The organism is Salmonella sp. 5800, from assembly GCF_046558195.1.
In the GTDB taxonomy this organism is placed as follows: domain Bacteria; phylum Pseudomonadota; class Gammaproteobacteria; order Enterobacterales; family Enterobacteriaceae; genus Salmonella; species Salmonella enterica.
Genome location: NZ_JBGDOX010000004.1, coordinates 114,233 through 171,903 on the forward strand (window position 1 = coordinate 114,233; position 57,671 = coordinate 171,903).

Consider the following 57,671-nt stretch of genomic DNA (forward strand, 5'->3'; position numbering starts at 1 on the left):
TACCCTGGCCGCCAGCACGTTTGGAGTAGCTAAAACCAACGCCCTCAAAGCCGTCGCGACTGCGGATTTCGGCAATGATGATTGCCACTTCGGTCAAAGGTTTCTGGCGCCCGGTCAGTACCTTCGCGTCACTCACTGGCGTCGCCAGCGGTAGAAAAGCCAGTGATAGCTTCACCCATTCGATACGATCGCCGGTTTCTGCCGCGGTTCTGGTATTCGCCGCTTTTGCATACGTTACGGCGTCGGAATTCGCGCTTAAAGCCATTTTTTTCTCCTGATAATCACAAAATGATTGCGCTAACATTTTTATTATTAAGCGAACGCAGGATCCAGAAAGTTGATGTTGATTTGAACATTTGATCACATATGTCGTATAAAAAGCAGGATTTATTGCAAAATGGATCACGATCCAAAAATATCTGGGGAAATGCATAATACAAAATGATGGCGCTATCATTTTGTAATGACTGAGCTTGATAAGCTACTGTATTTACGGCCTTTCCTGATGCGAAGCTGGCAATAGCCGCAGGCATGATGAATAATGCGCGGATAAATCAGCCAATCTTTGCAGGGGCATCAGACGTGAAGAGAACCAAATCACCTCGTGCGCCGACGCTGGAAGATGTAGCACGTAGCGCCGGGCTGTCTCCGATGACAGTCAGCCGGGCATTGAATTCGCCACAACTGGTTCGCCCCAAAACGGTTGAGAAAGTCATGCAGGCGGTTCGCGTCACAGGCTACATACCCAACGCGTTAGCCGGTGGTCTGGCGTCGCGACGGAGTAAATTAATCGCTGTCGTCGTGCCGCAAATTAACAACAACATGTTTGTCGATACCATCCAGTCGCTGAGCGATGAACTGGCCCGACGCGGATATCACATATTGCTGTGCGTGGCGGGATATACCGAACAAACGGAAGCGGAATTGGTGGCGACACTGCTTTCCCGCCGCCCCGATGGCGTGGTGCTTACCGGGATCCATCACACGATAGAACTGAAAAAGGTCATCCTGAACGCGGCTATTCCGGTGGTGGAAATTTGGGACTTAACGCCCACGCCGCTTGATATGCTGGTCGGTTTTTCCCATGAAAAAGTCGGGCAGGCGACGGGGGAGTATCTTCTGAGTAAGGGCTATCGTCGCCCCGGCTTGTTGTGGACCGCCGATCGCCGAGCCGCGCAACGTAAGCAGGGGTTATGTAGTGTTCTTCAACGCCACGCTATTCATGCCGTACCGCAGGTAGATGTCCCCCTTCCGGCATCGCTTTCGCTGGGGCGCAGCGGTTTAAGCCAGCTTTTTGACGAAGGGACGTTTGATGTCATTGTTTGCAGTTCTGATACCCTGGCACAGGGGGCGATGATGGAGGCGGAAAGCCGTGGTTTGCGCATTCCGCATGATTTAGCGGTTATTGGTTTTGGCGACCTTGATTTTGCCGCCAGCAATCGACCGTCAATTACTACCGTAAGCGTTGACAGACGCGCCATTGGCCAGCGCGCCGCTACGCTGTTGGCCGATCGTATTGAACAGAAACCGTGCGCAGAAGCTATTGTGGATATTGGCTTTCATTTGATTGAGCGAGAGTCCGCATAAACGGGAACATGCCATCGGGATCGGCCTGGCCGGATCAGGCGTTAGCCGCCATCCGGCATTGAATATATTACGACCGCAATACCGCGCCGGGATATCCTAACTGGCGCCACGCTTCATACACCACCACCGACACCGCATTCGACAGGTTCATGCTACGGCTATCCGGCATCATCGGAATGCGAATCTTCTGCTCTTTAGGCAACGCATCGAGAATGCTGGCGGGCAGGCCGCGCGTTTCCGGGCCAAACATCAAATAATCGCCATCCTGATAGCTTACGGCGCTATGGGCGGGCGTGCCCTTTGTCGTCAACGCAAACAGGCGCTGCGGGTTTTCGGCGGCGACAAAGGCGGCATAATCGTGATGGCGCTGAACCGCGGCGAATTCGTGATAGTCCAGCCCTGCGCGGCGTAAGCGCTTATCATCCCAGGTAAACCCCATCGGTTCGATGATGTGCAGACGAAAGCCGGTATTGGCGCAAAGACGAATGATGTTGCCGGTATTCGGCGGGATTTCTGGTTCGAAGAGTACGATGTTAAGCATGATGCCCCCTTAAATGCGGGGGGCAGAATAGCAGAAATTTACCGGGCTCTCACGCGCCAGGCGTTCAGGCGGCATCGCCTTTGCTCATTGGCGCCAGCGCGGCGGGCAAACTTTTCCCCAGTTCCTGCACCAGTGAATCGCCACTGATTTCGCTAATGGATTTCGCGCCGGTCAGGGTCATGGCGACTTTCATCTCTTTCTCGATCAGGTCCAGCAGATTGGCGACACCCGCTTTTCCTGCCGTCGCCAGCGCGTAGAGATAGGCCCGACCCAGCAGTACGGTATCGGCCCCCAACGCAATCATACGCACGACATCCAGCCCGTTACGAATCCCGCTATCCGCCAGAATGGCGATATCGCCTTTCACCGCATCGGCAATGGCGGGCAGGGCGCGGGCGGAAGAGAGCACGCCATCGAGCTGGCGGCCGCCGTGATTCGACACCACGATACCGTCAGCGCCGAAACGTACCGCATCGCGGGCATCTTCTGGATCGAGGATCCCTTTGATCACCATTGGGCCGTCCCAGAATTCGCGTATCCACTCCAGATCTTTCCAGGAGATGGACGGATCGAAGTTATTTGCCAGCCAGCCGATATAGTCCTCAAGGCCGGTCGGTTTACCCAGATAGGCGGAAATATTGCCTAAATCATGCGGGCGACCGTTCAGGCCGACATCCCACGCCCATTTAGGGTGCATCACCGCCTGCCAGTAACGGCGCATGGCCGCGTTTGGACCGCTCATCCCGGAGTGGGCGTCACGGTAGCGCGCGCCCGGCGTCGGCATATCCACGGTAAAGACCAGCGTGGAGCAGCCCGCCGCTTTTGCTCGTTCCAGCGCGTTGCGCATAAAGCCCCGGTCACGCAGCACATAAAGCTGGAACCACATCGGGCGCTTAATGGTTGGTGCAACTTCTTCAATCGGACAGACGGAGACGGTGGAAAGGGTGAACGGAATGCCCTTTGCGTCTGCGGCGGCGGCGGCCTGTACTTCGCCGCGACGGGCGTACATGCCGCACAGGCCTACCGGCGCTAATGCCACCGGCATCGACAACGTTTCGTTAAACAGGGTCGTTTCCAGGCTTAAATCGGACATATTTTTCAGCACACGCTGGCGCAGAGCGACTTGCGACAGGTCTTCCACATTTCGGCGCAGGGTATATTCCGCATACGCGCCGCCGTCGATGTAGTGGAAGAGGAAAGGAGGCAACGTGCGCTGAGCTGCGGCGCGATAATCGCTGGCTGCTGAAATAATCATGATTTATTCTCCCTGGTCATCTCATTATGGTCGCCGGGCAGGCGGGTAATACGCGCCTGGCGGGCCTGGTCTTCATCAAATCGTTTAATTGTGGTGTGGACAAAACTGAGGTGCGCCATCATCGCTTTACGCGCGCCCTCGGCGTTACCGTCCAGAATGGCGTCCATCACTGCCTGGTGTTGTTCCGTCAGCTTTGAGAATACGGGCGGAACGAGATACATACGCTGGCGACTCTGTTTGACGGAGGATTGCAGGACGTCGAAGAAACCGCGCATGGTTTGCAACAGCACCACATTGTGCGAGGCTTCCGCGATCGCCAGATGAAAGCGCACGTCGGCCTGGGAGGCGAGATCCGGGTCTTCGCTGAGCGTCGCATCAAAGCAGAGTCTGATTTTCTCTTTGTCGGCAGCGGTGGCACGCATGGCGGCGTGCCAGGCCGTACTGGCTTCAATGGCGTGGCGGGCTTCCAGAATGTCGAAACTGTAGTCCGGATCGTTCGCCATCAGCATTTTCAGCGGTTGCACGATATTCTGTTCAGACCAGGTTTCGTGCTGCCAGCGGACAAATGTCCCGCCGCCGCGACGACTCACCAGCACGCCTTCGCTGACCAGCTTCGCCAGCGCTTCGCGTAAAGAGTTGCGTGATACGCCAAGCTGTAGAGCCAACTGGCGCTCGGCGGGCAATTTCATGCCCGCTTCCAGGTTTTGTTCTTCAATCAGCGCCCGCACGCGAGAGGCAATCTCGTCTGACAGGCGTTTTGGCATCACAATCACGGAATCATCCAGGTTAAAACATAGGCCTGAAGCGTAGTGATCACGCCCACCATACAGGTGAAGATCAGGCTGTGTTTGACAGTAAAACGGAACAGATCGGACTCTTTTCCTACCAGTCCCACCGCCGCGCAGGCGATGGCGATAGACTGCGGCGAGATCATCTTCCCGGTTACGCCTCCAGTGGTATTCGCCGCCACCATCAGCACATCAGAGACGCCGATTTGCTGCGCCGCGGTAGCCTGTAGAGAGGCAAACAGCGCGTTAGATGAGGTATCCGAGCCGGTCAGGAAGACGCCCAGCCAGCCGAGGAACGGCGAGAAGAACGTGAAGGCGCTGCCGGTGTGCGCCAGCGCTAACGCCAGCGTGGAGGAAAGCCCGGAATAGTTCGAGATAAACGCGAACGCCAGCACCATGCCGATGGAGTAAATCGGCAACGCCAGCTCTTTCAGCGTGCTGCCAAAGGTCTGGATTGCGGCTGAGGGTTTCATTTTCAGCCAGACGATAGACAACAGCGCGGCAAACAGGATCGCCGTGCCGGTGGCGGAGAACCAGTCAAATTTATACACCGCCGCGTAAGCGGTCGCTTCGTGTACAACCGGCGGCATACGGGCGACCAGTTTATCGAGATACGGTACCGGAACGTTAATTACCCAGTCATACAGCGCGCCGCCGGGGGCAAACAGCGCTTTGAACGGCGGTATGCTCCAGAGAGTGACCGTGGCGGTCAGGAACAGGAACGGCGACCAGGCGCGAACAATTTGTCCTGTCGTATAGCGGGTACGGGCCAGCGTCTGATCGACCTGTGACGCGCCCATATCGCCGAAGCGGAAGATGCGTACCGGCTGCCAGTGTTTGAGGAACAGCGTCAGACACACCAGAGACACCAGTGAAGAGATGATGTCCGGCAGTTCCGGCCCGATAAAGTTGGAGCTGAGATACTGGGCGATAGCAAACGAGCCGCCAGCGACCATCACCGCAGGCCAGGTTTCTTTCACGCCGCGCCAGCCGTCCATAATCGCCATAATCCAGAACAGCACGATAATGGTCAGGAACGGTAGCTGACGACCGACCATCTGACCGATTTCAAAGCTGTCCAGGCCCGTGACCTGTCCGGCAACCAGAATCGGGATCCCCATCGCGCCAAAGGCGACAGGCGCGGTGTTTACAATCAGGCACAGCCCTGCCGCATACAGCGGATTAAAGCCCAGACCCACCAGCAGCGCGGCGGTTATCGCCACCGGCGCGCCGAAACCCGCCGCGCCTTCAAGGAACGCGCCGAAGCAGAAGCCGACAATCAGCATTTGCAGACGTTGGTCGGGGGTAATCGACAGAATTGATGAGCGAATAATGTCAAACTGCCCGGTCTTGACCGAAATTTTATAGACGAAGACCGCGGCGATGATTATCCAGGCAATCGGCCATAGCCCGTAGAAGAAGCCATACACGACCGATGCCAGCGCGTGATCGACCGGCATTTTATAGAACAGCAGCGCGACGGCGAGCGCGATAACCACCGTCCACGAAGCGGCAACGTAGCCTTTCAGCTTGAGTTTAATCAGGGCGAAAAAGAAGAACAGGATTGGGAGCGATGCGATCAGGCTGGAAAGCCAGATATTACCCGCCGGGTCATAGTTTTGTTGCCAGAGGTTCATTGCAGGTCTCCTGAGAACCACACGCATAATGGGATGAATCTTTGCTCATCTCGTTGGGGTCACATTATGTGTAAAAGTGGTCCTGCCAATATTGTTGTGTATGGATAATGACAACAAATAGTTAACCAGATGTTATTTATTGGCAACGGTATTGTAGAGTTAATTTAGTGAAATGTGAGTAGGCTGTGGTAACGGGCTAAAATTGGTAGGGCCAATTGAGGGGAGAGGACAGCAAAGGGAAGTGAAAAGGCAATGGCATTATGCCATTGCCTTTGATGTCGGGAGTGTTGTTACTTCATTACCACTGGAAGCCCGCGCCAATGGCCGCAGAGTAATCGCCCTGGCTGTTGCTGGTTCCTTGCAATTTATACACCCAGCCCCCGCTTTCACTTACCATGGAGACACCAATGGCGACGGCACTTTCACCATTAAACGTACCGCCGGCAATCGAGGTCATGTTGGCGCCCGGGGCGTAGGCTTGTGGCAGACCGGCCATCGCCATCGCTGAAGCGATACCGCCGCTCATCTTGTTTTCTACTCCTTTGATTTTGCTGTTCATTTCACCCATTTTTTGGTCGGTATAGGTGTTTGCTTCTTCGACGCTGCGTTTCAATTGCGCATAGTTAACCGCATCCGTATCATTCACCGCCGCTGAAACATTGCCGATCCGAGTGGTACCGCCACTCCCGTCTCCCAGGTTGAGCACGCTATAGTTAACCGAGCCATCTGCATTGGTTTCATAACGCACGGAGCCTGCTTCTGAGGCTTTCAGTTGCGCCACATTAACCGCGTCAGTGTTGTTCACCCCTGCGGCAACGTTGGTAATACGGCGTTGTTGAGTAGAAGAGCCGACAGACACAGTATTAGCTTCATCTGCGACGGAATTTGTGCCTAACGCCACGCTGTTTTCAGCGGCAGCAATAGAGCCAGAGCCAATCGCGACGCTGTCCGCACCCTGGGCATTTGCATCTACGCCATCGGTGTTGGTCTTGAAGTACTTGGTGCTACCGGTAGTGACGATATCGCCAATACCGTTTTCAATATTGGTGACGCGAGTATCAAGACTACTCACCTGCGTGTTCAGGTTATTGATGCTTTCGGTATTCGCGGCAACACGGCTGTCGGTGACTTTCAATTGACCAACGTTAACGGCATCGGTATCTGCCGAACCCGCCGCGACGTTAGTGATCTGACGTTGGCCGTCTTCACTGCCGACAGAGAACTCACCGACAGAGTTCTGCGGTGTGTCCATGTTGTAGGCGGTGTAGTCAGTCTGTGCGCCGCGAGTGGTCTGAGAACCATTACCCATTGCAATACTGTTTGCATGGTAGGCGCGTGCGTTAGAACCGATAGCAATACCGTTGATGGCATCAGCCATCACCAGTGTATTCAGACCAATACCAATACCTGCATCAGCATTGACGATGGTCTTCGCACCCATTGCCAGTGAGTCAGTTCCGACAGCCAGTGAATCTTCTTCCGTTGAGTTTGCGTGGTAGTACTTGGTCGGTGTAGTAGTGACCGCACCAATGGCATTTTGTAACTGACGAACTGTTACCGCATCTTGCGCTTCAGAGCCGTCAGCAACGTTGGTAATTTGACGATAGCTTTCTCCATCCGTCCCCAATGACAACGCGCCCAGCAACTTTCTGTCTGTTGTATTGTAGCCAATGACAACGCCATCGCTTGTTACGCTCGTTGTTTGTATACCTGATGAAATCGCGCGGTTGGAGGTGGAGCCACTGCCCAAAGCGATACTGCCATCAATGCTACTGCTGCTGTTTTGGCCAAGAGCCAGACTGCCAGCGCCAGAGGCGACGGCGTCGTAACCTACTGCCGTTGCGCCGTTACCCGTTGCGTATGCATCCTGGCCTTCAAGCCCGTTATCATTCGTACGGATGTATTTCACGCCGGTACCATTTTCCGTGATATAGGTTTCGCTGGTATCGCCGGCTAGTTGGCTAATAGATTCATTATACTGAGAAATCAGCATGTTAGTTTCATAAAGCTGAGAGCCATTAACGGCGTCAGTACTGTCACTGGCGATTTCACCTGCTGCTACATTGGTTATCTTATTGGTGCCGCTGGTACCGTGGCTGGCGCTGAACGCACCCTCTTCGTCATCCCAGCTCAGTGCATCGGTACCAAGATTGGTGATGGACGTATTGATATCCGCGATAGCAGAGGTGTTTTGATCCACCTTCTGGTTGGTTTCATACAACTGTGAGCCGTTTACCGCGTCTGTACTGTCCTCAGAAAGCGCCCCGGCGGCGACATTGGTTATTTTACTGGTGCTTCCACCGTGGTTTGCGCTGAAAGCGCCGATGTCTTCGTCCCATAACAGAGCGTTATCAGTGAGGCCGGTAATGGACGTATTAATGTCGGAGACAGAAGTATTCAGGTTCTCAATCGCGCTGCTGTTCTGAGTGATGTTAGTGGTATTGGCGGCGATATCGGTCGTGTTCTGATCCACTTTTTCATTGGTTTCGAACAGCTGCGATCCGTTAACGGCGTCGGTACTTTCTTCAGACAGCTCTCCGGCAGCAACGTTGGTGATTTTGTTTGTCGTACTACTTCCGTGGCTGGCAGAGAACGAACTCGTTGTCTCATTCCAGCTCAGGTTGTCAGAGCTAAGATTGGTGATGGACGTATTAATATCTGCGATAGCAGAGGTGTTTTGATCCACCCTCTGGTTGGTTTCATACAACTGGGAGCCGTTTACCGCGTCTGTACTGTCCTCAGAAAGGTCCCCGGCGGCGACATTGATGATTTTACTGGCGCTTCCGTTGCGGTTAGCGTTGAATGCGCCAGAGACTGCATCCCACAACAGGGCATCGTCAGTGAGCGTGGTGACGGAATTGTTCAGGTTGTTGATGCTGGTGGTGTTGGTGGCGATATCAGTGGTGTTCTGATTGATGCTGGTTGTATTGGCAGCGATATCAGTGGTGTTCTGAGACACATTTTCATTGGTGGCAAACAATTGTGAGCCGTTAACGGCGTCGGTGCTGTCCGAAGCCAGGGTACCCGCCGCCAGATTGGTGATTTTGCTGTCGCTTCCGTTGTGGTTAGCGCTGAATGCGCCAGAGGTCGCATCCCAAAGCAGGGCATCATCGGTGAGCGTGGTGACGGAGTCGCTCAGACTGTTGATACTGGTGGTGTTGGTGGCGATATCAGTGGTGTTCTGAGTGATGCTGGTCGTATTAGCGGCGATATCGGTTGTGTTCTGAGACACATTTTCGTTGGTGGCAAATAGCTGAGAGCCGTTAACGGCGTCGGTGCTGTCAGCGGCCAGGGTACCCGCCGCCAGATTGGTGATTTTACTGTCGCTTCCGTTGTGCTTAGCGCTGAATGCGCCAGAGGCTGCATCCCAAAGCAGGGCATCGTCGGTGAGCGTGGTGACGGAGTCGCTCAGGCTGTTGATATTGGTGGTGTTGGCGGCGATATCAGTGGTGTTCTGATTGATGCTGGTCGTATTGGCGGCGATATCGGTTGTGTTCTGGTTAATGCTGTCGGTATTAGCGGTAATATCGGCAGTGTTTTGGTTGATGCTGTCGGTATTGGTGGCGATATCAGCAGTGTTCTGATCTACTTTTTCATTCGTATCAAACAACTGAGAGCCGTTAACGGCGTCGGTGCTGTCCGCAGCCAGGGTACCCGCCGTCAGATTGGTGATTTTGCTGGCGTTTCCCGTGTGGCTAGCGCTAAAGGCGCTGGTGCTGTCATCCCACAGCAGCGCGTCTTCGGCTAATCCTGCGACAGAGGCCTCTGTGTTAGTGATAGAAGTGTTAAGTGCGCTTAATGCACTGCCTACGTTATTGTAGATGCCTGTGCCTACCTCGTAGAGGGGCGCATTCACTGTACCATCACTATTAACGGAAGCCCCTCCGCCGAGTCGGTCGGCGACGGATTGACTTAAAGAATAAATTTGCGCACCTGTAACGGCATCGGTACTGGTGGAATTGATGTCGCCTTTAGCAACGTAGGTGATCTGCCGCTGAGTGGTGCTGTTACCCACGGCGACGGAATTGTCTTCCTGGGCGATAGAGCCCGAGCCAAGGGCAACTGAGTTGGTGCCTATCGCTTTTGCGCCATTACCAAATGCAGCGCTGTCGTCGCCGCTCGCAGTGGCTTGATAACCTAATGCAGAGGAAGTTGCTCCGCTCGCGACAGATTTATAACCTAACGCAACTGATTTTGCGCCGCTCGAATTGGCATACACGCCCATTGCCATTGAATAACTTCCACTGGCTGAGGATGAGGCGCCCATTGCAATGGCCCGGTCACCAGCAGAAACCGATTTTACGCCAAGCGCTAACGAAGAGTCGCCGGTGGACTGGCTGTATGAACCAATGGCGGTACTCCATTTCCCCATCGCGGAGGCTTTATAACCCATTGCGGCGCTTGCGCCATCAACGTTGGTGTAAGTATTGGCTGTGGCATCGGTACCAATTGCAATCCACCCTTTTCCTCCAGTCTGGGTACCCGTTGGAGTAACGCCGTCGCCAGTATCGTTCCCGGCATTGGCCAGTGCGTCCGCAGAAACCATAATGCTGCTAAGACTGATGAGTGCGGAAACCGCCAGCTTTCTGCGGCCGCTTTTTTTGCCGCGGCTTTTTGCGGTTTCGCTGGTGACAACAAATGTTCCCGTAGCGGCATTCCAGAGGACTCTAAATATTCTGTTCATGAATAAGTGCTTTCCTTTTCTAAAATAATTGTATCAATGGCTATTATTTTTTTGGCTTCTTTTTCGTATCATTAATAGGCTGTATGCTGTCGAATATGACATTCTCCATGTTAATACCTATTTTTAGATACTTAAGATTATTGGGCGATACGCCTTTTAATGTTAGCGTGACGTTTGTCCATGCTCCCGGTAAGAGTTCGATTGTCGAATCCATTTTTGTGTTGAGCAGGAGTTGTCGCCATCGAGGCAGATCTTTTGCCTCGGAAGGTTTTTTCGTACCCCATGTCATATTAAACGCAAGGTTTGATACGGGAATGCTGAGTAAGTTAACTAAATCAAGATGAATAACACTTCCATTATCTATTGGCTCAATAGATAGAATACGCCCGGCTAATCCGATATTGCCGTTGTTAATAATAAAATAGTGCGTTTGTGATGGGTCCAGTTCTGTATAGTCGAATAGCCGTTGTTTGCGTTCAACGCGGCCAACGACTTCGGCGATCTTTTGAGTCGTGTTGATAACCGTAGCTTGTTGTTTTTCTAGCAAATTCATCTTTGCTTCTTGTTCTTTTTGTTGTTTTTCTAACAGGTTTATCTTTGTTTCTTGTTCTTTTTGTTGTTTTTTCAGCTCTTCAACAAGGTGTTTATCTGCAAAGTAGTCACAACCAGATAAAAAGAATGTGAATCCCAAAGCAAGCAGGGGGATAAATTTTCCATTTTTGTGCATATAAAATATCCTTGTTAATAATTTATATAATATAAATAGTTAACCTGTTATTTATACAGCTAACTCATCATATTGCGAGCATTGCCAATAGCCATTAATATATGGTTATAATTAAAACATTCATTGTTTCTATAGAAATGCGCAAATACCCGACGTTGTTTATCAATTACTCATAGCAATGCTTTATAAAAATATAATTATAATGTTTATGTATGGGGATTTTTTTCAGGGATGATAATGTTATTTAATTTTGCGGGTCAATCATATTCTGCGGGATATAAGAAAAGAGGATGAAAAAAATTCATTGTATAAATACAAACAGGCATGATAGTGGAATTTTTCATCCTGAAAAAGCAGAGACTACCGTTAAAAATGAACTTGTATATAAGCGGTGTAAATACTTCCAGGAAAAATTCGGAATATAGCCCGATGCTCTCAAGACACCCTCCGTACAACGGGTGTCCTGAGAGCCTGTGATGCGGAAGGTTTAGAACTCGCTCTTCGCGAAGCCTGTCATCTCTTTGAGCCCCATTTCCCGGCCCAGCGCCGTCATCGGGTGGACCACGATCAGGCCGCGTACGCTTTTTTTGAGTTTGCCCATATCGGCCTGCTCTTTTTTAGTGATCGCGCGGCGAAACGGCAGGTTCATCAGCTTCTGCGCTTCTTTACTCAGTTTTTGGCTGTGTACTTCGCGCAGACGGATAATTTCTGCTTCCAGCGTCTCTTTTTCTTTTTCCAGCTCCGCGTATTTATCGGCGGATTCAACCAGAGAGAGACCTGCCTGCTGGTGGCGAATAGCGTCAAGACGATCGCTCAGGCGTTTAATTTCGTTTTTTTCGACTTCTTTCATGGGATAGCTTCTGATAGAAATGGGATAGATACCTTATAGTATGCGCGCAGTGAGTGATTCTTCACAACTCATGACGTAAAGATAATCAATTATGGCAAGTATTACACTGCTCACTATTTAATTATCTCGTTGAGAATAAAATCCTTTTTGTCGAAAGAAAAGATGAAGCGCCCTTTTGTCGGCAAGAAAAGCGATTAAGCACATTTTCCTCAATGACAACGCTAAATTGATCCTAAACTCAAATAAGCGACCGCGGGAGTCAGACGCGGGTCCCACATGGAGGATCTATCATGGCAAAAATAGGTGAGAACGTACCACTTCTTATTGATAAAGCCGTCGATTTTATGGCGTCCAGCCAGGCGTTCCGTGAATACCTGAATAAAACGCCGCCGCGTGATTATGTTCCTTCCGAAGTGCCGTCGGAGAGCGCGCCCATTTATTTGCAGCGTCTGGAATATTACCGACGGCTGTACCGACCAAAAGAAGAAGAAAGAGGTTAACGGCGGGATTTACTTTTGAAAGGCCTTTTTTAAGCTGATTTTAGAAATCAGCTCGGTCAGAGAGAGGACCATCGTCGAACGCACCGCCTGCTGGTAGCGCTGAATTTGCATGGCGTATAGCGCCGCGTCGGACGTATCAAAATGCGGCGGCGGCGGTAGCGCCATGACGCAGTGCAGTTCGCCAAACGGCCCGAGGATTTCATCGTCGGTAAAGGCGTACTCATTGCCGTCGTGATTCAGCTCTTCGCGCAGCGCCATTAACAGCTCCGCATCTTCATATTCGGTGCGGCTGAGTACGCCCAGACCATAGATAAGTTTCAGACGTACCGAAAGATCGCCCAGCGGCCCGTCGCCGTCCAGCAACGGTTCCACAGCGTATTTCACCGCATAGTCGTCTTTGCGAAACACCTGGAGCACCAGAATATTCACCGCCTCGGTCAATAACTCGACGGCGGTAATCAGGAAGCTCCGTACGGTTTTGCCAGCATTCAGACGCTCAAGCACACGATTTTCAAAGGCCTGGGTTTGTTCCATTATTGCCTGCATATCTGACAATCTGTTATTTGGGCGCAGGCTAACCTGCGCCGGATTCTGCGTCATTTGGTCGCGTTATATGCGTTAACCGCCTCCGCCACCACATCGCTATTGGCATCCAGCCCGGAAATTTGCGCCAGCGCGGCCTGCGGGCCTTTTTCGGTAATCAGAGCCGCCAACTCCTGCGCCTGCGGATCTTCATCACTACGGAAATGCATCGCCGCCGCGATCCCTTTGACCAGATTTACATGCGGCAGACCATATTCCAGGGTGCCAAGCAGCGGTTTGATCAGACGGTCGCCCGCGCTGAGTTTGCGTAGCGGCTGACGACCTACGCGTTCGACGTCATCTTTCAGATACGGGTTTTCAAAACGACCGAGGATTTTCTGAATGTATGCCGCATGTTTGTCGGCATCAAAACCGTAGCGTTTGATCAGCACCGCGCCGCTTTCTTCCATCGCACCTTTCACCACCGCACGAATACTCTCATCGAGAATGGCGTCGCGAATGGTTTGATGACCGGCTAATTTGCCGAGGTACGCGGTTATAGCATGACCTGTGTTCAGCGTGAAGAGTTTACGTTCGACAAATGCCATCAGGTTATCCGTTAACTCCATCCCCGGAATGTTTGGCAACGCGCCTTTAAACTGGGTTTTATCGACAATCCACTCGCTGAACGTTTCTACCGTCACTTCCAGCGGATCGTTGGTTGCAGAAGCGGAAGGCGGCACAATACGGTCAACGGCGGAATCGACAAAACCGACGTGCTGTTCAACCCAGGCTTTATCGCCATCCGCCAGCGCGTTCATTACGTGGCCTTTCAGCTGCGTGGTGCCGCGCACCATATTTTCACAGGCGATGATATTCAGCGGGGCATCCACGCCCTGCGCCTTACGTTTTACCAGCCCTTTAGCGATGGCCGGAGCGATACGCTCAAGCACAACCGGACCCACGGCAGTAGTGATTAAATCAACGTGGGCAATCAGGTCGACAACATCATCGCCGATGCTGCTGACAGCGTTGACGCCGGAAACCGTATCAACCTGCTCATTTTCACCCACAACATGAACCTGATAGCTATGACGGGCATTCAGGGCATCGAGTACGACCTGATTTACATCCGCAAACGTCAGTTGTATCCCCGCGTCAGCCAGCAGTTTGCCGATAAAGCCACGACCGATATTACCTGCGCCAAAATGTAATGCTTTCATAGTATTAACCTTCATTAATGTTTTTACCCGAGAGGGCTGGGGTGAGGGACTGCATAGATTTCCCCTCAACCTAACCCTCTCCACAAGGGAGAGGATATCGCCTTCATATTTCGAACTGCAGATGCGTTGGCTCTCCTCGCTCACCCCAGTCACGTACTTATGTACGCTCCTGGGGATTCACTGCGTTGCCGCCTTCCTGCAGCTCGAACTATTTTGGGGATACTTAACTGTTAAGCTTTTTTACCTGCCAGCAGTTCCAGCACTTCATCCACGCTGGTGGTGTGCGCCAGACGTTCGATCACGGATTCATCATCCAGCGCGTTGGTCAGGCTGGTGATGACCTGGATGTGCTCATTGTTACGTGCGGCGATACCAATGACCAGACGGGCAATATCGTCTTCTTCTTCACCGAAGCGTACGCCTTCCGGATACTGGCAGAACACCACGCCGGTTTTCAGCACGCGATCTTTCGCTTCCACCGTGCCGTGCGGTACTGCGATGGATTCACCGAGGTAAGTCGGCGTCAGCTTTTCGCGGTCCAGCATCGCCTCGACGTATTCCGGCTCAACATAGCCGCCTTTCACCAGTTGTTCACCGGCAAAGCGAATCGCCTCTTCTTTGTTAGCGGCTTTACGGCCCAGGAAGATATTCTCCGCACCCAGTTTGAACAGGTTGTTATCACCCTCCTCAAAGCTGTCTTTCAGATGGTCGCGTACTTTCTCTTCATTAGTATTGTGGCGCTGTGCGGCAACCAGACGTTCGGTCAGGCTGGTGTACAGGCCGCTATCCAGGAAGTTGGTCAGCGAAATATGCTGCGCCTGCGGTACCTGACGCATCGCGCGCTCGGTAAGGTCACGGTGAGTAATGACCAGATCCACATCCGGCGGCAGATTGTTAATGGCGCTGTTGGTGACGGAGATCTGGCTCAGGCCCGCATCCTGTACTTTCTTACGCAGTACCCCTGCGCCCATCGCGCTGGAACCCATACCGGCATCGCAAGCCACGATGATTTTACGCACATGGCTCAGGTCGTTGGTCACGTCGCCAGCCGCCAGCGGAGAGGCGCCTTTAGATTCCGCTTTCATGTCATGCATACGACGGGTGGCCGCTTCAATGTCATCTTCTTCTTTCACTTTGCTGGTTTTCAGCAGAATTGCAGAAACCACGAAGGAGACCGCCATTGCCGCCACGATGGCAGCGATGTTAGCGAAGTAAGCGCCTTTTGGCGTCATCGCCAGTACGGCCAGAATGGAGCCAGGAGAAGCCGGAGAAACCAGACCGCCGTTCAGGATGGTCAGGGTGAATACGCCAGTCATACCGCCAAGGATAACGGCCAGGATCAGACGTGGGTTCATCAGCACGTACGGGAAGTAGATCTCATGGATACCGCCCAGGAAGTGGATAATTGCCGCGCCGCCCGCAGACTGTTTAGCGCTGCCGCGACCGAAGAACATGTACGCCAGCAGGACGCCCATCCCTGGACCCGGGTTAGCTTCAATCAGGAAGAAGATGGATTTACCCATCTCATGGGACTGCTGGATACCCAGCGGTGAGAAGATGCCGTGGTTAATCGCGTTATTGAGGAACAGGATTTTCGCCGGTTCAACAAAAATGGACGCCAGCGGCAGCATATCGTGCGCCACCATGAAGTTAACGCCCGCCGCCAGAATTTTGGACAGGACTTCAACCGCCGGACCAATACCGAGGAACGCCAGGATGGCGAGGATCATACCGATAATGCCAGCGGAGAAGTTGTTCACCAGCATCTCAAAACCGGATTTGATCTTACCGTCTACCCAACTGTCGAATTTCTTAATGCAGTAGCCGCCTAATGGACCGGCGATCATTGAGCCGAGGAACATCGGCATATCCGCGCCGACAATAACGCCCATGGTAGTGATAGCGCCCACCACGCCGCCGCGTTCGCCGCCAACCAGACGACCGCCGGTATAACCGATGAGCAGCGGCAGCAGGTAGGTGATCATCGGACCAACCAGTTTCGCCAGCGTTTCGTTAGGCAACCACCCTGTTGGAATAAATAATGCGGTGATAATACCCCACGCGATAAACGCGCCGATATTAGGCATCACCATATTGCTGAGGAATCGACCAAAGCTTTGCACTTTGATCTTAATATCGGATGACATAAAAACACCCCTTCTTATGTTGCTGTCGCGCAGGCTGAAAGCCCGAGGTTTGTTAATGTAGCGGCAGAGGTAGCCGGACCCTGTAGTGTAGATACTGCGCAATCTGGCACTGAATCGTTCAACTGTCCAGTCGACGGTCTTTTATGTGATATTCGTCACGTAAATATAGGGTGTATGGCGTTAGTTAATGTGATTTTAATCACAAAATAACGGTACAAAAAAACATCACAGTGCAATAATTCGCTGCAAATGAGGATTAAATGTGAACTGATTCACATTTTTGGTTTTGCTGTTTGTCGAATTTTTGTGATGTGGATCGCAAATTATTTTCATCTGGATTTGAGTAGATGTGATCTGCGGCAGGTTCTACCCCCGACATTTTTTATTGCAAAACAAAGCAACTTCTCACCAGAAAAAATATTTATTTTGTGGTATGGCGAAAACCCCAAACTGCAGTTATGTTCAAAACATCAGCCAGGGTGCATACGGCTGCCGGCATAAAAAACTCTAATTAGCGTGAATTCGAGGCAGGCATGTTTCTAAATTATTTCGCGTTGGGCGTGCTGATCTTCGTTTTTCTGGTTCTGTTTTACGGAATCATCGCCATTCACGATATTCCCTATAACATGGCTAAAAAACGTAACCATCCCCATGCCGATGCCATCCATACTGCGGGATGGGTGAGCCTGTTCACTCTTCATGTTATTTGGCCGTTCCTGTGGATCTGGGCCACGCTCTACCAGCCTGAAAAGGGATGGGGAATGCAGTCACACATCACACCGACCGGAAAGGAGTCAGACCCTGAGATTGCCGCGCTGGCAGCGCGAATCACCCAGTTGGAAAAAAGACTGGATGGGGAGAAAAAAAACGATAACTCCACCTTTCCGGAGATTTAATCATGGATTTGTTGATAGTCCTGACCTATGTGGCCTTTGCCTGGGCCATCTTTAAAATATTCCGTATTCCGGTAAACCAATGGACGCTTGCTACCGCTGCATTAGGTGGGGTGTTCATTGTTGCGGGATTGATTTTATTAATGAACTATAACCACCCGTATACTTTTACGGCGCAAAAAGCGGTTATTTCAATTCCGGTCACTCCGCAAGTCACAGGAATTGTTAGTGAGGTAACAGATAAAAATAATCAGCTAATTAAAAAAGGTGATGTGCTGTTTAAGCTCGATCCGGTACGGTATCAGGCGCGTGTCGACAGGCTGCAGGCTGATCTGGTTACCGCTACGCACAACATCGACAACCTGAAAGCACAGTTGTCGGAAGCGGTCGCCAATACCACCCGTGTATCTGCTGAACGTGACCGTCTGTATAAAGATTATCAACGCTATTTGAAAGGCAGTCAGGCGAAGGTTAACCCGTTCTCTGAAAGCGATATCGATAACGCTCGGCAAAACTATCTGGCACAGGATGCGCTGGTCAAAGGCTCGGTTGCAGAACAGACGCAGATTCAGAGCCAATTAGACAGTATGGTCAACGGTGAGCAATCTCAGGTTGCGTCCCTACGTGCCCAGCTTGCCGAGGCTAAATACAATCTTGAACAGACGGTAGTTCGTGCCCCCAGCAACGGTTATGCCACGCAGATTTTAATTCGTCCGGGGACTTACGCAGCAGCATTACCTTTGCGTCCGGTAATGGTGTTTATTCCTGAACAAAAACGGCAAATCGTGGCGCAATTCCGCCAGAATTCGCTGCTGCGCCTTAAACCAGGCGATGAAGCGGAAGTGGTGTTTAACGCGCTGCCTGGTCAGGTTTTCACCGGCAAGCTGACCAGTATTCTTCCTGTCGTTCCGGGTGGTTCTTATCAGGCGCAGGGCGCATTACAGTCCTTAACGGTGGTGCCGGGTACCGATGGCGTGCTGGCCACGATTGAGCTGGATCCGAATGCCGATGTGGATGCGCTGCCGGACGGTATCTATGCCCAGGTCGCAGTCTATTCCGACCATTTCGCCCACGTGTCGGTAATGCGTAAAGTACTGCTGCGCATGACCAGTTGGATGCATTACCTTTATTTGGATCATTGAGACCGTCATCACCTGCCATTTTCAGTGACCTGAGCCATACTAAGCGGTGCCCCACTATCATTGGGCACCGCTTTTTTGTTGGCAAAAAGGACCCGGCATGAAACTCATTGGCAGCTATACCAGCCCTTTTGTGCGTAAAATTTCGATTCTGTTACTGGAAAAGGGCATCACCTTCGAATTTGTGAATGAACTTCCCTACAACGCGGATAGCGGGGTGGCGCGCTATAACCCGTTAGGTAAAGTACCCGCGTTGGTCACCGATGCGGGCGAGTATTGGTTCGATTCGCCGATCATCGCGGAATATATTGAGCTGCTGGATATCGCGCCAGCGATGCTCCCGCGTGACCCGATGGCGGCGCTTAAAGTTCGCCAGCTTGAAGCGTTGGCTGACGGCATTATGGATGCAGCGTTGGTTTCTGTACGCGAACAGGCGCGCCCGGCGGCGCAACAATCGGAAACGGAACTGTTGCGCCAGCGGGAAAAAATCAACCGCAGCCTGGATATGCTCGAAAGTTATCTGAGCGACGGGACACTAAAAACGGATACGGTCAATTTGGCGACTATCGCGATTGCCTGTGCGGTAGGCTATCTCAACTTCCGCCGGGTCGCGCCTGGCTGGTGTGTTAGCCGCCCCCACCTGGTCAAACTGGTCGAAACGCTTTTTCAACGCGAAAGCTTTGCCCGCACCGAAGCGCCAAAGGCTTGACGCGCATTATGTCCGCCTGAGCAAACTCACGTTACAATCCCCCTTATGTCGATATCCCTCTCCCGCCAGGAGAGGGCCACCAACAGCCAGGCATTTTCATGACAAGCGAAACGCGTACACTCTACAGCCAGCTTCCTGCTATCGATCGCTTATTGCACGATAGCGCTTTTCTTTCTCTGCGCGATCGGTATGGTCATACCCAGGTGGTTGATCTGCTTAGGCGGATGCTTGACGACGCGCGCGACGTCATCCGGAATACGCAAACGCTTCCCGACTGGTACGCAGACTGGGCGCAAGAGGCGAAACTCCGGCTGGAAAATGCGGCGCAAAGCGCGCTGCGCCCGGTGATTAACCTGACGGGGACGGTGTTGCACACCAATCTTGGCCGCGCATTGCAGGCGCAAGAAGCGATTGAGGCGGTAACGCAGGCGATGCGCGCGCCGGTGACGCTGGAATACGATTTAGATGGCGCCGGGCGGGGGCATCGCGACCGGGCGCTGGCGACGCTGTTATGCCGAATCACCGGGGCGGAGGACGCCTGTATCGTCAATAACAATGCGGCGGCGGTATTGCTGATGTTGGCGGCGACCGCCAGCGGCAAAGAGGTGGTGGTTTCGCGTGGCGAGCTGGTCGAAATCGGCGGCGCGTTTCGTATTCCGGATGTTATGCGCCAGGCGGGCTGTACGCTGCATGAAGTGGGCACCACCAACCGGACGCACGCGAAAGATTACCGTCAGGCGGTAAATGAAAATACCGGGCTGTTGATGAAGGTGCATACCAGTAATTACAGCATTGAGGGCTTTACCAAAACGGTAGAGGAAGCGGAACTGGCGGAAATTGGGCGAGAGCTGGATATTCCGGTGGTGGCGGATCTGGGCAGCGGTTCGCTGGTGGATTTAAGTCAATATGGCTTACCCAAAGAGCCGATGCCACAGCAGCTCATTGCCGCAGGCGTCAGCCTGGTAAGCTTCTCCGGCGATAAGTTGCTGGGCGGGCCGCAGGCCGGGATCATCGTCGGCAGAAAAGCGATGATTGCCCAACTGCAAAGCCATCCGCTGAAACGCGCTCTGCGCGCGGATAAAATGACGCTGGCGGCGCTGGAGGCAACGTTACGTCTGTATCTGCACCCGGAAGCGTTGGCGGAGAAATTACCCACCCTGCGTCTGTTAACCCGCAGTGAAGCGTCGATTCGCGAACAAGCGCAGCGGTTACAGGCGCGGCTGGCGGCACGTTACGGCGATGAATTTGCGCTGGAGGTTAAACCCTGCCTGTCGCAAATCGGCAGCGGTTCATTACCGGTAGACCGCCTTCCCAGCGCCGCCATGACCTTTACCCCGCACGACGGGCGCGGTAGTCGGCTGGAGGCACTGGCGGCCCGCTGGCGCACGCTGCCTGTACCGGTCATTGGCCGAATTTATGATGGCCGTTTATGGCTGGATATGCGCTGTCTTGAAGACGAAAGCCGGTTTATGGAGATGATGCTGAAATGATTATTGCAACTGCCGGACACGTAGACCACGGTAAAACGACGTTGCTCCAGGCGATTACCGGAGTCAATGCCGATCGCCTGCCGGAAGAGAAAAAACGCGGGATGACTATCGATCTGGGCTATGCCTATTGGCCGCAGCCGGATGGTCGCGTGCTGGGCTTTATCGATGTGCCTGGACATGAAAAATTCCTCTCTAACATGCTGGCGGGCGTAGGCGGTATTGATCACGCTTTGCTGGTGGTCGCCTGTGATGACGGCGTCATGGCGCAAACGCGCGAGCATTTACAGATCCTGCAACTGACGGGCAATCTCCAGCTCACCGTCGCGCTGACCAAAGCCGATCGCGTGGATGAGGCGCGTATCGGTGAAGTACGTGAAGAGGTACTGGCGGCGCTCGACAACTATGGCTTCGCCGATACCGTTTTATTTGTCACCGCCGCCAATGAAGGACGCGGTATTGCAGAACTTCGCGCTCATTTACAGCAGCTTCCTGCACGTTTGCACGCCGCGCAGCATCGTTTCCGTCTGGCTATCGACCGTGCGTTTACGGTGAAAGGGGCGGGACTGGTGGTGACCGGAACGGCGCTGAGCGGAGAGGTAAACGTGGGCGATACGCTATGGTTGACCGGCGTTAATACGCCGATGCGCGTACGAAGTCTACACGCGCAAAATCAGCCCACCGACCATGCGTATGCCGGGCAACGTATTGCGCTCAATATTGCGGGCGATGCGGAGAAGGAGCAGCTTAACCGCGGCGACTGGCTGCTTTCGGATGCGCCGGTGGGGGAGGCTTTTTCCCGGGTGATCGTTTCTCTGGCGCTTCATGCGCCGCTTTCCCAATGGCAGCCGCTACATATTCACCATGCCGCCAGCCATGTGACCGGTCGCGTCTCTTTGCTGGAAGGCGGGCTGGCCGAGCTGATCTTTGATACGCCGTTGTGGCTGGCCGATAATGACAGACTGGTGCTGCGTGATATTTCCGCACGCGCCACCCTTGCCGGCGCACGCGTGGTGACGCTTAAGGCGCCGCGTCGCGGTAAACGTAAGCCAGATTATTTGCACTGGCTTTCAACGCTTGCCGCCGCGCAGGACGATAGCGCGGCGTTGGCCATTCATCTGGAACGCGGCGCCGTCAACCTGCCGGATTTCGGTTGGGCGCGTCAGCTTAATCCTGTCGGTATGCGTCAGCTTATTGAGCAACATGGTTTTATCCAGGCCGGAGACAATCTGTTAAGCGCGCCCGTCGCCGCCCGCTGGCAGCGTAAGATTCTTGATACGCTGGCGACCTACCACGAACAGCACCGCGATGAACCGGGACCGGGACGCGAGCGTTTACGCCGCATGGCCCTGCCAATGGAAGATGAAGCGCTGGTCCTGATGCTGATCGAGCGGATGCGCGACGACGGCCTGATTCATAGCCATCACGGTTGGTTGCATCTGCCGGATCATAAAGCAGGATTTAGCGATGAGCAGCAGGCCGTCTGGCAAAAAGTCGAACCGCTATTTGGCGATGAGCCCTGGTGGGTACGCGATCTGGCGAAAGAGACCGGAACGGAAGAACAATTGATGCGGCTGGTGCTGCGGCAGGCGGCACAGCAAGGCATCATTACCGCGATCGTAAAAGATCGGTACTATCGTAACGATCGGATTGTCGCTTTCGCCAATATGATCCGCGAGCTGGATCAAGAGAGAGGATCAACCTGTGCGGCGGATTTTCGCGACAGGCTGAATGTAGGGCGGAAGCTGGCCATTCAGATCCTTGAATATTTTGACCGGATTGGATTTACACGACGTCGTGGGAATGATCATTTATTACGTGATGCGTTATTATTTCCGCAAAAAGAATGAAATGGTTAAATTAAATAACAAATGAAGCAATACAATTATTGCGTTGCTTTTTATTTTTCTGGCTTCTTAAAATAGCCAGCGTGAGCCTATTATCAGAATAGTTTTGCCCATATTCTTTGCGCCTTAGTCAGGCGACTCACGATGAGATTGTGGAAATTTGATGTAACGCCTTTGCCCGGTGGCGCGGACGCTTACCGGGCCTGCGTAGACGATGCAGGCCGGATAAGGCGTAACTCGTTAGCTTCGGGCGAGCTTTTGCTGCGCCAGCCAGACGGCGCCCAGCCTGCCCGCCTGATTTCCCAGTTGGCAGGGCTGAATCGGCACCTGGAGCGCCTCCCACATTTCAAACGTTTCAAGATGCCGCGTCAGGAGCGGGTAGAGCTTTTCCTGTTCGCTTATTCCTCCGCCGATCAGCACCACGCCCGGATCAAACATAGAGATCACGCTGTAAACGCCGCGTGACAGATAACGCGCCCAGTCATTGACCGCCTCACGCAGATGAACATCGGTCGCCATTCGTTCGAAGATCACATCCGCAGGCGGCATCTCTTCGGCGGGCAGCGCCAGCGCCTGGCGGCACGACGCCATTAATCCGCTGGTTGACGCGATTTTATGCATACTTTCGCCATTATTCCCGACCGGCATGACGCCGAATTCACCGGCATGGAAATGTGCGCCGCGATACAGTTCTCGTCCGACGATAATACCGCCGCCAATGCCGGTTCCAATGGTGATACAGACCAGATTGTCATAATGCTGTCCGGCGCCTCGCCACATTTCGCCCAGCGCCGCGCAGTTCGCGTCGTTCTCCACGACCAGCGGCAGATCGGTTAGCCCGCTGAACAACTCCATCAGGTTGACGTCATCCAGGTAAGCCAGCGCGCCCGCTTTTGCCGCATGACCGTTATGGGGATTAATATGGCCGGGGAAACTGACCCCGATTGCCGCAATGTCATAGTCCTGTTGGCAACGCGCCACCACATCCTGCCATTTGCGGGTAAACGTGGAGGCGTCCTCTGGCGTATCGAATTGATAATGGGTTAATTCTTCGCCGTCACTGTTAATCACGCCATATTTGACGTGAGTTCCTCCCACATCAATGCCGATATATTGCTGCATAGTGTTCTCCGTACGTTAAACAGGCACCTGTTTAGTATGGCTAAAACCAGACGGAGAAACGTAAAGGAAAGTAATTCGTGATTGCTGTCGTAAAGCGGGAAACCATTGGCGAAAAATTCACCAGTACCGTCTACCCTTGTGGAGTACCTTTACAATAAGGAGTTGGTCATGACGAACAATCCCCCTTCAACACGTATTCAGCCAGGTGAATACGGGTACCCACTGAAGTTAAAAGCCCGCTATGACAATTTTATCGGCGGTGACTGGGTTGCGCCCGCCGACGGCGAATATTATCAAAACCTGACGCCAGTGACCGGCCAGCCGCTATGTGAAGTCGCTTCCTCCGGTAAAAAAGATATCGATTTAGCGCTCGACGCCGCGCATAAGGCGAAAGATAAGTGGGCGCATACGTCAGTACAAGACCGTGCCGCTATCTTGTTTAAGATCGCCGATCGGATGGAACAAAACCTCGAGCTGTTGGCGACAGCGGAAACCTGGGATAACGGTAAACCGATTCGTGAAACCAGCGCCGCCGACGTACCGCTGGCGATCGATCATTTCCGCTATTTCGCCTCCTGTATACGTGCGCAGGAGGGCGGGATCAGCGAAGTTGATAGCGAAACCGTGGCCTACCATTTTCACGAACCGCTTGGCGTCGTGGGACAGATAATCCCGTGGAACTTTCCGTTGTTGATGGCAAGCTGGAAAATGGCGCCAGCGCTGGCGGCGGGTAACTGCGTGGTGCTTAAACCGGCACGCCTGACGCCGCTTTCCGTTCTGCTGTTAATGGAAGTCATTGGCGATCTGTTACCGCCGGGCGTCGTCAACGTCGTGAACGGCGCGGGCGGCGAGATCGGCGAATATCTGGCGACCTCGAAACGTATCGCGAAGGTGGCGTTTACCGGTTCGACGGAAGTGGGTCAACAGATCATGCAGTACGCCACGCAGAATATTATTCCGGTGACGCTGGAGTTAGGCGGTAAATCGCCAAATATCTTCTTTGCTGACGTGATGGATGAGGAAGATGCGTTCTTTGATAAAGCGCTGGAGGGATTTGCCCTGTTTGCCTTTAACCAGGGCGAGGTGTGTACCTGTCCAAGCCGTGCGCTGGTCCAGGAGTCCATCTATGAGCGCTTTATGGAGCGCGCTATTCGCCGGGTAGAGAGCATTCGCAGCGGGAACCCGCTAGATAGCGGTACACAGATGGGGGCGCAGGTCTCTCACGGCCAGCTTGAGACTATCCTCAATTATATCGATATCGGTAAAAAAGAGGGGGCCGATATTCTGACCGGTGGGCGACGCAAGGAGCTGGATGGCGAACTTAAAGAGGGCTATTACCTTGAGCCTACCATTCTGTTTGGTAAGAATAATATGCGCGTCTTTCAGGAGGAGATCTTTGGCCCGGTGCTGGCGGTAACCACCTTTAAAACCATGGAGGAGGCGCTGGAAATCGCTAACGATACCCAATACGGCCTGGGCGCTGGCGTCTGGAGCCGCAACGGCAATCTGGCCTATAAGATGGGGCGCGGCATTCAGGCCGGGCGCGTATGGACCAACTGCTATCACGCCTATCCGGCACATGCGGCGTTCGGCGGCTATAAACAGTCGGGCATCGGGCGCGAAACGCATAAGATGATGCTGGAACACTACCAGCAAACCAAGTGCCTGCTGGTGAGTTATTCCGATAAGCCGCTGGGGCTGTTCTGACGCAAGAGGTAATGCCCGATGGCGCTGCGCTTATCGGGCCTACCGCATTGATATCAGCCTGGTGGTAATGCCCGATGGCACTTCGCTTATCGGGCCTACCGCGTTGATATTAGCCTGGTGGTAATGTCTGATGGCGCTTCGCTTATCGGGCCTACCGCATTGATATCAGCCTGGTGGTAATGCCCGATGGCACTTCGCTTATCGGGCCTACCGCGTTGATATTAGCCTGGTGGTAATGTCTGATGGCGCTTCGCTTATCAGGCCTACAAAAATTCATCGCAATTTACTGATATTGCAAATCTTGTAGGCCGGATAAGGCGCAGCCGCCATCCGGCACAGTATTACCGCTCGTTAACCCAAATCCGCATTTCTCCCTCGCCACGGTTGGCCCAGCTAAACCACGGAATGAACGTTAGCGTCTGCGGCTGGCGCGATGACGGCGCGTTATCGTAGTGCCACAACGCCTGATGCTGCGCATCTGGGGCGCTTTGCTTCTCGCCTTCAGCCTGAATCAGCATCTTATGCGCAAAAAGCCCTTTGCCCTCAAAGACCCGGAACTCACTCTCTTTCGGTAGCCACAGATTATGCAGTTCTTCGCCGTTATCGGCCTGCTCAAGGCAATAGACCAGTGGCCCGCGCTGAATGGCGACCTTACCGGCGACGTGACGCGCCAGCGGATTGCCATACACGCGGCGAACCGGCATCGGCAGCGTCAGGGTTATCGTATCGCCCTCCTGCCAGGTCCGACGGATATGCAGATAACCTTTGCGAATATCCTGCTCCACTTCCAGCCCGTTGAGCGTCACTTTTGCCTCAGGGCACCAGTCCGGCAGACGTAGCGCCAGCGTGTGACGTACCGGCTGCACAGAGTCGATGGCAATCTTCACCTGCTCATGCCACGGGTAGTTCCCGCTGATTCGCAGTTTGAGCGCGCCATTTTCAACCGGTATTTCCATGCTGTTACCCACGTACATATTGATGTACAGCGCATCCGCACGCGGCGTGTAGATGTAGTGACCAAGGGAGGTGAGCACGCGGGCGATGTTCGGCGGGCAGCAGGCGCAGCCAAACCAGCGCTGGCGGATGGGCTTAACGTGATCGTAAATATGGTTGAATTTTAACGATTTTGGATGCACTTCCAGCGGGTTGACGTAGAAGAAATGCTTGCCATCCAGCGCCATACCGCCGAGGACGGTGTTGTACAGCGCGCGCTCCATCACGTCGGCGTACTGGCTATCGGCTTCCATTTCCAGCATCCGGCGGGCGAACATCATCAGGCCGATTGAAGCGCAGCTTTCCGCATAGACCGAATCATTCGGTAAATCGTAATCGCTGCTAAAGGCTTCGCCACTGCTCTGTGAACCGATGCCTCCGGTGATATACAGCTGACGCTGCGCCATATTTTTCCACAGACGCAGGCAGTCCTGGCGTTTGCCTTCATCGTTGCTCAGGCGAGCGAGATGCGCCACGCCAGTCATCAGATAGACAAAACGTACCGCGTGGCCAATGGCCGTCTGCTGCTGCGAAATTGGCAGATGCGCCTGGCTGTAGGCTTTGTCTTTGACCATCCACGCCGGGCCGTAGGTATGCCAGTAAGAGGTTTGGCCGCGTTTTTCGTACTCTTCGTCGTAGAAGTGCGGTTGGGCGCCGCGCTGCCCGATAAAGTAGCTTGCCAGCGTCATATAGCGCGGCTGCTCTGTTACCTCATACAGACGCATCAGCGCCAGCTCAATTTCCGGGTGGCCCGGATAGCCGTGCAGCTGATTTTCGCCAGGGCCGAAAGTGCTGTCGATATGATCGGCCAGGCGACAAACGACGTCTAGCAGCCGACGCTTGCCGGTGGCCTGAAAGAAGGCGACGCCCGCTTCAATCAGGTGCCCGGCGCAATAAAGCTCGTGGCACTCCGCCAGGTTGCTCCAGCGTTCTTGCGGGGCTTTTGCCGTAAAGTACGTATTGAGATAGCCATCGTCACACTGCGCGGCGGCCACCAGTTCAATCACCTCATCGGCGGTTTTCTCAAGCGCGGGATCGGGCTTCTGGCACAGTGACCAGGCAACCGCTTCCAGCCATTTCGCCACGTCGCTGTCCTGAAAGACCATGCCGTAAAAGTCGCCCGTCTGCTGGCCTGCGGCAATGCGGAAATTTTCAATGGCATGGCTGGGTTCAGCCTCTGGAATACGATCGTTTAACGCATCCCACTGGTAAGGAATAACCACATCGCGAACCAGTTGTTGATACTGTCCGAGGAACGGATCGCTGACCGTCAGTTTATGCAGATCGACTTCCAGTACGTTCATTTCGTGCTCCTTAAGGCTGTAGAGGTCATAAATATTCCTCGCTGACGGGGTATTTTATGGCAGTAATTTTTATTTTCGCGTTATGACCTGATTCATTTTGCCCAGATAGCGGTGAGCGACAAGGCGATAAAAGAGTAAAAAAAGATGACGATTCCGACCCGTATTTAAAAATGTGAGATGGATCGAGTGAAATGACTATTTTTAGTTAATAATCAAAAGGTAATATGAAATACGGTGCTGAATGAGCGGGAAATGACATATTAATGCTCGAATTATCCATAACATTACCGATTAAAGTCCAAAACGGCGGATTATTTATTTCTCGCGGCATTGGGCGTCATCCTGCCAGGCGTCTGCAATCGTGGGAAATTATATTTGTGGAAAAAGGCTGCCTGAAAATTCAGGAAGAAGAATGTGTTTTCTGTGTCGAAGCCGGGGAAAGCCTGTTGCTTTGGCCGCATCGCCGCCATATTGGCGTTGAGGAGTTTCCAGCCGATCTTAAATTTTACTGGCTCCATTTTGAGGTCAAAGCGCCTGACAGCGACCCGCGCTGGCTGACGCATCTTTCCGTGCCGCAGCATACCCAGGTTGCCGATCCGCAGGCGCTGATTGCGCTTTTTCGCCAGTTTATGAACGAGCAGGAAAAGCACCAGCGCAGCCCGGCGCTGGAGTTCATCGTGCTGCTGATTTTGCAGCAGCTCACCGTTGACGCCCGGCAGAATGAAAACGCCGAGGCCGCTGGCGTGTCGCTGGCCTGGAAAGTACAGCAGTTGATTCGAACGCACTATCACCTGCCGCTTTCCAGCTCGGTTCTGGCGAAAGAACTGCATTGCAATGTGGATTATCTGGGACGCGTTTATCGGCGGGTATTTCACCTTACGCTAACGGAAGCCATCCACCGCCAGCGGGTGCGCGAGGCGGAAAAGTTGCTGATTAGCGACGCGCGTTCGTTAAAAGAGGTGGCGGAGCGGTGCGGTTTTAATGACGTTGGTTACTTTCGCCAGATCTTCCGCAAGCACACCGGCCTGACGCCTACCGCCTGGAAGCGGCGCTACAGTAAGGAACACGTTAATTCTTGAGTATAATCTTTGGCCCTCTGACAACGCGGTTGCAAACTGAATGCCCGATGGCGCTTTGCTTATCGGGCCTACAAGAGTTCATCACAACGTATTGATATTGCAAATCTTGTAGGTCGGATAAGGCGCAGCCGCCATCTGACACAGGCTGTGGCTGCCGGCATTACTGCCCGTAATAGGCATTCGCGCCGTGTTTACGCAGATAGTGTTTATCGAGCAGTTCAGGCTGCATATCCGGTAGCTGCGGGGCCAGCTGGCGCGAGAACAGCCCCATATAGGCACACTCCTCAAGCACCACGGCGTTGTGGACGGCATCGGCGGCATTTTTACCCCAGGCAAACGGGCCGTGTGAATGAACTAATACCGCCGGGATTTGTGCCGGATCCAGACCGCGCTCTTCAAAGGTTTTAATAATCACCTCGCCGGTCTGATACTCGTACTCGCCGTTAATTTCCTCAACGGTCATCAGCCGGGTACAGGGGATCGCGCCATAGAAATAGTCGGCGTGGGTGGTGCCCCAGGCGGGCAGGTCGAGCCCGGCCTGCGACCAGATCGTCGCATGGCGGGAATGGGTATGCACGATCCCGCCGATCTGCGGATAGCGGCGATAGAGCGCCAGATGGGTCGCGGTATCGGACGACGGTTTTTTGTTGCCTTCAACGACCTTGCCGTTGGCGATCTCTACCACCACCATATCGTCGGCGGTCATCACCTCATATTCAACGCCGGAAGGCTTGATGACCATCAGTTTGCGCGTCTCATCGACCGCGCTGACGTTGCCCCAGGTAAAGGTGACCAGCCCGTGCGCCGGAAGCGCCAGGTTGGCCGCCAGCACCTCGGCTTTCAGTTGCTCTAACATGTGAAACCTCCTTCCTGCATCCGTGATTCAATCCAGCGGCGGGCCTGGATAATTTCCAGCACCGGCTCGCTGGCTTTCTCTGTCCACATCTCAATCAGAAATGAACCGCGATAATTCAGCTCATGCAGCGTTTTGAAGATGCCAACAAAATCAACGCACCCTTCGCCAAACGGCACGTCGCGGAACTGGCCGGGGCTGTCACCGGTCACTGGCAGCGTGTCTTTCAGGTGGATAGCGGCGATACGGTCGATACCCAGCTTCAGCTCGGCGGTCACGTCGTTCCCCCAGGCGCTGAGGTTGCCGACGTCTGGATAAACGGTGAACCACGGTGACGAAAGCATCTCGTCCCACTTTTTCCACTTGCTGATGGAGTTCATAAACGCGGTATCCATGATCTCCACCGCCAGCATGACCTGCGCCGCTGCGGCCTGTTCCACCGCCCACGCCAGCCCTTCGGCGAAACGTTGCTGGGTGCCTTCGTCGTGCTCTTCGTAATAGACGTCGTAACCTGCCAACTGGATGGTGCGGATCCCCAGGTCGCGCGCCAGGCGAATGGCTTTGGTCATGATTTCACGCGCCCGCTCGCGTACCGCTTCGTCGCGGCTGCCAAAAGGGAAACGGCGATGGGCGGAGAGACACATTGACGGGATAGCGACGCCGCTTTCCAGCATCGCGTTCACCAGCGATGCGCGTTGGGCTGGCGTCCACTCCAGGCGAGAAAGGCGTTCATCCGTTTCGTCCACCGACATCTCAACAAAATCAAAACCGCAGCTTTTTGCCAGCACCAACCGCTCCGGCCAACTGAGATCTTTCGCCAGTGCTTTTTCATAGATCCCTAATGGATGATTACGCATGCTTTTCTCCCCAGATGGCGTCAATTTGGGCGTGGAATTCGGCGGCGACCTGCGCCGGATGGGCGGCACCTGCCAGCGCACGTCCGGCGATAAATGCCTTAACGTTAACGTCGCGGAACAGCGGCAGATCCGCTGGGGTAATGCCGCCGGTAATCGATAGTTCAAGGCCGATGTCGGACAACGCTTTCATACGCGTCAGGTCCGCTTCGCCCCACTGCTGCCCGCTGGCCTGCGCATCGCGTCCGCGGTGGTAAATCGCCTGGCGAACCCCGACGCGATACCAGTCTCGGGCGTCGTCCAGCGTCCAGTTGCCGAACAGTTCCATTTGAATTTCACCGCCGCAGGATTGCGCGACGGCATGGCCTTTCTCGACGGTCGCGAGCGGCGCGGCGCAGATGATAGTCATCCAGTTAGCGCCAGCGCTAAAAGCCTGCTGCGCCAGGGTTTCACCGGCATCGGCCACTTTCCAGTCGGCGACGATGATTTTTTCCGGGCACTGTGCTCGCAGGGCTTTCACCGCGCTAAGGCCTTCGGTTAAACAAAGGATGGTTCCGGCCTCAACGATATCGACATGATCCTGTAGCAGGGCGACATCGCGCTGGGCTGCTTCCAGGCTGGTGTGGTCGAGCGCCAGTTGCAGTAATGGTCGGCTCATAATGCGTGCTCCTTAATACGGGCGTGATAGCCCTGTAGTGCTTCAATCAAATCCTGGTATTGGCGGTATTTGCGCTGGTAGAGGGCGTGTGCGGTCATGTCCGGCAGCAGCGTGCGCACCGGGTGCTGCAGGTCGCGTTGGGCCTCGCGGAAATCGCGATATACGCCGGTGCCGACGCGGGCAGCCAGCGCCGCGCCGAAGCAGCCGGTCTCCTCCACCTGCGGCAGTTCAATGCGTAAACCGCTGACGTCCGCCAGCATCTGCATCCAGACGTCGGAGTGGGCCGGGCCGCCGGTAACGCGCAGGGCGCAAACGTCGGTAAAACGTTCACGCATGCGGTTGAGGTGGGTCATATGGCTGAAGATCACGCCTTCATAGAGCGCCTGTAGCAGGTGCGCGCGGTTGTGCAGCGCCTGCATGCCGTAAAAGCCGCAGGTCATCTCCAGCCCGGCATTGCTGCCATAGAGAAACGGGAGAAAAAAAAGGTCGCTACCGGCTTTCGGCAGGCTGGCAACCGCCTGGTTGATCTCATCAAAAGAGAGGTCGCCCCACTGGGCGGTGAACCATTCAAGGTTGCCGGAAGAGGTCGGGCTGGCTTCGTGAACGATATACTGCCCGTCATTGACGTAGCGGCCATAGACGTAAGGATGGGCCTCATGGTCGCGCAGACCGTGAGCGATGCCGCTGGTGACGGCCCAGGTACCCATCACTGCATTGAGGGTCGATTCATCCTCAATACCGGCGCAAAGGGCGGTGGAAACCACATCAAACAGGCCGCCGACGACGGGGGTACCCGCCGCCAGACCGGTTATGGCGGCCGCCTGAGCGGTGATCTCCCCGCATATTTCGGCTGAACCCACCACGGGGGGCAGCGCGCTGTCGATTTCACTGATGCCCAGCCACTCGGTCAGACGCGGGTCGTACTGGCCCGTCGCCATGTTGTAGAGGTTGGACTCGGAGATATTGCTTTCTTCACAGCCCTTCACGCCGGTTAAGCACCAGCGCAGATAGTCATGCGTCATCATGACGCAGCCTATCTGCGCGTAGCGCTGCGGCTCATTCTCTTTTACCCAGCGTAAAAGGGAGACTGGATGCCCGGTCCACAGGGTTTGCCGGGTCAGCGGGTAGAGTTTTTGCGGAACCGCTTCTTTTTGCCAGCGCTGGACAATTTCCATGGCGCGACGGTCGGAAGAGAGTATCGCTTTACCTAATGGCCGATCGCTTTTATCTAACAGGAACAGGCCCTTACCCTGAGCGGAAATACCCAGACCGCGGATTTGTGAGCCGCTCACCCCCGTGTGCGTCAGCAGTTTGCTGATGACCGAGCCGCACTGTTGCCACAGTTCGGTCATATCGCGTTCAACCCAGCCTGGCTGCGGGCTTAAAGCGTGCAGCGGCAGGCGTTGCACCGCTACTTCCCGGCCTGCGCCATCGTACAACCCGGCTTTTAGCCAACTCCCACCACAATCTAACCCCAGCCAGTAGTTGCTCATGACTTATTGCACCTCGTCCACGGCTTTCAGGAGATCGGCGCCCTGCGGGTTGTCTTTCAGGAACATATCGCGCACCTGGCTGCCCAGCGCATCGCTGAAGGCTTTACGGTCGATATCGGTCAGGACTTCAACTCCGGCTTCTTTCATGCCATCGATAATTTTTTGCTGATCTTCGGCGACCAGTTTGCGCTGATAGTCACCCGCTTCTTTGGCGGAACTCAGCAGTGCCTCCTGGAACTGCGGGCTTAAAGCGTCGAATTTAGCTTTATTGATCACCAGCAGCAGAGGCGAATAGGCGTGATGAGTGAGGGAGAGGTATTTCTGTACCTCATAGAATTTCGCTGACCACACGACGTTGATAGGGTGTTCTTGGGCATCAATCGTACGGGTTTCGAGGCCGGTATAGACTTCGGAGAATGGCATCGGAATAGGGTTCGCGCCGAAGATTTTAAAGGCCGCGATATTCATTGGGCTGTTGTTAGTGCGGATTTTTAAGCCTTTCAAATCGCCCGGCGTTTTTACCGGCGCGCGGGAGTTGGTGACGTCGCGCCAACCGTTTTCCCAGTAGGCGAGGACTTTTAACCCTTTTGAATCGAGTGATTTTTTCAGTTCATCGCCGACTTTGCCGTCGAGCGTTTTATGCGCATGCGCGGTATCGCGAAACAGGAAGGGGACATCAAGTAAGTTGAATACAGGGGCCAGACCGGTGAAATTGTTCGAACCGGACATTTCCATATCAATGGTTCCGCCGCGCACCCCGCTGATCATTGCCTGGGCGTTACCTAATGTGCTGTCAGGAAAGAGTTTTAGCGTTAATTCGCCGTTAGTTTTTTCTTTTAATAGTTCGTTAAATTTTTTCGCGGCAATATGTTGGGAGTCAGTTTGCGGTGTTTCATAACCAAAACGTAAAGATTGCGCCGCCAGAGACGACACGCTGAAAACCGTCAGACCAGCTATCAATAATGAACGAGCAATAACGTGTAATTTCATAATATTATCCTTTAATTAATCCATTTAAGCGGTGTGATAATTAGCTCGGGAATAAAAATAAATAAAACCAGCAGCGACATCAGTACGACAACGTAAGGGAATACGCCTCTTACCGCGTCATCAAATTTCAATTTTGCTACCCCGGAAATAACGTTGAGGACGTTGCCAACGGGCGGTGTGATTAATCCAATAGAGCAGTTAATAATGAACATGACGCCGAAATAAATCGGGTCAATATTGGCTTCTTTAACTAATGGCAATAATACAGGGGTAAGAATTAACACCGTTGGCGTTAAATCCATCACCATACCGACGACCATAATTGAGATCATAATGACGATAAATAAGAGTCGCGGAGAGTCGACCAGCGGCTGCAGCAAATCTGACACCATCATGGGTAATTCCGCGATCGTAATCAGCCAGGCGGATACCTGGGCCGCGGCCACCAGAAACATGACGACTGACGTCGTTTTGGCGGCATTGACCAGCACGTGGTAGAGACTGGAAAACGTTAATTCCCGATAGATAACAACAGCGACAAAGAGGGCGTAAAACGCGGCAACCGCCCCTGCCTCCGTTGGCGTGAAAAGTCCGGAACGGAAGCCGCCGATAATAATCACCGGTAAAAACAGCGCCCAGATACCTGAAACCAATGATTGCCAGATTTCACGCGGTGTTGCTTTGGGCTGAGAAGGGAGATTTAATCGCCCGGCCTGCCACCACCAGGTGAGCATAAGCGCCGCGCCCATCATGATGCCCGGTGCGATCCCGGCCATAAACAGCTTGCTGATCGACAAGCCGCTGGAAACGCCGAAGATAATAAAAGGAATCGAGGGCGGAATAATTGGCGCAATGATCCCGCCGGAAGCGATTAACCCAACGGAGCGGTTGATCGGATAGTTTGCGGAGCGCATCATCGGCACCAGCAGCGCGGCGACCGCAGCGGTATCTGCTACCGCAGAGCCGGAAAGGCTGGCCATAATCATTGCCGCAATAACGCCCACGTAGCCCAGGCCGCCGGGCTTATGGCCGACCAGCTTCATCGGCAGGTCGACAATTCGCTTTGACAGGCCGCCCGCGTTCATGATTTCACCGGCCAAAACAAAAAAGGGAATGGCCAGCAGGGAGAAACTGTCCGCGCCGTTAACCAGGGTTTGCGCCATAATCTGCACGTCAAACATATCCAGGTATGTCATCAGAGCAGCGCCGCAAAGCAGCAGCGACCAGGCGATGGGTAAACCTATCGCGATCCCGCCGAGCAGGCAGCAGAGAAATATCACCACGGCCATGATTAGGCTCCTTGCTGTGGTTGTTGAAAGGAATCGTTACGCGTTATTAAGTGATAAAGCCGACGCAGCTCGATTAACGCGATGGCAACGCTTGTGGGCAGACAGGCGATATACATCAGGCCGATCGGTAAACCGAGGATTGGCGAGTGATCGCTCCAGTCCTGCAACGCTTTTTGCAGGCTGCCCCAGCCTAATGCGAGGCATAACAATAAAATCAGCGAATGTGTCAGCAGCGAGAGTCGACGCTGATTCGCTGGCGAAAGTTTTTCCACCACAAAAGTGACCTGAACGTGAGCGTTATCCATAAATGCAACGATGGCGCCAATAAACGTCAGCCATACAAATAGATAACGTGATAGTTCATCTACCGACAAAATACTGCTCTCAAAACCGTAACGTAAAATAACGTTAATAAATACAATGCAGGAAAGTACGGCAATTAATACCGCAAGTATGCCCTCAAGTACCCGCTTCATAACGACTCCATCAGGTTATAGAAACTTATTTCTTTCGATGCTGAATAGTGGAACTTAATTTCTTATGTTTGGTTTATATTAGGTCGGCGCAACGTTGAGTTGCAGGCCGAGAATTAAGGTGATGATGTTTAATTCAGGTTAGCGGCGTGTGGCCTTTTCATCATGTTAATACCATCGCGTAATATATTGATGCGGTGATTAATATCGGCGCTGGCATTGATTTCCAACAATTTAATACCGGTAAACTGCAACAGATCGGGAGCTGCGGCGGTAATGAGTTCTTTAACATGTTTCTCCGTCATCAGGCTTTGTGGACAGAAAGGTGCAAACGGAGCATGGAGGTCCTGCCATTCGCCGTATTCTCCGCTTTGTGTCGTGCCGGAGAACATCAGCGCACCGAGTTTTCCAGCCTGTTTGGCCTGCTGCGTGTGGATCAGCGGTAGAGAGGTATCCCGCCCTTCAATAGCCGAGCGCGCCCAGTTAATGCAGACGCTTATGTCATAGTCGGCAATAGTTTCCAGTACGTTTACCAACGGTAAGAATCCTTTGCGCGGTGCGGGGCCGGTCATCGCGTCGCAGTGTTCAAGCACCAGGTCGCAGGACCAGTCCCAGTTGGCAATCTCTTTTAATGAGCGCGCAAAGGCATCGGTTGCCTGCGCTACGTTCGGATTGCCCGCCAGCGGAGCGGCATGAAGCTCAAGGGCTATGACTTTGCCGGGGGTTTTCGCATTGAGTTTATTTATCTTCTGATAAAGATGACGGTAGTATTCCACGCAGGCTTTACGCTGTTCCTCGTCACTGGACGCTAATCCAAAACCGCCGTTTTCGCTACGGCGGCGCATGGTTTCCATTATCGCGGTGACCACGATTTGCCAGTTCCCTGGTGTATGGCGCAATAACCACTCGTCGCCGAGCGGGTGAAGATGTTCAAGACAAGGCTGCTCCAGCCCCCGGATATCCGGAGTATCAGAGAGTTGCCGCCAGAATTCCGTCTCTTCCTCTTCACTCTTCTGGTGAAATGAGGGTGCACAAGGGTACGCACCGATAATATAACCGGTATTATTTTTCATTTTGTGCTCCAGTAAACTCTATTTTATAAAACGTCTATGGCGACTTTTACGACTATTTTCCGTATCGGCGTAGCAATGCTTTTATTACAACCTGGACGATGAACATCCTGCGGGAAAAACAGGGCATAACTTCCCGGTATCATTTCAATGAATGATTCATGTTCACTGTCGTGATAAAAAATAATATCGCGCTGTTCTAATAATGACTCGCTGATTTGATTATCACCGGTATCAATGGCAACCCCAATTTTCTCTTCGCCCCATGCCAGAAACTGAATATCCAGATAGCGGCGATGAACCTCCGGACGATTTTCAGCAGCATCGCGGGTAGTCATATCGATAATCTGCGCGAAGATATTTTGGCCGTCGATTTCCACTACGCCGGGTTCCAGCGTGCGAAAGTCCGTATTGCGCAGGAAATCGAGCGCCTGCTCTATGGCCGACGGTAACCGGCACGGATTAGGCTGCGCGATATGTCCAAAAATCATGATGTGGCTCCTTACAGCGCCTGAATTTTAGCCCAGACGCTGTCGTCAACGGTGATACCGTGACGGCGGTTGTCATCCAGCAGTTTGGTAAATTCGTGGCCGGGCAGCCGGATAGCGACGTTGTCGTCGGCGCGTTCAGCGGTGGTGATGAAATCCATAATCCGCTGCAGTTTGGCATCGCGGGTTGCGCCATCGATCAGCTTATCCACTTCTATGGCGATGAAAATCTGCGAGACGCCATATTCATCGCTGTTTTCCTGTGTCACTTCGGCAACGGAAGAGCCGTTGGAAAGCAGGGTGGCAATCATGTCCAGCACAATCGACAGACCAGATCCTTTCCAGTAACCCATTGGTAAAATGCGGCGATTTTTCTCGATAACGCCCGGTTCTTTGGTCAACTGACCGTTATCGTCGAAACCGCCGTCCACCGGCAGTTCGCGGCCCGCCAGACGGTTAACCTCCAGCATGCCGTAGGAGAACATCGACATCGACATATCTACCATCGTGATCGGCGTAGACGGGATGGCGACGATCAGCGGATTGGTACCGATACGACACTCTTTCGCGCCCCACGGCGGCATGACGGCGATGGAGTTGGTCCAGCAAATGCCGATATAGCCTTTTTCCGCCGCCTGCCAGCCGTAGCTGCCGCCGCGCATCCAGTGGTTAGCATTACGTAACGCCACCAGGCCAATACCATGATCGGAAGCCAGCTCGATGGCCCGGTCCATCATCTTTTTCGCCGTCAGGTTGCCGATAGCGCGCTGAGCATCCCACTGTTCGATGGCGCCGAGGCTGGTAACCCGCTGCGGTTTAGCATCAGGAATAATGTCGCCGTTATCTAGTTGCTGAATGAAGCGGGGAAAGCGGTTCACGCCGTGGGAATAGACACCGGACTCAGTGGTGCGAGCGAACATTTCCGCGCAGGCGTCGGCGGTATCTTCCGCAATATTCCGCGACCGCAAGACGCGGTAGAAGGCCCCTTTTAACTCTTCGAAAGTTACTTTCATCCCTGTTCTCCTGGTCGATTGTTAGAAATTTTAGTATGTTTTTTTGTCGATAAATTTCATAATACGAAATGTAGTTCCAAATATATAGATCAAAAATTGACATGGCAACGCCAGAGAAGGTTTTTAAAAACGATTAAAATCATCGGGTTATGTTTTTTATGCTGATATCGTGAACTGCAACACACTTTGAGCTACCATCTGATCGCCCAAGAAAGGAGAGAGTTTTCTGATGAGCCAGAACAACGATAAAGAGAAGCCTGCGGGGAGTCAGAGCCTGTTTCGTGGCCTGATGTTGATAGAAATTTTGAGTAACTACCCGAACGGTTGCCCACTGGCGCACCTGTCGGAGCTGGCGGGGTTGAACAAGAGCACCGTCCATCGTTTGTTGCAGGGGCTTCAATCCTGCGGATACGTGACGCCAGCGCCGGCGGCCGGGAGCTACCGTCTGACGACAAAGTTTATTGCCGTCGGCCAAAAAGCCCTGTCATCGCTGAATATCATCCACGTTGCGGCACCGCACCTTGAGGCGCTCAACCTGACCACCGGCGAGACGGTGAATTTTTCCAGCCGTGAAGATGATCACGCTATCCTGATTTATAAGCTGGAACCGACCACCGGTATGCTGCGCACGCGCGCCTACATTGGCCAGCATATGCCGCTGTACTGCTCGGCGATGGGGAAAATTTATATGGCGTTTGGTCAGCCGGATTATGTGGCGTCTTACTGGGAAAGCCATAAAGATCAGATCCAGCCGCTGACTCGTAATACCATTACCGATTTACCAGCAATGTACGATGAGCTGGCGCAAATTCGTGAAACCAGCATGGCAATGGATCGCGAAGAAAATGAACTGGGCGTTTCCTGTATTGCTGTGCCTGTGTTTGATATTCACCATCGAGTGCCTTACGCCATTTCTATTTCACTGTCGACGTCACGGCTAAAACAGATCGGCGAGAAAAATCTGCTCAAACCGTTGCGTGAAACCGCACAGGCTATCTCTAATGAGCTGGGATTTACCGTTCGCGAATAAGACAGCTCGCCAGGTTTTATCAGGCATCTGACAAAATTTGTCCGTTTGCGTAGTGGGATCAAAGCGGCGGGGAATGGCTCTCTGGCATTCTGGCGTTTTAACGCAGGGGGAGAACAATGAACCGGTTTATTATGGCGGATGCGTCGGCGTGTATCGGGTGTCGTACCTGCGAGGTCGCCTGCGTGGTGTCGCACCAGAAACAGCAGAATAGCGCGGCGGTGACGACGGCGGACTTTGTGCCGCGTATCCGGGTGATAAAAGAAGATAGCTTCACCACGGCCACGGTCTGCCATCAGTGTGAGGACGCGCCGTGCGCGAATGTCTGCCCGGTACGGGCGATTCGCCGTGATCGGGGGCATATCTTCGTGACGCCATCGCGCTGCATTGGTTGTAAAAGCTGTATGCTGGCTTGCCCGTTTGGCGCGATGACCGTGGTGGCGTCCACGTCAGGCGCGCAGGCGATTAAATGCGATCTTTGCTGGCATCGGGAAGCGGGGCCGGCGTGCGTGGAAGCCTGCCCGACCAGTGCGTTACAGTGCGTTGACGCAGCACACGTGCAGCGCCAGCGCCTCTATTCTCAACCTTTCTGAATGTCGTTCCGGCCTGCATGATGGCCGGAATAGCCGTCAGCCTTCACGCCAGGCGCGTTCTATCTCTTCTGCCAGAATTTTTACGCCCGCCTCGATTTTGTCCGGTTCAGGCACGTAGTTCATCCGCATACACTGGTGTGTGTGCGGCCAGGGTTTATCCAGCCCGGGAAAGAAATAGTGGCCCGGCACCATCAGCACGCCGCGCGCTTTCAAGCGTTGATAGAGTAGCTCGGTGGTAATCGGCAGATCTTTAAACCACAGCCACAAAAATATTGCGCCTTCCGGTTTATGAATCAGGCAGCGTTCTTCGGATAAATAGCGACGAATGATCGCGATAGTCTGTTGAACGCGCTGATAGTAGAAAGGTTTGATAACCGTTTCCGACAGCCGCAGCAGATCGTTACGCTTAATCATTTCGCACATCATCGCCGGACCCATGCCGCCGGGCGCAAGGCTGATAATGCCGTTCATGTTGGCAATGGCGGTAATCGTCTTATCATTGGCGATGATAATCCCGCAGCGGGAACCGGGCAGCCCCAGCTTTGAGAGGCTCATGCATAGGATAATATTGGGGTTCCACAGCGGGCGCGCCTCGCTAAAGATAATGCTAGGAAACGGCACGCCGTAAGCGTTATCAATCACCAGTGGGATGTTGTGCTGATTCGCCAGTCTGTCCAGCTTCATCAGCTCTTCGTCGGTGATAACGTTACCGGTTGGGTTGGTCGGGCGCGAGACGCAAATCATCCCCGTTTCTTCGCCGATGTGCAGATGCTCAAAATCGACGTGATACTTAAACTGGCCTTCCGGCAGCAGCTCAATATTTGGGCGCGCCGAAACGAAGAGGTCGTCTTCCAGACCGGAATCCGCATAGCCGATGTATTCCGGCGCAAGCGGGAATAGTACCTTTTTCGTACTGCCGTCGGCGCGACGTCCGGCGAAGAGATTAAATAAGTAGAAAAACGCGCTTTGACTGCCATTTGTCAGCGCAATATTCTGTGGTTCGATATCCCATCCCAGCGTTTCACGTAGCAGTACGGCCAGTGCATTCAGTAGCGCTGTTTTTCCCTGGGGACCGTCATAATTACAAAGCGCATCAGCGGCTTTGCCGCTTTCTACCATCTCTGTCAGTAGCGTCTGGAAATAATCCTGCATTGCAGGGATGTGTGCCGGGTTACCGCCGCCAAGCATGATAGCGCCTGGCGTGCGTAAGCCGTCGTTGAGATCCTCCATCAGGCGGGTAATGCCTGAATGGCGGGTAAATTTATCGCCGAAAAGTGAAAATGTCATAACGGGTGATCTATCGAACTGTCTGTCAAAGTGGATAACCATAACGCTACAAATGGCGGGGCGCAAATGGGGGTCAGGCGGTAGTGTTGATGTTTTATGCTACAAATTTTTATCAGGTTAGTTTTTTATTTTGAAGGGGCTACCGGTACGCGAGGAGACCGGTAGCGCCACGATTAGCGGCGGCCCGCCCAGACGACCATCACCGTATCGTCGCCGTACTGGCGTACAAAACCGTACCCGTGTTTTAGCGTCAGCGTGGTTTGTTGGCCTGCGCCGATGGCGGGATGTCTGGCGCGGAACTGGCTAATACGCTGCCAGTGCGCGACGGCTGCGGCTGACTTTCCGCTCACGTCCTGCCAGTTCATATCTGAACGGGTGCCTTGCAGCGGGTCGGAGCCGGTGGGGCCGAAGGGACGAGCGGATTCATCGCCGTAAAAGATCTGCACCGCGCCCGGCGAAAGCAGCAGCAGTTCCGCCGCCTTATCACCGCCCTCACGGAAAAGGCGCGTATCATGCGAGGAGAGGTAACTTAATACGTTGAAATCCTGCATTTTATCCGCCATCTGCTGCCAGACTGGCCCCATTTCCGCCAGGCAATCGACCGCTTTCGCCGCCTGCTCCTGATAATCAAAATTGATCATCGCGTCGAAACCATAGCGATAATAATCACTTTTCATGACGCCGTGGCCCCACGCTTCGCCAGTCATCCAGAACGGGCTATCATCCAGCGCTTTGTCCGGATTGGCCTGCTTCCATTCATGTAACGCCGCGCTGGCCTGGGTTTTTAGCTGTTGCCAGGCAGGAAGCTCAACATTTTTGGCCGTATCGACCCGGAACCCGTCAATGCCGTAATCATGCACCCACTGGCTTAACCAGTGAGTCAGATAATCCCGTGGCGTATAGCCCTCAATGAACTTTGCTTTAGTATCGGATTTGTTGGCATAGAACGCGGGTAGGCCGGAAGGCGTGGTAGATTCCGTTTTTATATCCGGCAGGAAGGCCAGCGACAGGGTTAAATCGTCAAATCCCGGACTGTCGTAGTCGCCAATATCGGTACGAATCCACTTTTTTCCCCACCATTTTTCCCAGGCGGCGCTGTCGCTGAAGTTGATGTAGTCGTTAAAGCTGTGCCAGCTTTGTCCGGCGGCGGGTCGCCAGTTTGTCCAGCGATCGCCGAGAATTTTTTGCCGTTCCGCGCCGGATAAATAGAGCGCGCCGAACTGATACTCCTGCATATCCGCCAGCGTGGCGTAACCGGCATGATTCATTACTACGTCAAATAAAATACGGATGCCGCGCTGGTGCGCGCCGTCGACCAGCGCGCGGAGATCGGCTTCGCTGCCCATATTGGCATCCAGCGTCGTCCAGTCCTGAGTGTAATAGCCGTGATAGGCGTAATGAGGAAAATCGCCTTTTGTTCCGCCGCCGACCCAGCCGTGGATCTGTTCAAACGGCGAGCTTATCCACAAGGCGTTCACGCCTAATTGCTGTAGATAGTCCAGTTGACTCGTCAACCCGCGCAAATCGCCGCCGTGGAAAGTGCCAATCTCTTGCATACCATCCTTATGGCGACCATAGCTGTGGTCGTTGGTTGCATCGCCATTGCGAAAGCGATCCGTAAGCACAAAATAAACGGTGGCGTTGCGCCAGTTAAAAGGCGCTGATGCATGGGTTTCCGCGCGTTCCAGCAATAAAAGCCCGTGGCTGTCGGCAGGTTGCAGCGTGATTTGCCCGTTTTGGACGGTATCGGTTTGACCACTGTAATAATCGCGCACTACCGTCCCTTCCGGAAAGGTTTGGCGAACATCCAGCGTGAGCGGCGAACCATCCCAGACGGGACACTGGTAGGCGAGCTGCGCGGTGCGCTCAGGTTCAGTTTTTATCGATAACAACAGGGTCGGCGTACCGGAGCGGGTATCTACCGTTATCGTATAGTCGCCATCTTTAAACAAACGCCATTGCGGCGGCGCGCCTTCGCAGGGTTTTAACGACAACATCTGGTTGAGTTTTATGGCGCCGGAGGGCTGCCAGCACTGCTGGTCAATATGGAGCGTTAACGCGCGTGTACCTTTTGTTAATGCAGCATGGCTGGTAAAGCGCTCGGTTTCCTGCGTCGAGAACGTCGGAAAACCGGGAGAGGTCCATGATGAGGCGATCGCGATACCGGGTATCAGCGTCAGAGCGAAGGCGGCAAGTTTCATCACGCTATCCTTTGTGGGCAATATTCATCAGCTTGCCTGGTTTTTAGGCGAATGAACTCCTCCTCAGCAGAGAGTCGCGCAGGAGGAGGCGCGAGGGTGAGCGACGAGGCGCAAAAAAACGCCTCTATTTGCGATAAGCACCACATTTTATTGGCATTATTGCTGCCTGTTATCGTTAATAGTTGACATAGTTTCGGATTAAGACTATTCCCTGAGGTGCTTTTTAAGCCTATTTTTGCTAGAATTTGGGGTTCAAACCTTAACTTCGTGAAAAATAAAAGGTGTTGGAATGTATCAATCCGACCAGGAGACCTAATGATATTGACTCCCATGCGACGATATGGGGCAATGATTCTTATGTTACTCACCATCGCATTTTCGGGTGAGGTGCTGGCAAAGACGCACGCAACACAAACGAGTCAAAAGTCCCACATAACTGAGACAAGTTATAAACAGGTTAGCAGTAAACAAGAGTATTCTCGCAATAGTGCAAAGAGCAGTTCACTTCCTGATTTGCGAAAATACCCTTCCGGAACCCCCAGAAAAAAAGCGTTTCTCCGGACCGTTATGCCTTACATCACCAGCCAAAATGCCGCGATTACCGCGGACCGTAATTGGCTGATCTCAAAACAGTACCAGAACCGCTGGTCGCCGTCTGAACGCGCGCGTATGAAAGATATCGCGAAGCGCTATAAAGTGAGCTGGTCCGGCAACACGCGTCGTATTCCGTGGAATACGTTGCTGGAGCGCGTCGACATTATCCCAACCAGCATGGTGGCGACGATGGCGGCGGCGGAAAGCGGCTGGGGAACCTCTAAACTGGCGCGTAGTAACAATAACCTGTTCGGCATGAAGTGCACGAAAGGGCGTTGTACCAATACGCCGGGTAAGGTGAAAGGTTACTCGCAATTCGCGTCGGTTGAGGAGTCGGTGAGCGCGTATGTCGCCAACCTGAACACGCATCCGGCTTATTCTTCTTTCCGCAAGTCGCGCGCCCAACTGCGTAAGGCGGATCAGGAAGTCACCGCCACGGCGATGATTCATAAGCTGAAGGGTTACTCTACCCAGGGGTCGCGCTATAACAACTACTTGTTCGCGATGTACCAGGACAACCAGCGTCTGATCGCCGCGCATATGTAATTCTGTGTGCCGGATGGCGCTACGCTATCCGGCTTACAAGGCGTCTGTAGGCTGGATAAACTACAACAACGCTTCACTATGCTGGTCGCGATACTCCTTAGGCGTAGTGACGTACTCCTTTTTAAACACCGAATAGAAATATTGCAGCGACGGGTAGCCGCACATTTGCGAAATTTCGTTTATCGCCAACGTGGTAGAAATCAACAAACTACGCGCTTTTTCCAGCTTTTCGGCGTGGATCAGCGCATGTATCGTCTCGCCAACTTCTTCCTTAAAACGTTTTTCCAGGTTTGAACGTGAAATCCCAACCGCGTCCAGCACCTGCTCGACTTTAATGCCCTTACAGGCATGGTTACGAATAAAGTGCATCGCCTGGATAACCGCCGGATCGGTCAGGGAGCGATAGTCTGTCGAGCGGCGCGCAATGACGCGCACCGGCGGCACCAGAATGCGCTGTAACGGCATCTCTTCGCGCGCCAGCAAACGGTGCAGCAGTTTTGCCGCCTGATAGCCCATTTGCCGCGCCCCCTGCGCGACGGAGGAAAGCGCCACGCGTGACAGATAACGGGTTAACTCTTCGTTATCAATACCGATAACGCAAAGTTTTTCCGGCACCGGAATATGCAGGTGTTCACAGGCCTGCAATACGTGACGGGCGCGGGCATCCGTTACGGCAATAATGCCGGTTTGCGGCGGCAGCGTCTGAAGCCAGTCGGCAAGGCGATTTTGCGCGTGCTGCCAGTTTTCCGGCGCGGTTTCCAGCCCCTGATAGACTACGCCGCGGTATTTTTCCTCGGCGACCAGCTGGCGAAAGGCGTATTCCCGTTCCGCCGCCCAATGTTTGCGGCTGGAGTCGGGCAAACCGTAAAACGCGAAGCGGTTAACGCCTTTTTCTTTTAAATGCAGGAAAGCGCTTTCAACGAGCGCATGATTATCGGTGGCGATGTAATGAACGGCGGGATAATTTTCAGCAAGATGGTAAGAACCGCCGACCCCGACAATGGGTACGTCGACATCGGCCAATAATTGCGCGATATCGTCATCATCGTAATCGGCAATAACGCCGTCGCCTAACCACTCTTTAATGTTATCGATACGGGCACGGAAATCTTCCTCAATAAATATATCCCATTCGGATTGCGAGGCTTGTAAATATTCACCCACCCCCTCCACTACCTGACGGTCATAGGCTTTATTCGCGTTAAATAACAGAGTGATACGGTGACGTTTATCAAACATGAGGATATATCCTGCAAAAGTGAACCTGGACTCATGGATACTATCAAAACGGCTGACATAACGGTCTGGCGAATGATGACAAATTATTTTGCGCCTGAAACGTTATGCGAAATTCATCACAGCAAACGGCGGATGACAATTGTCATTTCTTATCTATATATTACGGTTTTTTGTTTATTTGCCAGGATTCGATCGCGATCGCTTTTTTCTTCTGTGGTTTTCAGCGTTTTTTTGAGAGCCAGAGCACATTTGGGGATTCTCTTAATAGCGGTGTGAAATAACGTAATTGAGCAATAAATCAGGAAATTCCAGTATGACGTTATGTCGTTTACTTGCCGTCTTATCTGATTATGGAGCTCACTATGCAGGCTTATTTTGACCAACTCGATCGTGTTCGCTATGAAGGCCCTCAATCGACTAACCCGCTGGCATTTCGTCATTACAATCCCGACGAGCTGGTTTTAGGTAAACGTATGGAAGATCACCTGCGTTTCGCGGCCTGTTACTGGCATACCTTCTGTTGGAACGGCGCGGATATGTTTGGTGTAGGCGCGTTTAATCGTCCGTGGCAGCAACCGGGCGAAGCGCTGGAGCTGGCGAAACGCAAAGCGGACGTGGCGTTTGAATTTTTCCACAAACTGAATGTGCCTTTTTATTGCTTCCATGACGTGGATGTGTCGCCGGAAGGCGCGTCGTTGAAAGAATATAAAAACAACTTCGCGCAGATGGTGGATGTGCTGGCGGCGAAACAGGAGCAGAGCGGCGTAAAACTGCTGTGGGGAACGGCGAACTGCTTTACCAACCCGCGCTATGGCGCAGGCGCCGCCACTAACCCGGACCCGGAGGTCTTTAGCTGGGCAGCGACGCAAGTGGTTACGGCAATGAACGCCACGCATAAACTGGGCGGCGAAAATTACGTCCTGTGGGGCGGGCGCGAAGGTTATGAAACGTTGCTGAATACCGATCTGCGCCAGGAACGCGAACAGATTGGCCGCTTTATGCAAATGGTGGTCGAGCACAAACATAAAATGGGTTTCCAGGGCACGCTGCTGATTGAACCGAAACCGCAGGAACCGACAAAACATCAGTATGATTATGACGTTGCAACGGTCTATGGCTTCCTCAAACAGTTCGGCCTGGAAAAAGAGATCAAAGTGAACATTGAGGCGAACCACGCGACGCTGGCGGGCCATTCGTTCCACCATGAAATCGCGACCGCTATCGCGCTGGGTATTTTTGGCTCCGTTGACGCCAACCGCGGCGATGCGCAACTGGGCTGGGATACCGATCAGTTCCCGATTAGCGTTGAAGAGAACGCGCTGGTGATGTACGAAATCCTGAAAGCGGGCGGATTCACGACGGGCGGTCTCAACTTCGACGCCAAAGTTCGTCGCCAGAGCACCGATAAATACGATCTGTTCTACGGTCATATCGGCGCGATGGATACGATGGCGTTGTCGCTGAAAATCGCCGCGCGTATGGTTGAAGACGGCGAGCTGGATAAACGCGTGGCGAAGCGCTATGCCGGCTGGAATGGCGAGCTGGGGCAGCAGATTCTGAAAGGACAACTCTCCTTAGGCGAACTGGCGCAGTATGCGGAGCAGCATAATCTGGCGCCAGTACATCAAAGCGGTCATCAGGAGCTGTTAGAAAATCTGGTTAACCGTTATCTGTTTGATAAATAACCCTATCTACCGGGCGACTCCGCGTTAGCCCGGCCTGTAGTCGTGATTAGCCCGGTAAGCGTAGCGCTGCCGGGCGCTTTCAGTAAAGGAACCCACACTATGTATATCGGGATCGATCTTGGTACATCGGGTGTAAAAGCTATCCTGTTGAATGAGCAGGGCGATGTGCTGGCTACGCATACTGAAAAACTGACCGTATCGCGTCCGCATCCCTTATGGTCGGAACAGGAACCAGAGCAGTGGTGGCAGGCGACGGATCGTGCGGTTAAAGGTTTAGGTCGGCAACAGTCGTTAAGTGGCGTCCGGGCGTTGGGCATCGCCGGACAAATGCATGGCGCGACATTGCTTGATAGCCGTCAGCAGGTCCTGCGACCAGCGATTTTATGGAATGACGGACGCTGTAGCGAAGAGTGCGCCTGGCTGGAAAAACAGGTGCCGCAGTCGCGTGCGATAACCGGTAATCTGATGATGCCCGGTTTTACCGCTCCCAAATTAGTCTGGGTGCAGCGCCACGAACCGGATATTTTCCGCCAGATAGACAAAGTTCTGCTGCCGAAAGATTTTCTGCGGCTGCGAATGACGGGCGTCTTTGCCAGCGATATGTCGGATGCGGCGGGAACGATGTGGCTGGACGTGAAAAAGCGCGACTGGAGCGACGTTATGCTCAACGCCTGTCATTTAACCCGACAGCAGATGCCAGCGTTATTTGAAGGTAGTGACATTGCCGGAACGTTGCTGCCAGAGGTAGCCAGCGCATGGGGAATGCCAGCAGTACCTGTGGTGGCGGGCGGCGGCGACAATGCGGCTGGCGCGGTCGGCGTAGGAATGATCGATGCCGGACAGGCGATGCTCTCACTCGGAACATCGGGCGTCTATTTTGCCGTCAGCGACGGCTTTCTGAGTAAACCGGAGAGCGCAGTACACAGTTTTTGCCATGCGCTGCCGGAACGCTGGCATTTAATGTCTGTAATGTTGAGCGCCGCCTCTTGTCTGGACTGGGCGGCTAAACTCACCGGGCAGAAGAACGTCCCGACGCTGATTGCCGCCGCGCAGCTGGCGGATGAGCATACCGATCCGATCTGGTTTTTGCCGTACCTGTCCGGCGAGCGCACGCCGCACAATAATCCGCAGGCAAAAGGCGTTTTCTTTGGTTTAACCCATCAGCATGGCCCGGCGGAACTGGCGCGGGCGGTACTGGAAGGCGTGGGATATGCTCTGGCGGATGGCATGGATGTGGTTCACGCCTGCGGCGTCAAACCCGCCAGCGTGACGCTTATCGGCGGCGGGGCGCGCAGCGAATACTGGCGTCAGATGCTATCTGATATTAGCGGGCTACAGCTTGATTATCGTACTGGCGGCGATGTGGGGCCAGCGCTGGGCGCGGCGCGTCTGGCGCAAATTGCGGTGAATAAACAGACTCCGCTCGCCGATGTATTGCCGCAGTTGCCGCTGGAACAGGCGCATTATCCCGATGCGCAGCGTCATGCGGTTTATCAACAACGTCGTGAAACCTTCCGTCGACTCTATCAGCAGCTGTTGCCGTTGATGTCCTAAGTCAGAATGCCTTTCGGTTTTGGCTGAAAGGCATTTCCCGTAAATATTAATTCTATTGAATTATATCGAAGTAAGTATGTGTGTTTTCTGATTTTTATATTATTGCTGAGCAGGCGCCTTTTTCATCGCTATTTCTTCGCTTAATGTGTCTCACACAACCACAAGGAGAGTGAGATGGACGATCACGTTGCACGCAGGAAACGGATGTTCGGCCTGGGAATGTTAGTTGTCGGTGCAGTGGTATACCTGGTGGGACTGTGGCCAGGCTGTCATACATTAAGCGAAAAGGGATATTTTTTTGCGGCAATCGTCATGTGCGGTTTTCCAGTCTTAATTCGCCAGGAACACACGGGGAATGACCGCTTGCTTTCTCGTTGCAAATCTTTGCTGTTGCTTGGCATCGGCATGGTCGCGGTCGGCGTATTTAACCTGGCGCTGGCGGGCGCGCTGAAAATACTGTGTCTGGTGGCGCTGGGGGTCAGTATATATGGAACCGATCTTTACGCTTCCTACAGTGATGATGAATGATGGCCGGAGCCATCATTATCGTTTAGCTAACCCATTTCCGTTTATCAATACGCTGTAACAGCATGGAAAGTAGCAGGCTTCCTGTCACCGTCGCGGCAAAAACCCACACGATGTCTAACGGCGGCCAACGTTTTAACTCCAGACCATTAGTACGTAGCGCATGGATAATCAGCGCGTGGAAACCATAAATACCCAGCGAGTGGCGGGAGATAAGCCCCAGTCCAGGTAACGTCCGCGCATTCAGCTTATTTTTAACTACCGTGAACAGTGAGACGGCGCAAATAAACACCATGGGACCGCAATACAGATACCAGGTATCGGCAAAATTTCCGCGCCAGCGTAATTCATGCAATGTGCCGCGAGAAATAACAAATACCGCGATGATGAACAGGGCAGTGCAGATAAGCGTCAGCGATGACTTTTGCGTCTCCATCATTCCAATGGCGCGGCCCAGGACACCGTAGAGAATGTAGTAGAACGTGTCGCCGCTGATATACAGATTGATGGGCAACCATTCAACGCCGCCGATTTTTTGCGGCACAGTATTTGGGTTAGCAATAATACCAATGATCACCATCAGCATCAGGAGCATTTTGCCGCTCACGTTTTTTACCTGGATTAATGGCGATACCAGGTAGATCACCGTAATCGCAAAGAAAAACCACAGGTGGTAAAACACGGGTTTTTGCAGCGCATTTTTTAGCGAAAGCTCGACGTTGATCGAAGTAAAAAGTGAAATGTAAGCCAGGGCGACAACGCTGTAAAAGATAAGGCACAGGGCGATACGTAAAAAATGCCGCGGTTGCGCGCAGCGCTCGCCAAAAAAAAGATAGCCTGAAATCATAAAAAACAGGGGAACGCTAACGCGCGAAGCTGAATTCAGGACATTCGCAATATCCCAGTTTAGCGGGCTGACGCTGTGGGCGTTGGTGATGTACCACGTTGTAGTATGGATCATCACTACCATTAAACAGGCGATCCCTCGCAGGTTATCAATCCAGTTAATTTTAGGCTGCATCAGTTCCTCAGCTTCCGTTTGAATAGAGTTCCAGCGCGGTGGCTCACTGGAAAAATCCGACTTTCTACGCTACATCTTGTGATGGCGTAAGGAGATTCGCACAATGTTTCTGTTACCCACAAACCTTAATAATAAGACTGACCAGCAAACCAGACGGTAATAAAAATGATAATGAAGTATTTCTGTACTGTGATGATAGCCATCGCTCTGGTGGGATGCACAGCGACACCGCCACCGACGCAAAAAGCCCAGCAGAGTAAAGTGAGCCCAACACGCACGCTGGATATGGAAGCATTGTGTAAAGCCCAGGCGGCGCAGCGTTACAACACTGGCGCACAGAAAATTGCTGTTACCGGCTTCGAGCAGTTTCAGGGGAGCTATGAGATGCGTGGTAATACCTTCCGTAAAGAGAGTTTTGTCTGCTCTTTTGATGCAGATGGGCAGTTTTTACATCTTTCTATGCGGTAAAAGCCGCGCCTGGTGAGGTGTGATGCCGCGAAATCCGGCAATTTTCGCTAAACAAACCGGTTTCATACTGTATATCTCGCATCCAGCGGGTATACTGGCTCCTTCCTTTAAATCCACACGTATCCAGCACGAAATAATATGCAAAAGTTTGATACCAGGACCTTTCAGGGCTTGATCCTGACCTTACAGGATTACTGGGCTCGCCAGGGCTGCACCATTGTTCAACCATTGGACATGGAAGTCGGCGCGGGAACTTCTCATCCAATGACCTGCCTGCGCGCGCTGGGGCCAGAGCCGATGGCGACTGCCTATGTGCAGCCTTCTCGTCGTCCGACCGATGGCCGCTACGGCGAAAACCCGAACCGCTTACAGCACTACTATCAGTTCCAGGTAGTGATTAAGCCGTCTCCGGACAACATTCAGGAGCTGTACCTCGGTTCTCTGAAAGAGCTGGGTATGGACCCGACCATTCACGACATCCGTTTCGTGGAAGATAACTGGGAGAACCCGACGCTGGGTGCCTGGGGACTCGGCTGGGAAGTGTGGCTGAATGGCATGGAAGTGACGCAGTTCACCTACTTCCAGCAGGTCGGCGGCCTGGAGTGCAAGCCGGTGACCGGTGAAATCACCTACGGTCTGGAACGTCTGGCGATGTATATCCAGGGCGTGGACAGCGTTTACGACCTGGTCTGGAGCGATGGCCCGCTGGGTAAAACCACCTACGGCGACGTGTTCCATCAAAACGAAGTGGAGCAGTCCACCTATAACTTTGAATACGCCGATGTGGATTTCTTATTCACCTGCTTCGAGCAGTATGAGAAAGAAGCCCAGCAGCTACTAGCACTGGAAAACCCGCTGCCGCTGCCGGCCTACGAGCGTATTCTGAAAGCCGCCCATAGCTTCAACCTGCTGGATGCGCGTAAAGCTATCTCCGTCACCGAACGTCAGCGCTACATTTTGCGTATTCGCACCCTGACCAAAGCAGTGGCAGAAGCTTATTATGCTTCCCGTGAAGCCCTCGGCTTCCCGATGTGCAACAAAGACAAGTAAGAGGCGGCCATGTCTGAGAAAACTTTTCTGGTGGAAATCGGCACTGAAGAGCTGCCACCAAAAGCACTGCGCAGTTTGGCTGAGTCCTTTGCTGCGAACTTCACTGCGGAGCTGGATAACGCCGGCCTCGCGCACGGTAACGTTGAATGGTTTGCCGCCCCGCGCCGTCTGGCGCTGAAAGTGGCGAATCTTGCTGAATCGCAGCCCGATCGCGAAGTCGAAAAACGTGGTCCGGCGATTGCCCAGGCGTTCGACGCCGAAGGCAAACCGAGCAAAGCGGCAGAAGGCTGGGCGCGCGGCTGCGGGATCACCGTTGATCAGGCCGAGCGTCTGAAGACCGACAAAGGCGAATGGCTGCTGTATCGCGCCCACGTGAAGGGCGAAAGTACCGAAGCGCTGGTGCCGAACATGGTAGCCACCTCGCTGGCGAAACTACCGATCCCGAAACTGATGCGCTGGGGCGCGTCTGACGTCCACTTCGTGCGTCCGGTGCACACCGTGACCCTGCTGTTGGGCGATAAGGTCATTCCGGCGACCATCCTGGGCATTCAGTCTGACCGCATCATTCGCGGCCATCGCTTTATGGGTGAGCCGGAGTTCACTATCGACAATGCTGACCAGTACCCGCAAATTCTGCTGGAGCGCGGTAAAGTCATTGCGGACTACGAAGCGCGTAAAGCCAAAATCAAAGCGGACGCTGAAGAAGCAGCACGCAAGATTGGCGGTAATGCCGACCTGAGCGAAAGCCTGCTGGAAGAAGTCGCCTCGCTGGTGGAATGGCCGGTGGTATTGACGGCGAAATTCGAAGAGAAATTCCTCGCCGTGCCTGCCGAAGCGCTGGTGTACACCATGAAGGGCGACCAGAAGTATTTCCCGGTTTATGACAACGCGGGCAAGCTGCTGCCGAACTTTATCTTCGTCGCGAATATCGAATCGAAAGATCCGACCCAGATTATCTCCGGTAACGAGAAAGTGGTGCGTCCGCGTCTGGCGGATGCTGAATTCTTCTTCAATACCGACCGTAAAAAACGTCTGGAAGATCATCTGCCGCGTCTGCAAACCGTGCTGTTCCAGCAACAGCTGGGCACGCTGCGCGACAAGACCGACCGTATTCAGGCACTGGCAGGCTGGATTGCCGGTCAGATTGGCGCTGACGTTAACCACGCCACTCGTGCGGGCCTGCTCTCCAAGTGCGACCTGATGACCAACATGGTCTTCGAGTTCACCGACACCCAGGGCGTGATGGGGATGCACTACGCGCGCCATGATGGTGAAGCGGAAGATGTGGCCGTGGCGCTGAACGAGCAGTATCAGCCACGCTTTGCCGGTGATGACCTGCCGTCTAACCCGGTGGCCTGCGCGTTGGCGATCGCTGACAAGATGGATACTCTGGCGGGTATCTTCGGTATCGGTCAGCATCCGAAAGGCGACAAAGACCCGTTTGCGCTGCGTCGTGCCGCGCTGGGCGTGCTGCGTATTATCGTTGAGAAGAACCTGAATCTCGATCTGCAAACGCTGACCGAAGAAGCGGTGCGTCTGTATGGCGACAAGCTGACCAATGCCAACGTAGTCGATGATGTGATCGACTTTATGCTGGGTCGCTTCCGCGCCTGGTATCAGGATGAAGGTTACACCGTCGACACCATCCAGGCGGTACTGGCGCGTCGTCCGACCCGTCCGGCAGATTTCGATGCTCGTATGAAAGCGGTATCGCACTTCCGTACCCTGGAAGAAGCCTCTGCGCTGGCGGCGGCGAACAAGCGCGTCTCCAACATCCTGGCGAAAGCCACTGAGCCGCTGAACGATATCGTCCACGCCTCCGTACTGAAAGAAGCGGCGGAAATTGAGTTGGCCAGACATCTGGTTGTGCTGCGTGATAAGCTTCAGCCGTACTTTGCCGATGGTCGTTATCAGGAAGCGTTGATTGAGCTGGCTGCTCTGCGCGCGCCGGTGGATGAATTCTTCGAAAATGTCATGGTTAACGCGGAAGAGAAAGATATCCGTATCAACCGCCTGACGCTGTTGTCGAAACTACGCGAACTGTTCCTGCAGGTTGCGGATATTTCGTTACTGCAATAAGCGTTCAGTTAAATAAAAAAAACCTGCTTTCGGGCAGGTTTTTTTTATAACGTAAAGAGTGCTAGTCGATTCGCTAATAATTCTGTAACTCATAGACGCGGTTATTTCTATTGATTGGCAAGAAATATTTCAGGAATACATTAACGCTGGCGGTACGGATATTGGCGTTAGAATAGCTGCGGGTGCTTGAGACTGTTTGTCTCAGGTATTCACCAAAAGGCAGACAGAGAAAATCCCCACCTTACTATACCCAAAATAATTCGAGTTGCTTAAAGGCGGCAAGGGAGTGAGTCCCCAGGAGCATAGATAACTATGTGACTGGGGTGAGCGACAAATCTGCCGGGAGCAGATTTGAACGTCGCGTGCGACGGCCCGTCAGGGCGAGGCCCATGGATGGGCCGAGTAATCCGTAGCCAACACATAAGCAACTTGAAGTATGAAGGGTATATAAATCAAAAGTGCACTGCGCCCATTATTGATCTCTTCAATAACGAAGCGATCTCCTGCAGTATTTCAGAACGTCCAACTATGCCGATGATCGATGACATGCTCATGAAGGCATTTGCCAGACTTGATGCGGGTACCAATCCGGTTCTTCATTCAGATCAGGGCTGGCAATGCCGTCATCGATGGTACCAGTATCAGTTACGAGAGTTTGGCATCATCCAAAGTATGTCCTGCAAAGGCAACTGCCTTGATAATGCCTGTGCAGAATGTTTTTTCGGGACTTTAAAATCAGAAAGTTTTTACACCAGTAAATTTAAGGATATTGATGAACTTAAGATAGCTGTTGAGGATTACATACGATACTACAATACCCGACGAATTAGCCTTAAATTTAACGGACTCAGCCCGGTTGAATACCGCCTAAAGAGCTATCAAGGCAAGGGATGCTATCAGGAAACCTGAACGTCGGTAGATACGCTCACGCAAATGTCTCAGGGCGTGAAGCGGACATTCTTCTACAAAGCATGTCACCAGATTACAGTGAAGCCATTAATTGACAAGTGAGTCGAACCAAACGAACAGCCAGTGAAACAACTAAGGGCAGGGCCGTCTACCGGTTCGGGGTCAGTCCACTGTGAGTGTTGACGCTGCGTTGCAAAACTTCTATTGATGCACTGACTGCAACGATAAGCCAGTTAACTACTGGCACAATCCTTCTTTTCTTGTAACGTTGCCTGGATGCCCGGTAAGTTGAATTTACCGGGCATAATGACATTACATCTTCAATTCCATTCGGCTGATTTTGCCCACCACCAGTAGATAACAGAGCATGGCAGCAATCGCTGACGCGCCAACGAAAATCAGGGCGCTATTGAACGAATGCATCTCTTTAACCAGATAACCAATCACCAGCGGCGTCACGATGGAGGCCACGTTGCCGAACGCGTTAAAGAGACCGCCGCACATGCCGGCCGCTTCTTTCGGAGCCACATCGGAGACCACCGTCCAGCCCAGCGCGCCGAAGCCCTTGCCGAAAAAAGCCAGCGCCATCAGCGACACTACCACCACGTGGCTTTCAATGTAGTTACACAGGATTAATGACGTTGCCAGCAACATCCCGAAAACGATAGGGATTTTGCGCGCGGCGGTAATACTCATCCCTTTTTTCAGCAGCCAGTCTGAACATACACCGCCCAGAATACCGCCTGCGAAGCCACAAATAGCCGGAATAGAGGCGATAAAGCCGACGTTCAGAATCGACATCCCGCGTTGCTGAACCAGATAAATCGGGAACCAGGTCAGGAAGAACCAGGTGATGGAGTTAATAAAATACTGTCCCAGGAACACACCCATTAACATGCGGTTGGTCAGCATTTGTTTTACGGAGGTCCAGCCACCGGAGGATTTCTTCGCCGCCGATTTGGTGTCCATATCGATAATGGCACCGCCGTCGGTGATGTATTTCAGCTCCTGCCGGGAAATCATCGGGTGCTCGCTCGGATTATGAACGTAGCGAACCCAGATAAAGGTCAGAATAAAGCCGATAATCCCCATCACCGTGAAGACATGCTGCCAGCCCCAGGCAAAGGTTAGCCAGCCGAGCAACGGGGAAAAGAGCGCCAGTGCGAAATACTGCCCGGCGTTAAAACAGGCCGTGGCGGTGGCGCGTTCATTGGTCGGGAACCAGGCAGCAACAATGCGGGCGTTCGCCGGGAAAGAGGGCGCTTCGGAAAAACCCAGCATAAAGCGCAGGAAGAACAGGCTGATAACCGTCCAGGCGAGCGGCATCAATTCCACGAAGCCTTGCAGGAAGGTAAAGATAGACCAGAAAAAGAGGCTCCAGGTATAAACCTTTTTCGAGCCGTATTTATCGAGCAGCCAGCCGCCTGGGATTTGCATCACCAGATAGGCCCAGCCGAAGGCGGAGAAAATAAGCCCCATGTCGCCAGGATCAAGACCTAATTCTTTGGCGACGGAACTCCCGGCAATGGATAATGTGGCGCGGTCGGCATAGTTGACGCTGGTAATTAAAAAGACGACCACTAATATAAGATAACGAATATGGCTATTTTGCTTTCTCAATTGTGTTGTATGGCTGGTCATTGAAAACCTCTTACAGGGTACAGTGTTCTATTTAGTTATTTTTTGAAAACCATCCGTGCCAATACAGATAAAAATAGAAAAGAGAAAATGCAGGGCGCTTTTATTCACGCCCTGTGTGAGGAAATATCTCCCCGGTATGTTCAATAAGGTGCCAGTCTGTATAACAGCTTCGGTTTATTACACAGAATTAATGACGTTTTCCGGTTTCAAAGCTTGCCACGGTCCAGGCGGTGGTTTGCTCGTGCAGCGACAGGCCAAGACCCGGGCGCGTCGGCACAATCATCTGGCCGTCGCGAATTTCCAGACGCTCGTTAAAGACCGGCTCCAGCCACTCGAAATGCTCAACCCAGGTTTCATGGGCGTATGCGGCAGCCAGATGTAAGTGAATTTCCATAACGAAATGCGGTGCCATCATCAAACCGTGGTCTTCTGCCATCTGCTGAACTTTCAGGAACGGAGTGATACCCCCAATGCGCGGGGCGTCGTGCATCACTAAATCTACCGCACCCTGACGGATATATTCGGCCACTTCACCCGCGCTGGTGAGCATCTCACCGGTACCGACCGGCGTAACGAGGTTGGACGAAAGCATGCGGTGGCCGTCCACATCGTAGGCATCCAGCGGCTCTTCAATCCATTGCAGGTTGTACTGTTCCATAGCCATGCCCATCCGCAGTGCGGTGGTGCGGTCCCACTGCTGGTTCACGTCGACCATCAGCGGTGTGTCATCGCCCAGTGCTTTACGAATGGCGTCAACGCGCTGCAGATCCTGACGGCGATCCGGGTGGCCGACTTTCATTTTGATGCCACCAATACCGCGTGCCAGAGAGGCTTTTGATTTGTCGATGATTTCGTCCACTGATGCCTGCAGATAACCGCCGGAGGTGTTGTAGCAACGTACTTCGTTACGCTGCGCACCCAATAATTTTGCCAGCGACAGGTTGGCGCGTTTAGCTTTCAGGTCCCACAGTGCGGTATCAAACGCGGCAATGGCTTGTGTCGCCAGACCGCTACGGCCGACGGATGCGCCCGCCCAAACCAGTTTGCTCCACAAGCGGGGAATGTCGTTCGGATCTTCGCCAATCAGCAGCGGTGCCATCTCTTTGGCGTGGCTGAATTGCGCCGGGCCGCCGTTACGTAATGTGTAGGTAAAACCAAGCCCGCGAAAACCCTGTTCGGTTTCGATTTCCGCTACCAGCAGCGCCACATCTTTCAGCGCGTTCTGGCGGCCGGTCAGGACTTTCGCATCGCTCACTGCCGTGTTCAGCGGCACATTAACGGAAGAGAGTTTTATCCAACTGATATGGTCAAAAGCGCCAGCCTGGGCAAG

Annotated in this window: 47 protein-coding genes and 1 pseudogene (2 of these 48 running past the window's edge); 19 read left to right on the forward strand and 29 right to left on the reverse strand. The window is 53.3% G+C overall.

Annotated features, from left to right (window positions below; genetic code table 11):
- On the reverse strand, nt 1–265 hold the 5' end (the start) of the coding sequence (locus ACLJZ5_RS09910) for an L-talarate/galactarate dehydratase (protein WP_001218249.1). Its footprint begins 932 nt before the window's first position; the window shows 265 of its 1,197 coding nt (coding positions 1–265); it begins with the start codon at nt 263–265; the stop codon falls past the left edge of the window.
- Nucleotides 266–582: 317 nt separating this feature from the next.
- Between ACLJZ5_RS09910 and ACLJZ5_RS09915 the strand changes: the two genes are divergently transcribed.
- Nucleotides 583–1,587, forward strand: coding sequence for a LacI family DNA-binding transcriptional regulator (locus tag ACLJZ5_RS09915; RefSeq protein WP_001537635.1), 1,005 nt, complete (start codon nt 583–585; stop codon nt 1,585–1,587).
- 67 nt (nt 1,588–1,654) lie between these two features.
- Here the strand turns inward: ACLJZ5_RS09915 and trmL are convergent, their stop codons facing one another.
- The 7 genes from trmL to ACLJZ5_RS09950 form a co-directional block, all read right to left on the reverse strand.
- The gene (trmL, locus tag ACLJZ5_RS09920) at nt 1,655–2,128 is read right to left on the reverse strand and encodes a tRNA (uridine(34)/cytosine(34)/5-carboxymethylaminomethyluridine(34)-2'-O)-methyltransferase TrmL (protein WP_000932335.1); all 474 of its coding nucleotides are present in this window, start codon (nt 2,126–2,128) and stop codon (nt 1,655–1,657) included.
- Between the two features lie 64 nt (nt 2,129–2,192).
- Complete coding sequence (gene lldD / locus ACLJZ5_RS09925; protein WP_000586988.1) at nt 2,193–3,383, reverse strand: quinone-dependent L-lactate dehydrogenase; 1,191 nt, start codon at nt 3,381–3,383, stop codon at nt 2,193–2,195.
- A complete protein-coding gene (lldR, locus tag ACLJZ5_RS09930) occupies nt 3,380–4,156 on the reverse strand; it encodes a transcriptional regulator LldR (protein ID WP_000636696.1) in 777 nt (258 codons plus the stop codon). The genes lldD and lldR overlap by 4 nt, the downstream gene beginning before the upstream one ends.
- Complete coding sequence (gene lldP, locus ACLJZ5_RS09935) at nt 4,153–5,808, reverse strand: L-lactate permease (protein WP_024797494.1); 1,656 nt, start codon at nt 5,806–5,808, stop codon at nt 4,153–4,155. Before lldP ends, lldR begins: the two co-directional genes overlap by 4 nt.
- Before the next feature lie 298 nt (nt 5,809–6,106).
- Nucleotides 6,107–10,492: a trimeric autotransporter adhesin SadA gene (sadA, locus tag ACLJZ5_RS09940; protein ID WP_024797493.1), complete on the reverse strand. Its 4,386-nt coding sequence runs from the start codon at nt 10,490–10,492 to the stop codon at nt 6,107–6,109.
- Nucleotides 10,493–10,535: 43 nt separating this feature from the next.
- Entirely contained in the window at nt 10,536–11,219 is a 684-nt protein-coding gene (locus tag ACLJZ5_RS09945; protein ID WP_024797492.1) for a DUF3251 domain-containing protein, read from the reverse strand.
- Between the two features lie 487 nt (nt 11,220–11,706).
- Nucleotides 11,707–12,069, reverse strand: a complete 363-nt coding sequence (locus ACLJZ5_RS09950) for a YibL family ribosome-associated protein (protein ID WP_000665687.1) — start codon at nt 12,067–12,069, stop codon at nt 11,707–11,709.
- Between the two features lie 290 nt (nt 12,070–12,359).
- Between ACLJZ5_RS09950 and ACLJZ5_RS09955 the strand changes: the two genes are divergently transcribed.
- The gene (locus ACLJZ5_RS09955) at nt 12,360–12,569 is read left to right on the forward strand and encodes a hypothetical protein (protein WP_001062558.1); all 210 of its coding nucleotides are present in this window, start codon (nt 12,360–12,362) and stop codon (nt 12,567–12,569) included.
- A gap of 9 nt (nt 12,570–12,578) precedes the next feature.
- Here the strand turns inward: ACLJZ5_RS09955 and mtlR are convergent, their stop codons facing one another.
- The 3 genes from mtlR to mtlA all read right to left on the reverse strand — a co-directional run bounded on the left by mtlR (nt 12,579) and on the right by mtlA (nt 16,461).
- Nucleotides 12,579–13,169: a mannitol operon repressor MtlR gene (gene mtlR, locus ACLJZ5_RS09960; protein WP_000193201.1), complete on the reverse strand. Its 591-nt coding sequence runs from the start codon at nt 13,167–13,169 to the stop codon at nt 12,579–12,581.
- The gene (gene mtlD / locus ACLJZ5_RS09965) at nt 13,166–14,314 is read right to left on the reverse strand and encodes a mannitol-1-phosphate 5-dehydrogenase (RefSeq protein ID WP_000645391.1); all 1,149 of its coding nucleotides are present in this window, start codon (nt 14,312–14,314) and stop codon (nt 13,166–13,168) included. The genes mtlR and mtlD overlap by 4 nt, the downstream gene beginning before the upstream one ends.
- A 230-nt stretch (nt 14,315–14,544) precedes the next feature.
- The gene (mtlA, locus tag ACLJZ5_RS09970; RefSeq protein WP_000093287.1) at nt 14,545–16,461 is read right to left on the reverse strand and encodes a PTS mannitol transporter subunit IICBA; all 1,917 of its coding nucleotides are present in this window, start codon (nt 16,459–16,461) and stop codon (nt 14,545–14,547) included.
- Between the two features lie 533 nt (nt 16,462–16,994).
- Between mtlA and ACLJZ5_RS09975 the strand changes: the two genes are divergently transcribed.
- The 5 genes from ACLJZ5_RS09975 to selB all read left to right on the forward strand — a co-directional run bounded on the left by ACLJZ5_RS09975 (nt 16,995) and on the right by selB (nt 22,539).
- Nucleotides 16,995–17,357 carry a DUF3302 domain-containing protein gene (locus ACLJZ5_RS09975; RefSeq protein WP_000479642.1) on the forward strand — a complete coding sequence of 121 codons (363 nt, stop codon included), beginning with the start codon at nt 16,995–16,997 and terminating at the stop codon, nt 17,355–17,357.
- Between the two features lie 2 nt (nt 17,358–17,359).
- Nucleotides 17,360–18,496 carry an HlyD family secretion protein gene (locus ACLJZ5_RS09980; RefSeq protein WP_003827339.1) on the forward strand — a complete coding sequence of 379 codons (1,137 nt, stop codon included), beginning with the start codon at nt 17,360–17,362 and terminating at the stop codon, nt 18,494–18,496.
- A 97-nt stretch (nt 18,497–18,593) separates the two neighbouring features.
- Nucleotides 18,594–19,202: a glutathione S-transferase gene (locus ACLJZ5_RS09985; RefSeq protein WP_000766677.1), complete on the forward strand. Its 609-nt coding sequence runs from the start codon at nt 18,594–18,596 to the stop codon at nt 19,200–19,202.
- Nucleotides 19,203–19,300: 98 nt separating this feature from the next.
- Complete coding sequence (gene selA / locus ACLJZ5_RS09990; RefSeq protein ID WP_024798277.1) at nt 19,301–20,692, forward strand: L-seryl-tRNA(Sec) selenium transferase; 1,392 nt, start codon at nt 19,301–19,303, stop codon at nt 20,690–20,692.
- On the forward strand, nt 20,689–22,539 hold the full coding sequence (gene selB, locus ACLJZ5_RS09995; protein ID WP_000582387.1) for a selenocysteine-specific translation elongation factor: 1,851 nt from the start codon (nt 20,689–20,691) through the stop codon (nt 22,537–22,539). The genes selA and selB overlap by 4 nt, the downstream gene beginning before the upstream one ends.
- 237 nt (nt 22,540–22,776) lie before the next feature.
- Here selB and ACLJZ5_RS10000 read toward each other — a convergent pair whose 3' ends face one another.
- Nucleotides 22,777–23,658 (reverse strand): ROK family protein, encoded by an 882-nt coding sequence (locus tag ACLJZ5_RS10000; protein ID WP_001188280.1) that lies wholly within the window; start codon nt 23,656–23,658, stop codon nt 22,777–22,779.
- A 168-nt stretch (nt 23,659–23,826) separates the two neighbouring features.
- Between ACLJZ5_RS10000 and aldB the strand changes: the two genes are divergently transcribed.
- The gene (gene aldB / locus ACLJZ5_RS10005; protein WP_000183988.1) at nt 23,827–25,365 is read left to right on the forward strand and encodes an aldehyde dehydrogenase AldB; all 1,539 of its coding nucleotides are present in this window, start codon (nt 23,827–23,829) and stop codon (nt 25,363–25,365) included.
- A gap of 341 nt (nt 25,366–25,706) precedes the next feature.
- On the opposite strand, the gene ACLJZ5_RS10010 is transcribed toward aldB, so the two are convergent.
- Entirely contained in the window at nt 25,707–27,662 is a 1,956-nt protein-coding gene (locus tag ACLJZ5_RS10010; protein WP_023245585.1) for a glycoside hydrolase family 127 protein, read from the reverse strand.
- Between the two features lie 263 nt (nt 27,663–27,925).
- Here ACLJZ5_RS10010 and ACLJZ5_RS10015 point away from each other — a divergent pair, with 263 nt between their 5' ends.
- Entirely contained in the window at nt 27,926–28,741 is an 816-nt protein-coding gene (locus ACLJZ5_RS10015; RefSeq protein ID WP_000891808.1) for a helix-turn-helix domain-containing protein, read from the forward strand.
- Between the two features lie 160 nt (nt 28,742–28,901).
- Here the strand turns inward: ACLJZ5_RS10015 and araD are convergent, their stop codons facing one another.
- The 10 genes from araD to yiaK all read right to left on the reverse strand — a co-directional run bounded on the left by araD (nt 28,902) and on the right by yiaK (nt 37,922).
- Nucleotides 28,902–29,597, reverse strand: coding sequence for an L-ribulose-5-phosphate 4-epimerase (gene araD, locus ACLJZ5_RS10020; RefSeq protein WP_000893168.1), 696 nt, complete (start codon nt 29,595–29,597; stop codon nt 28,902–28,904).
- The gene (locus tag ACLJZ5_RS10025; RefSeq protein ID WP_001528309.1) at nt 29,591–30,451 is read right to left on the reverse strand and encodes an L-ribulose-5-phosphate 3-epimerase; all 861 of its coding nucleotides are present in this window, start codon (nt 30,449–30,451) and stop codon (nt 29,591–29,593) included. Before ACLJZ5_RS10025 ends, araD begins: the two co-directional genes overlap by 7 nt.
- Nucleotides 30,444–31,106, reverse strand: coding sequence for a 3-keto-L-gulonate-6-phosphate decarboxylase UlaD (gene ulaD / locus ACLJZ5_RS10030; protein WP_023181759.1), 663 nt, complete (start codon nt 31,104–31,106; stop codon nt 30,444–30,446). Before ulaD ends, ACLJZ5_RS10025 begins: the two co-directional genes overlap by 8 nt.
- Nucleotides 31,103–32,599 carry an FGGY-family carbohydrate kinase gene (locus ACLJZ5_RS10035; protein ID WP_024798278.1) on the reverse strand — a complete coding sequence of 499 codons (1,497 nt, stop codon included), beginning with the start codon at nt 32,597–32,599 and terminating at the stop codon, nt 31,103–31,105. Before ACLJZ5_RS10035 ends, ulaD begins: the two co-directional genes overlap by 4 nt.
- A 3-nt stretch (nt 32,600–32,602) precedes the next feature.
- On the reverse strand, nt 32,603–33,589 hold the full coding sequence (yiaO, locus tag ACLJZ5_RS10040; protein WP_000766337.1) for a 2,3-diketo-L-gulonate TRAP transporter substrate-binding protein YiaO: 987 nt from the start codon (nt 33,587–33,589) through the stop codon (nt 32,603–32,605).
- A gap of 11 nt (nt 33,590–33,600) precedes the next feature.
- A complete protein-coding gene (yiaN, locus tag ACLJZ5_RS10045) occupies nt 33,601–34,878 on the reverse strand; it encodes a 2,3-diketo-L-gulonate TRAP transporter large permease YiaN (RefSeq protein WP_000301828.1) in 1,278 nt (425 codons plus the stop codon).
- A gap of 2 nt (nt 34,879–34,880) precedes the next feature.
- The gene (yiaM, locus tag ACLJZ5_RS10050; RefSeq protein WP_000832316.1) at nt 34,881–35,354 is read right to left on the reverse strand and encodes a 2,3-diketo-L-gulonate TRAP transporter small permease YiaM; all 474 of its coding nucleotides are present in this window, start codon (nt 35,352–35,354) and stop codon (nt 34,881–34,883) included.
- Nucleotides 35,355–35,482: 128 nt separating this feature from the next.
- Complete coding sequence (locus ACLJZ5_RS10055; RefSeq protein WP_024798279.1) at nt 35,483–36,424, reverse strand: DUF4862 family protein; 942 nt, start codon at nt 36,422–36,424, stop codon at nt 35,483–35,485.
- 23 nt (nt 36,425–36,447) lie between these two features.
- The gene (locus tag ACLJZ5_RS10060; RefSeq protein ID WP_024798280.1) at nt 36,448–36,912 is read right to left on the reverse strand and encodes a YhcH/YjgK/YiaL family protein; all 465 of its coding nucleotides are present in this window, start codon (nt 36,910–36,912) and stop codon (nt 36,448–36,450) included.
- 11 nt (nt 36,913–36,923) lie between these two features.
- Nucleotides 36,924–37,922 carry a 3-dehydro-L-gulonate 2-dehydrogenase gene (gene yiaK / locus ACLJZ5_RS10065; RefSeq protein WP_000869009.1) on the reverse strand — a complete coding sequence of 333 codons (999 nt, stop codon included), beginning with the start codon at nt 37,920–37,922 and terminating at the stop codon, nt 36,924–36,926.
- A gap of 229 nt (nt 37,923–38,151) precedes the next feature.
- On the opposite strand from yiaK, the gene yiaJ reads away from it, so the two are divergent.
- Nucleotides 38,152–38,952 carry an IclR family transcriptional regulator YiaJ gene (gene yiaJ, locus ACLJZ5_RS10070; protein ID WP_000081340.1) on the forward strand — a complete coding sequence of 267 codons (801 nt, stop codon included), beginning with the start codon at nt 38,152–38,154 and terminating at the stop codon, nt 38,950–38,952.
- 116 nt (nt 38,953–39,068) lie between these two features.
- On the forward strand, nt 39,069–39,542 hold the full coding sequence (locus ACLJZ5_RS10075) for a 4Fe-4S dicluster domain-containing protein (RefSeq protein ID WP_001078825.1): 474 nt from the start codon (nt 39,069–39,071) through the stop codon (nt 39,540–39,542).
- Nucleotides 39,543–39,578: 36 nt separating this feature from the next.
- On the opposite strand, the gene avtA is transcribed toward ACLJZ5_RS10075, so the two are convergent.
- Complete coding sequence (gene avtA, locus ACLJZ5_RS10080) at nt 39,579–40,829, reverse strand: valine--pyruvate transaminase (protein ID WP_024798281.1); 1,251 nt, start codon at nt 40,827–40,829, stop codon at nt 39,579–39,581.
- Between the two features lie 173 nt (nt 40,830–41,002).
- Complete coding sequence (locus ACLJZ5_RS10085; RefSeq protein ID WP_024798282.1) at nt 41,003–43,030, reverse strand: alpha-amylase; 2,028 nt, start codon at nt 43,028–43,030, stop codon at nt 41,003–41,005.
- Between the two features lie 315 nt (nt 43,031–43,345).
- Between ACLJZ5_RS10085 and ACLJZ5_RS10090 the strand changes: the two genes are divergently transcribed.
- Nucleotides 43,346–44,170 (forward strand): protein bax, encoded by an 825-nt coding sequence (locus tag ACLJZ5_RS10090; protein ID WP_001575119.1) that lies wholly within the window; start codon nt 43,346–43,348, stop codon nt 44,168–44,170.
- 60 nt (nt 44,171–44,230) lie between these two features.
- Here the strand turns inward: ACLJZ5_RS10090 and xylR are convergent, their stop codons facing one another.
- Entirely contained in the window at nt 44,231–45,409 is a 1,179-nt protein-coding gene (xylR, locus tag ACLJZ5_RS10095) for a D-xylose utilization transcriptional activator XylR (RefSeq protein ID WP_000459824.1), read from the reverse strand.
- A gap of 362 nt (nt 45,410–45,771) precedes the next feature.
- On the opposite strand from xylR, the gene xylA reads away from it, so the two are divergent.
- The 3 genes from xylA to ACLJZ5_RS10110 all read left to right on the forward strand — a co-directional run bounded on the left by xylA (nt 45,772) and on the right by ACLJZ5_RS10110 (nt 49,176).
- On the forward strand, nt 45,772–47,094 hold the full coding sequence (gene xylA, locus ACLJZ5_RS10100) for a xylose isomerase (protein WP_001149561.1): 1,323 nt from the start codon (nt 45,772–45,774) through the stop codon (nt 47,092–47,094).
- Between the two features lie 99 nt (nt 47,095–47,193).
- Entirely contained in the window at nt 47,194–48,648 is a 1,455-nt protein-coding gene (xylB, locus tag ACLJZ5_RS10105) for a xylulokinase (RefSeq protein WP_024798283.1), read from the forward strand.
- Between the two features lie 174 nt (nt 48,649–48,822).
- Complete coding sequence (locus ACLJZ5_RS10110; protein WP_001635944.1) at nt 48,823–49,176, forward strand: YiaA/YiaB family protein; 354 nt, start codon at nt 48,823–48,825, stop codon at nt 49,174–49,176.
- Between the two features lie 22 nt (nt 49,177–49,198).
- On the opposite strand, the gene ACLJZ5_RS10115 is transcribed toward ACLJZ5_RS10110, so the two are convergent.
- Entirely contained in the window at nt 49,199–50,194 is a 996-nt protein-coding gene (locus ACLJZ5_RS10115) for an acyltransferase (protein WP_024798284.1), read from the reverse strand.
- Nucleotides 50,195–50,359: 165 nt separating this feature from the next.
- Here ACLJZ5_RS10115 and ACLJZ5_RS10120 point away from each other — a divergent pair, with 165 nt between their 5' ends.
- The 4 genes and pseudogenes from ACLJZ5_RS10120 to ACLJZ5_RS10135 all read left to right on the forward strand — a co-directional run.
- Nucleotides 50,360–50,662: a YsaB family lipoprotein gene (locus ACLJZ5_RS10120; protein ID WP_000605592.1), complete on the forward strand. Its 303-nt coding sequence runs from the start codon at nt 50,360–50,362 to the stop codon at nt 50,660–50,662.
- Nucleotides 50,663–50,800: 138 nt separating this feature from the next.
- Nucleotides 50,801–51,712, forward strand: a complete 912-nt coding sequence (glyQ, locus tag ACLJZ5_RS10125) for a glycine--tRNA ligase subunit alpha (RefSeq protein ID WP_001168551.1) — start codon at nt 50,801–50,803, stop codon at nt 51,710–51,712.
- Between the two features lie 9 nt (nt 51,713–51,721).
- Nucleotides 51,722–53,791: a glycine--tRNA ligase subunit beta gene (gene glyS / locus ACLJZ5_RS10130; protein WP_024798285.1), complete on the forward strand. Its 2,070-nt coding sequence runs from the start codon at nt 51,722–51,724 to the stop codon at nt 53,789–53,791.
- 465 nt (nt 53,792–54,256) lie between these two features.
- Nucleotides 54,257–54,700, forward strand: a pseudogene (locus ACLJZ5_RS10135) (transposase); the annotation flags it as partial.
- A gap of 312 nt (nt 54,701–55,012) precedes the next feature.
- Here ACLJZ5_RS10135 and ACLJZ5_RS10140 read toward each other — a convergent pair.
- Together ACLJZ5_RS10140 and ACLJZ5_RS10145 are read right to left on the reverse strand one after the other, a co-directional pair.
- Nucleotides 55,013–56,341 carry an MFS transporter gene (locus ACLJZ5_RS10140; RefSeq protein ID WP_000200570.1) on the reverse strand — a complete coding sequence of 443 codons (1,329 nt, stop codon included), beginning with the start codon at nt 56,339–56,341 and terminating at the stop codon, nt 55,013–55,015.
- 187 nt (nt 56,342–56,528) lie between these two features.
- Nucleotides 56,529–57,671 carry the 3' portion of an L-talarate/galactarate dehydratase gene (locus tag ACLJZ5_RS10145; protein WP_000107288.1) on the reverse strand. Its footprint extends 18 nt past the window's final position, so 1,143 of the gene's 1,161 nt are visible here — the last part of the coding sequence; the start codon falls outside the window, past its right edge — the gene reads right to left on this strand; the stop codon is at nt 56,529–56,531.

Excerpts from the sequence above, each read along its gene's own strand:
- trmL (WP_000932335.1), bottom strand. The coding sequence starts at position 2,128 with ATGCTTAACATCGTACTCTTCGAACCAGAAATCCCGCCGAATACCGGC.
- lldD (WP_000586988.1), bottom strand. The coding sequence starts at position 3,383 with ATGATTATTTCAGCAGCCAGCGATTATCGCGCCGCAGCTCAGCGCACG.
- lldP (WP_024797494.1), bottom strand. The coding sequence starts at position 5,808 with ATGAACCTCTGGCAACAAAACTATGACCCGGCGGGTAATATCTGGCTT.
- sadA (WP_024797493.1), bottom strand. The coding sequence starts at position 10,492 with ATGAACAGAATATTTAGAGTCCTCTGGAATGCCGCTACGGGAACATTT.
- ACLJZ5_RS09945 (WP_024797492.1), bottom strand. The coding sequence starts at position 11,219 with ATGCACAAAAATGGAAAATTTATCCCCCTGCTTGCTTTGGGATTCACA.
- ACLJZ5_RS09950 (WP_000665687.1), bottom strand. The coding sequence starts at position 12,069 with ATGAAAGAAGTCGAAAAAAACGAAATTAAACGCCTGAGCGATCGTCTT.
- ACLJZ5_RS09955 (WP_001062558.1), top strand. The coding sequence starts at position 12,360 with ATGGCAAAAATAGGTGAGAACGTACCACTTCTTATTGATAAAGCCGTC.
- mtlR (WP_000193201.1), bottom strand. The coding sequence starts at position 13,169 with ATGACGCAGAATCCGGCGCAGGTTAGCCTGCGCCCAAATAACAGATTG.
- mtlD (WP_000645391.1), bottom strand. The coding sequence starts at position 14,314 with ATGAAAGCATTACATTTTGGCGCAGGTAATATCGGTCGTGGCTTTATC.
- mtlA (WP_000093287.1), bottom strand. The coding sequence starts at position 16,461 with ATGTCATCCGATATTAAGATCAAAGTGCAAAGCTTTGGTCGATTCCTC.
- ACLJZ5_RS09975 (WP_000479642.1), top strand. The coding sequence starts at position 16,995 with ATGTTTCTAAATTATTTCGCGTTGGGCGTGCTGATCTTCGTTTTTCTG.
- ACLJZ5_RS09980 (WP_003827339.1), top strand. The coding sequence starts at position 17,360 with ATGGATTTGTTGATAGTCCTGACCTATGTGGCCTTTGCCTGGGCCATC.
- ACLJZ5_RS09985 (WP_000766677.1), top strand. The coding sequence starts at position 18,594 with ATGAAACTCATTGGCAGCTATACCAGCCCTTTTGTGCGTAAAATTTCG.
- selA (WP_024798277.1), top strand. The coding sequence starts at position 19,301 with ATGACAAGCGAAACGCGTACACTCTACAGCCAGCTTCCTGCTATCGAT.
- selB (WP_000582387.1), top strand. The coding sequence starts at position 20,689 with ATGATTATTGCAACTGCCGGACACGTAGACCACGGTAAAACGACGTTG.
- ACLJZ5_RS10000 (WP_001188280.1), bottom strand. The coding sequence starts at position 23,658 with ATGCAGCAATATATCGGCATTGATGTGGGAGGAACTCACGTCAAATAT.
- aldB (WP_000183988.1), top strand. The coding sequence starts at position 23,827 with ATGACGAACAATCCCCCTTCAACACGTATTCAGCCAGGTGAATACGGG.
- ACLJZ5_RS10010 (WP_023245585.1), bottom strand. The coding sequence starts at position 27,662 with ATGAACGTACTGGAAGTCGATCTGCATAAACTGACGGTCAGCGATCCG.
- ACLJZ5_RS10015 (WP_000891808.1), top strand. The coding sequence starts at position 27,926 with ATGCTCGAATTATCCATAACATTACCGATTAAAGTCCAAAACGGCGGA.
- araD (WP_000893168.1), bottom strand. The coding sequence starts at position 29,597 with ATGTTAGAGCAACTGAAAGCCGAGGTGCTGGCGGCCAACCTGGCGCTT.
- ACLJZ5_RS10025 (WP_001528309.1), bottom strand. The coding sequence starts at position 30,451 with ATGCGTAATCATCCATTAGGGATCTATGAAAAAGCACTGGCGAAAGAT.
- ulaD (WP_023181759.1), bottom strand. The coding sequence starts at position 31,106 with ATGAGCCGACCATTACTGCAACTGGCGCTCGACCACACCAGCCTGGAA.
- ACLJZ5_RS10035 (WP_024798278.1), bottom strand. The coding sequence starts at position 32,599 with ATGAGCAACTACTGGCTGGGGTTAGATTGTGGTGGGAGTTGGCTAAAA.
- yiaO (WP_000766337.1), bottom strand. The coding sequence starts at position 33,589 with ATGAAATTACACGTTATTGCTCGTTCATTATTGATAGCTGGTCTGACG.
- yiaN (WP_000301828.1), bottom strand. The coding sequence starts at position 34,878 with ATGGCCGTGGTGATATTTCTCTGCTGCCTGCTCGGCGGGATCGCGATA.
- yiaM (WP_000832316.1), bottom strand. The coding sequence starts at position 35,354 with ATGAAGCGGGTACTTGAGGGCATACTTGCGGTATTAATTGCCGTACTT.
- ACLJZ5_RS10055 (WP_024798279.1), bottom strand. The coding sequence starts at position 36,424 with ATGAAAAATAATACCGGTTATATTATCGGTGCGTACCCTTGTGCACCC.
- ACLJZ5_RS10060 (WP_024798280.1), bottom strand. The coding sequence starts at position 36,912 with ATGATTTTTGGACATATCGCGCAGCCTAATCCGTGCCGGTTACCGTCG.
- yiaK (WP_000869009.1), bottom strand. The coding sequence starts at position 37,922 with ATGAAAGTAACTTTCGAAGAGTTAAAAGGGGCCTTCTACCGCGTCTTG.
- yiaJ (WP_000081340.1), top strand. The coding sequence starts at position 38,152 with ATGAGCCAGAACAACGATAAAGAGAAGCCTGCGGGGAGTCAGAGCCTG.
- ACLJZ5_RS10075 (WP_001078825.1), top strand. The coding sequence starts at position 39,069 with ATGAACCGGTTTATTATGGCGGATGCGTCGGCGTGTATCGGGTGTCGT.
- avtA (WP_024798281.1), bottom strand. The coding sequence starts at position 40,829 with ATGACATTTTCACTTTTCGGCGATAAATTTACCCGCCATTCAGGCATT.
- ACLJZ5_RS10085 (WP_024798282.1), bottom strand. The coding sequence starts at position 43,030 with ATGAAACTTGCCGCCTTCGCTCTGACGCTGATACCCGGTATCGCGATC.
- ACLJZ5_RS10090 (WP_001575119.1), top strand. The coding sequence starts at position 43,346 with ATGATATTGACTCCCATGCGACGATATGGGGCAATGATTCTTATGTTA.
- xylR (WP_000459824.1), bottom strand. The coding sequence starts at position 45,409 with ATGTTTGATAAACGTCACCGTATCACTCTGTTATTTAACGCGAATAAA.
- xylA (WP_001149561.1), top strand. The coding sequence starts at position 45,772 with ATGCAGGCTTATTTTGACCAACTCGATCGTGTTCGCTATGAAGGCCCT.
- xylB (WP_024798283.1), top strand. The coding sequence starts at position 47,194 with ATGTATATCGGGATCGATCTTGGTACATCGGGTGTAAAAGCTATCCTG.
- ACLJZ5_RS10110 (WP_001635944.1), top strand. The coding sequence starts at position 48,823 with ATGGACGATCACGTTGCACGCAGGAAACGGATGTTCGGCCTGGGAATG.
- ACLJZ5_RS10115 (WP_024798284.1), bottom strand. The coding sequence starts at position 50,194 with ATGCAGCCTAAAATTAACTGGATTGATAACCTGCGAGGGATCGCCTGT.
- ACLJZ5_RS10120 (WP_000605592.1), top strand. The coding sequence starts at position 50,360 with ATGATAATGAAGTATTTCTGTACTGTGATGATAGCCATCGCTCTGGTG.
- glyQ (WP_001168551.1), top strand. The coding sequence starts at position 50,801 with ATGCAAAAGTTTGATACCAGGACCTTTCAGGGCTTGATCCTGACCTTA.
- glyS (WP_024798285.1), top strand. The coding sequence starts at position 51,722 with ATGTCTGAGAAAACTTTTCTGGTGGAAATCGGCACTGAAGAGCTGCCA.
- ACLJZ5_RS10140 (WP_000200570.1), bottom strand. The coding sequence starts at position 56,341 with ATGACCAGCCATACAACACAATTGAGAAAGCAAAATAGCCATATTCGT.